Here is a 57,671-nt window from a genome sequence, read left to right on the forward strand (position 1 = left end):
GAGTGGCTGGGGTCCACATCGCTCGCTCCAAGATGGCCTGAACAACCCCTTGGAATCACGAGTGCCCCAGTCGCTCAACCCTTTCGGGACGGGCTCTGAGGGAGTCGGTCAATTCGAAGAAGCCATGGGCGGCCGAGCCGCGCGCATGGACAATGCGCTCGGGAATCCTCTCGTGATCGAAATGCTGGATTTTTTCCCGCAGGACGAAATCTGCGAGAAGCGTCGGCCCCCGGCTTCCGCCCTTCAGCGAATTTTGGTTGTCGCTGACGGGAACGCCGTGATTGGTCGTGATCCGATCATCGGGAGCCGATGCCGTCTGGTGCAACTCCCCGCCATTCCCTGGCTTGGCTTGCCCCCGAGAGCGTTCGTTACGAGAGGTGCGGGCCATGGAACTGTGTCCTTCAGCGATAAATTACGATGGCTCGATCTGCGCGCCGCCAAAATCGCTCTGGTGTAGCGCGGCTCGAGGCGCTGGATCCGATCGATGACCAGGATGTCGGGAGTCCGCTTCGCGGAGTTCTCACAAAACGAAGTGGAACGCGTCGAGTTCCAGCCTTCACGATCTACACCTGCTCTGCAGCTCGCCGTGATCAGTGCTTCGGCGAGTTCGGCAGCTAGGAAGAGCGGGCCGCCGCTAGGTTTTTTACTGAGCGCGTAGGCGGCGAAGATTTGGTGTACCAGGACTTATTCGTTAGCGTGATTCGACCCCAAACGTTTGCTCTATGGATCTTCATCCATTGTCTTGCTGAAGCCGCCTGCTGCACACCGCAGAGCAAAAATTCGCTTGAGATCGGCAATCGGTTCGGTGGTATCCGGCATAGCGCTCGCTGGAATGAGGGCTCCGGCACGCCGGAGCCCTCAACCATCACGCCGCCTTCGCCTGCGCCTTCATGTTGACCTTGGTCTCGCCGAGCTGCGAAAGCGTCTGGTCCGTCTTCGTCTCCTCCGCCAAGGTCTGGTCGAGGAGTTTTGCGGCATCGTTCATGCCGAGCTGCTTGGCCCAGGATTTGAGCGTCCCGTAGCGGGCGATCTCATAATGTTCCACCGCTTGGGCGGCTGCGAGGAGACCCGCGTCGAGCGCGGGCGTGCCCTCGAACTCCTCGATGATGGATTTGCCTTCCTCGATGATGCCGAGGATCGCATCGCAGGTCTTGCCGCGTGGCGCCTTGCCGATGATCTCAAACACCTCGGTGAGGCGTTCGACATGGGTCTCGGTCTCGTCACGGTGCTTCTCGAAGGCCTCCTTGAGCTCGGGCGCGGTCGCGGCCTTCGCCATCTTTGGCAGAGCCTTCAGAATCTGCTTTTCGGCGTAGTAGATGTCCTTGAGCGTATCGAGAAAGAGGTCGTTGAGTGCTTTGGGTTCGGATGCCATGACGCGCTCCCTGACGAATGTCGGTCCACTGAAGGAACGAGAGAGCGGTCACGCGGTTCCAACTTCATCGCGTGTTTGTCGAGGGTATCTCGGCCCGCTATGGCGCCCGCATCAGGAGCACTTGCAATGCGCATTGAAAATCACAGCGAATACGTCGCTGCCGCCGAGCGCGCCAATGCTTTGAGCGATGCGCCGGAAGGGTCAGACGCAGCCGGGGAGCGCGCGGTTCTGATCGAAGCCTTGCGCAAATGGGATCGGGAGCATGCGCGCGAGAACGCGCACGGGCCGGAGGACGATCCTGAGCCGGGCAGCAACGATAACCCCGACGATCTTCCTGTTGCCGGTCTGCCGGGCAATCTCGGTAAGCTCCAGGCTGACTAGCGTCTACAGTTGCCACCAAAGTGGCCTGACCTTGCCCCTTTAGTGCTGTCTGGACCGGGTGGCGAACGCGTCCGTGTATCGCGCGGCCGATGGCAGAGAGCGTATCGGGAGAGGGCGTATGTCGCCCACGCGCGCCCGGCAAAGCCGTGGTTCCGCGCCGCGAGCTGACGATGCGAGGCCAGAAACAAGACGTCTTCATTTTGGAACCCACTCTCGACCTTCCGGTTCTTCTGAAGTGCCAAGATCGAGGGTGACGTGCAAAGCGGCTCAGCTGGAACTCCGCGGATCTACTATCTGCATCCGACCCTCGGTGGCGGGCCTGAAAACTGGGGCGGCCATCTCCAACGCGCTCAGGAACTGGGTTTTTCTCACGCCCTTTTGGCATGGCCCTTTTCTGCCTCTGACGATTTGTTCCTGACACATGACATCGAGTCGATCGGCGGGCAGGCGGCGTCTGGCGTGCTCGACAAGCTGGCCGGGCAATGTCGGGTACACGGCCTGGAGCTTTGGATCGATCTTGCGATCGATCGGGCTGACGGCTCCGGTCCCTTCGTCGCAAAGCGAGAGAATTGGTGGAGCAAGGTCGAAGTAGCCGGCCTCGATCCTCGTACGATCCACCGCCAGCATGAGCGAGCAGCGCGATTTGCCGATGAGGCGGTGTGCCAGGAACTGACCTCGTTCTGGCAGGACCGCCTGCTGCGTTGGCAAGAGGCCGGAATCAGCGGCGTCCGTTGCCACGGCGCGGCCGATCTCTCTCTCAAGCTGTGGCAGGAGATTCTCGTGCCAGTGCAGCAAGCGGAGCCCTCGTTTGCCGCCTTCGGCTGGATGCCGGGGCGCCCGCGCCAGACCCTGGTCGAGGCCGGCCGGGTCTTCCAGTTGCTTCCCTCGTCGGTGGCGTGGTGGACGGGCGGTGAACCCTGGCTGACGCAAGAGTATAACGATCTCTCCGGAAGCGTGGCGCTCATCGGCTTTCCCGCGGACCCGTTCGGCGGACGCGTCACCAAGCCGGCGGCGATCAATCTCGATCGCCGGCACAGCCTGGCGGCGAGTGCGGCAGCGCTGCTGGCCGACGGGTGGCTGATGCCGATGGGTTTTGAGTTTGAGATGGAGGCGCCTTTCATCGAGGCCCGTCGAGAGGATTTCGAGGAAGCCTCCTCACGCAAGACGGACGCGCTTCAGGAGCAGATCCGTGCGCTCAACCGGGCGCTGGCGACTCATTCGACCGTTGGCAACCGGTCAATGCGAGGGTTGGAACTCTGTGGCGATGTGGTCGCGATTGTGCGTGTCGAAAACGAACGTCCGGTTCGGCTCGTGCTGCTCAACCGGGATCCGATCAATGCGTGCGAGCCCGAGATCGACCGGCTGGCGGCAAAGGTCGAAGCCAGGCCGGAGGGGTCGAATGTCGACCGTCATCTCCCGGCGGCTGCAGGCACGCTGATCGCGCTCTCGGCGAGCCGGCCGGTGCAGAACGATGCCGTCGCGTTGCCGCATGAGCGGACACGACTCGATGCCGACAGGCTGGCCATCGAGGCCGTGACCCCGGCGGTCGACAATGGCCGTTTCGCCGTCAAGCGCACGGTCGGCGACCTTGTTGCGGTTGAGGCCGACATCTTCAGCGATGGACACGACGTGCTCGCAGCCGAGCTGCGCTGGCGCGCCGCCGACGAGAGCGAATGGTCGCGCGTGCCGATGAGCTTCCTGGTCAATGATCGCTGGCGCGGTGAATTTCCTCTGCTTCGGACAGGCCGCCATCTCTTCGCGATCGTCGCCTGGTGGAGCGAGTTCGGCACTTTCCGCCGCGATCTCCGTAAGAAGCACGAGGCTGGCGTGCCGATCGCGCTCGAACTCAGGGAAGGGCGGCTGATACTCGAAGAATTTTCCGCGACCGCGTCCGCGGCGGATAGGGCGGTCATCGAGCGGCACCTGCAGCGGCTCGACGAAGCGGATAGCGATCAGGTCGATATCCTGCTCTCGGACGCACTCGGGAGAGCGATGGAGCGCGCCGATCCACGGCCCCATGCCGTCAGCTCCGAGATGTATCCGGTCGATGCCGATCGCGAGGCCGCCTCGTTTTCGAGCTGGTACGAGCTCTTTCCGCGCTCGATTACCGACGATCCCACCCGCCATGGGACATTTCGCGACGTCATCGGCCGTCTCCCGGCGATCAAGGCGATGGGCTTCGACGTGCTCTATTTCCCGCCGATCCACCCGATCGGCAAGACCAATCGCAAAGGCCGCAATAATACGCTGACGCCTGCGCCCGACGACCCCGGCAGTCCCTATGCCATCGGCTCGCCGGAGGGGGGCCACGACGCCATCCATCCGGAACTCGGTACGCCCGAGGATTTCCGCGCCCTGGTCGACGAAGCGGCGAAGCACGGGCTCGAACTGGCGCTCGACTTCGCCATCCAGTGCTCGCCCGACCATCCCTGGCTTCGCGAGCACCCTGATTGGTTCCAATGGCGGCCGGACGGCTCGATGCGCTATGCCGAGAACCCGCCGAAGAAATATCAGGACATCGTCAACGTCGACTTCTATGCGCCCGGCGCTATTCCCGGGCTATGGCTCGCCCTGCGCCACGTTGTCCAGCACTGGGTCGACCAGGGCGTCCGCATCTTCCGGGTCGACAATCCGCACACCAAGCCCTTCCCGTTCTGGGAATGGCTGATAGCCGATATCCGTTCGCGCGATCCGGGCGTCATCTTCCTGTCGGAGGCCTTTACCCGTCCGAAGGTGATGTATCGCCTCGGCAAGGTCGGCTTCACCCAGTCCTACACCTATTTCACCTGGCGCAACACCAAGGCCGAGCTGACGGAATACCTGACGCAGCTCAACGAGGCCCCGGTGCGGGACCTGTTTCGGCCGCACTTCTTCGTCAATACCCCCGACATCAATCCCATTTTCTTGCAGAGTTCGGGGCGGCCAGGCTTTCTGATCCGCGCGGCGCTGGCGGCGACATTGTCCGGCCTATGGGGCGTCTATTCTGGCTTCGAGCTTTGCGAGGCCGCGGCGATCCCCGGTAAAGAGGAATATCTCGACAGCGAGAAGTACGAGATCAAGCCGCGGGACTGGCAGGCGCCCGGCAACATCATTGCGGAAATCACCCGCCTGAATCAGATCAGGCGCAGTCATCCGGCGCTGCAAAGCCATCTGGGCCTGTCCTTCTACGATGCGGCGGATGACAACATTCTCTACTTCGGCAAGCGCGTCGGTACCGCATCCGAGATCATCCTGGTCGCGATCAATCTCGACCCATTCGGCGTGCATGGCGCCTCGATCGAGGTTCCGCTCTGGGAATTCGGACTGCCCGATAACGGCACTGTCGCCGTGGAGGACCTGATGCGCGGTGCCCGCTTCGACTGGCATGGCAAACGGCAGACGATCCGGCTCGATCCGCAGGACACGCCCTTTGCGATCTGGCGCATCACGCCCGGGAGCAGGGTCCAATGATGGATGCGAGCCTTATTCAGACCGTCGCGGCGGACGCGGCCGATCCGCAATGGTACAAGGATGCGGTGGTCTACCAGCTCCATGTGAAGTCGTTCTTCGACGCGAACGGCGACGGTATCGGCGATTTTCCTGGGCTGATGGCCAAGCTGGACTACATCGTCGAGCTTGGTGCCACGGCGATCTGGCTGCTGCCGTTCTATCCCTCGCCCCGCCTCGACGACGGCTACGATATCTCGGAGTACAAGGCCGTCCATCCGGACTATGGCTCGACTGCGGATGTCAGACGCTTCATCCGGGCGGCGCATGAGCGCGGCCTGCGCGTCATTACCGAGCTCGTCATCAACCACACCTCGGACCAGCATCCCTGGTTCCAGCGGGCCCGGCTCGCCAAGCCGGGCTCGGCGCACCGGAATTTCTATGTCTGGTCCGACGACGACAAGCTCTATTCAGGCACGCGCATCATCTTCCTCGACACCGAGCGCTCGAACTGGACCTGGGACCCGGTGGCGAAGGCCTATTTCTGGCATCGCTTCTATTCCCATCAACCAGACCTGAACTTCGACAACCCTGCCGTTCTCAAAGCGGTCCTGGGGGTGATGAAGTTCTGGCTGGAACTCGGCGTCGACGGCCTTCGCCTCGATGCCGTGCCCTACCTGATCGAGCGCGACGGCACCTCGAACGAGAATCTGCCGGAGACGCACGATATCCTGCGCAAGATCAGGGCCGAGCTCGACGCCACCTTTCCCAACCGCATGCTGCTGGCCGAGGCCAATATGTGGCCGGAGGACACGCAGGCCTATTTCGGCGCCGGCGACGAATGCCACATGGCGTTTCATTTCCCGCTGATGCCACGGATGTACATGGCGATCGCGCAGGAGGATCGGTTCCCGATCACCGACATCATGCGGCAGACGCCGGACATTCCGGAGAACTGCCAGTGGGCGATCTTCCTGCGCAACCATGACGAGCTGACGCTCGAAATGGTGACGGACAAGGAGCGCGACTATCTCTGGAACTTCTACGCTTCCGACAGGCGGGCTCGCATCAATCTCGGCATCCGGCGAAGGCTGGCGCCTCTGCTCGAACGCGACAGGCGCCGCGTCGAGCTGATGACCAATCTGCTGTTGTCGATGCCAGGCACACCGGTGATCTACTACGGCGACGAGCTCGGCATGGGCGACAACATCTTCCTTGGCGATCGCGACGGCGTGCGCACGCCGATGCAATGGTCGCCGGATCGCAATGGCGGCTTTTCGGTAGCCGATCCCGCCAGCCTCGTGCTGCCGCCGATCATGGATCCGCTCTATGGCTTCAGCGCCGTCAATGTCGAGGCGCAGACGCGCGATCGCCATTCGCTGCTGAACTGGACCAAGCGCATCCTCGCAGTTCGCAAGGAGCACAAGGCCTTTGGACGCGGAACTCTGCGCTTCCTCTACCCCAAGAACCGCAAGGCTTTCGCCTATCTGCGGGAGCATGATGGCGAGACGATTCTCTGCGTCTCAAACCTGTCTCGCTCGGCGCAGGCTTTCGAGCTCGATCTGGCGGAGTTCGCCGGCCGCCATCCTGTCGAGATGCTCGGCAATTCGGTCTTCCCCGCCATCGGGCAGCTCACCTATCTGATGACGCTGCCGCCCTACAGCTTCTACTGGTTCCTCCTGGTGGAAGGTGCGCAGGCGCCGTCCTGGCACGCACAGGCGCCCGAGCCGATGCCCGATTACACCACCTTCGTGCTGCGCGGCGGGCCCGACGAGATGATCACGCCGCAGCACCGGCGCGAATTCGAGACCAGTATCCTGCCGCCTTATCTCGCCAAGCGCCGCTGGTTCGCGGCCAAGGACCAAAAGCTCCAAAGCGCGCGCGTGGCGCTGACGGCGCGCATGGGCCCCAATCGCGAGATGGCGCTCGTCGCGGTCGAGGCTGTGCATGGCGGCGGCAGCGAGCGCTATCTCCTGCCGCTCGGCATCAGCTGGGACGAGGAGGTCACCGCGGCGCTGCCGCAGCAACTCGCTCTTGCGCGCGTGCGCCGCGGTCGGCGCACCGGATTTCTGACTGACGCCTTCGCATTGCCGGGCTTCATCCATGAACTGCTTGCCCTGCTCAAGGCGGGCGCCGAGGTCAGGAGCGCGGCGGGAGTGGTTGCGTTCAGGCCGACAGCGGCGTTCGACACTGTCGAGATACTGCCGGACGATCCGGTGCGGTGGCTTTCGGCCGAACAATCGAATTCCTCGGTGGTCGTCGACCACAAGGTTATGCTGAAACTGTTCCGGAAGCTCGCCCCCGGCCGCCATCCGGAGGCGGAGATGATGCGGGCGCTGACCGAGCGCGGCTTCGCCAACGCGCCAGCCCAGCTTGGCGAGATCGTCCACGTGCCGGAGGAGGGGGAGGAGGAGATACTGGGCGTCGTCCAGGCCTTCATCCCCGGAGAGGGCGATGCCTGGGACTGGACCGCGTCCTATCTCGGCCGCGTTCTCGACGAGCTCTCGCGAGAGGGCGCCGATCTCGCCGACCTGCTTTCGACCTTCGAGAGCTTCGCCGCGATCCTGGGGCGCCGCGTCGGCGAGATGCATGTCGCGCTCTCGCGGCCGACCGATGACGAAGCCTTCGCCCCGATTCCGGCTGACGGCGCGCAGGTCGAGCGCTGGACGAAGCGGGTCGAGGGCCGCGTTCAGGCGGCCTGCGACAATCTCGAGCGGCAGCGCGAGCAGCTGGGCGAGGACGAGCAGGCGCTGGCCGACGGCGTGCTCGGGCGTCGGAAAGGCCTGCTCACGCTGGTGAGACGGCTGTGCAAGGCGGGCAAGGGTAGCCTGCTTCATCGTATCCATGGTGACTTCCATCTCGGCCAGACCCTGGTTGCGAGCGGCGACGTGATGATCATCGATTTCGAAGGCGAGCCGTCGCAGCCTCTGGCGGAGCGCCGGGCCAAGGACAGTGGCTGGCGCGACGTTGCCGGCATCCTGCGCTCATTCGACTATGCGCTCGCGGCGGCGCGCCGCAGCCCTGGCGCGGCGAGCCATGACGGCGCCTATGCGACGCTCGCGACGGCGTTCAGGGAGAGGATGCCGCAGGCTGTGCTGCAGGCCTATTCGGAGGCCATGGCCGCTCAGAATGGTGAGCGATCGCGAGACGGGGGAGAAGATAAGGCACTCCTCGATCTCTTCATGGTCGAGAAGGCTGCGTACGAGATCAATTACGAGGTCAGCAATCGGCCGGACTGGCTCGGCGTGCCCTTGCGCGGCTTGACCGACCTCATGGACCGTTTGCTAAGCGGGGAAGCCGATGACGAATAGGCTGGCAGAGCGGATTCCGCCGCTGGATGCCGAGGTCGCGACTGCCCTCGCGCAGGGGCAATTCGGCGATCCTTTTGCCGTGCTCGGCCCGCATCGCGGCCCTGATGGACGTTTCGTCCGGGTGTTCCTGCCCGGTGCCAAATCCATCGCCGTGCTGCAAGGCGAACGGCGCGAGCGCACCGAGCTGACGGCGCGCGAGCCGGCCGGATTGTTCGAGGGAGCGATCGGCGATGGCGCGTACCTGCTTTCGATATCCTGGCCGGGCGGCGAGCAGGTCACCGAGGATCCGTATTCATTTGGTCCGCTCCTCGGCGAACTGGACCTGCATCTCATCGGCGAGGGCCGGCACCAGCGGCTGGCGGATGCGCTCGGCTCGAACCTCGTCACGGTCGATGGAGTGAACGGTGTCCGCTTCGCCGTCTGGGCGCCGAACGCCCGGCGGGTCTCGGTGATCGGCGCTTTCAATAGTTGGGACGGCCGCCGCCATGTCATGCGCCGCCGCGGCGGCAGCGGCATCTGGGAACTGTTCATACCGCGGCTCGGCAATGGCGAGCTCTACAAATACGAGATCGTCGACCGACACGGTCATGCTCTGCCGCAGAAGGCCGACCCGGTTGCGCGGACTGCGGAGCCGCAGCCGGGTACGGCCTCGGTGGTGCCGCGTCCGCCGTCGCATGTCTGGCGCGACGGCGAATGGATGAGCTCCCGCGGCACCCGACAGAACGAAGCGGCACCCATCACGATCTACGAAATCCACGCCAGCTCTTGGACGCGCGGTCCGAACGGGACGACGCTCGACTGGCGCGGTCTGGCCGATCGCCTCGTACCCTACGTCAAGGAGATGGGCTTTACCCATGTCGAGCTCATGCCGGTGGCGGAGCATCCGTTCACCGGCTCCTGGGGCTATCAGCCGCTCGGCCTCTTCGCCCCGACCCGACGCTTCGGCGATCCGGAGGACTTTGCGATTTTCGTCGATGCCTGCCACCAACAGGGGATCGGCGTGATCGTAGACTGGGTGCCGGCGCATTTCCCGTCCGACGCGCACGGCTTGGCGCGTTTCGACGGAACCGCGCTTTACGAGCACGAGGACCCGAGCGAAGGCTTCCACAAGGATTGGAACACGCTGATCTACAATTTCGGTAGGCGCGAGGTCTCGGGCTTCCTGATCGGCAGCGCGCTGCACTGGCTCGAGCATTTTCATGTCGATGGCTTGCGGGTCGATGCCGTCGCCTCGATGCTTTACCGCGACTACAGCCGCAATCCCGGCGAATGGCGGCCGAACGTGTATGGCGGACGCGAGAATCTCGAGGCGATCGATTTCCTGCGCCATCTCAATGCGGTCGTGGCTGAGCGGCATCCCGGAGCCATCATGATCGCCGAGGAGTCAACGGCTTGGCCGGGCGTGACGCGCCCAATAGACGAGGGGGGCCTTGGCTTTGACTTCAAATGGAACATGGGATGGATGCACGACACGCTGCACTATCTGGCGCGTGATCCGATCCATCGCCGGCATCATCACGACGAGATGACCTTCGGCCTGGTCTATGCCTTCGCTGAGCATTTCGTCCTGCCGCTCTCGCATGACGAGGTGGTGCATGGCAAAGGCTCGCTACTGGGCAAGATGCCAGGCGACCGCTGGACCAAGCTTGCGGGGCTGCGCGCCTATTTCTCGTTCATGTGGACCCATCCGGGTAAAAAGCTGTTCTTCATGGGCGGTGAGATCGCGCAGGAGCGCGAATGGGACCATGACGGCGAGATCGACTGGGATCTGCTTCGTGAGCCCGGCCATGCCGGCGTGCAGCGCCTGATCAAGGATCTCAATCGCATCTATCGCGAGCAACCGGCGCTATACGCTACCGATTCCGACCCGGGCGGTTTCCGCTGGGTCGTGCAGGACGATCGCGAGAACAGCGTCTACGCCTTTCTTCGTCAGCGGCCCGGTTCGCCGACCGTGCTCGTGGTGGCGAATCTCACCCCGGTGCCGCGGTCAGGCTATCGGCTGGGCGTCCCGGTCGCGGGCTTGTGGCGCGAGGCGCTCAACAGCGATTCCACCTTCTATGGCGGATCCGGCATCGGAAATGGCGGTGGCGTTCATGCCATGGGCATCTCCAGCCATGGCTACCCGGCCAGCATCGATCTGGTGCTGCCCCCGCTCGCCGCGGTGATCTTCTTCGCCGAAACCTGAGCCTGTGGGCCGACGACGGGAGAGGTGAGCCATGCTCGATGTCAGCCATGAGAGCGCTTCCGCCCACCCAAGCGCGATGCCTCGCTTCGGCGCGTGGAAGGAGGGCGAGAAAGCCGTCTTCCGCATCTGGGCGCCGGCTGTCGCGCAACTCGCGATCGAAATCGATGGGAACGCACCTGCGCCGATGGCTCCGCTCGCCGATGGCTGGCACGAATATCGGGCCGAGCGTCCGTTCGGAACACGTTATCGATACCGGCTGCCTGACGGCACTTTCGTACCCGATCCAGCTTCTCGGCGGCAGGAAGGAGGGGTTCATGGCGAGAGCGTGCTGGTCTCGCCGGACGATTATGCTTGGCGCAGCACAGATTGGCGCGGCCGGCCGTGGCGGGAGACGATCCTTTATGAATTGCATGCCGGCCTCCTCGGCGGCTTCGCCGGCGTCGAGCGCGAGCTGCCCCGACTGGCAGATTTGGGCATCACTGCGATCGAGCTGATGCCGATTGCCGATTTTCCTGGCAGCCGGAACTGGGGCTATGACGGCGTGCTGCAGTTCGCACCCGCCGCCGCTTACGGGACCGCGGCCGAGCTCAAGCGCCTGATCGATCGCGCGCATGAGCTGAGACTCAGTGTCCTGCTCGATGTCGTCTTCAATCATTTCGGCCCGGATGGCTGCTATCTGCACACCCACTCGCCGGAATTCTTCAAGGCCGGGAGCCAGACACCCTGGGGCGCCGGCATCGATTTCGATCGGCCCGAAGTCCGTGGCTTCTATCGCGCCTGCGCCCTGCAATGGCTCGACGAATTCCGCTTCGACGGGCTGAGATTCGATGCGGTCCACGCCATCCCATCGACCGAGTTCCTGCTCGAACTCGAACGCGACATCCGCGCGGCGCTGCCGAAAGAGCGACACATTCATCTCATCGTCGAGAACGAGGACAACGACGTCGATCTGCTCGGCGCCTATGACGCGCAGTGGAATGACGATTTCCATCATGCCATCCACGTGCTGCTGACCGGCGAGACACGAACCTATTACGGGAGCTTCGCGCCCGAGCCTCTCGGGCATCTCGCCCGGATTCTCGAGAGCGGCTTCGCCTTCCAGGGGCAGGTGGCGCCAAGCCGTGGGCGGTCGCGCGGCAAGCCGAGCGGGCATCTGGCGCCGAGCCGCTTCGTCAACTGCCTGCAGAACCACGACCAGATCGGCAACCGGCTCTTCGGCGAGCGGCTGCTCGCTCTGACGGGGCCTCGCCGAGTCAAGGTCGCAGCGGCGCTGCTGCTGCTCAATCCGCAGATTCCCATGCTGTTCATGGGCGAGGAGCATGGCAGCCGCACGCCGTTCTATTACTTCACCGACCATAATGAGGAGCTGGCTCAGGCCGTACGCGAGGGGCGCAAGCGCGAATTCAAGCATGAGGACCATGGCGGCGACCCGCTCGCGCTGGATCCTAATGCGCCGGAGACCTTCGAAGCCTCGCGTCCGCAGGCCGGCGACGATGCCGATGAATGGCTCGCACTCTATCGCGAGCTGATCAACGTCAGGCGTAGCCTCATCGTCCCGGACCTCGACGACTGCCGCAGCAATGGAGCCGAACCGCTCGGCGCGCAGGCATTGACCGCCGGCTGGCGGCTGGGCGCCCGCAAGCTCGTTCTGCTCGCAAATTTCGGCGACGAGCCGGTCGAAACGGCCTTGCCCGCAGGCCGGCCGATCTTCTCGCTCGGGCCCGTCGCGGTCGCGGCCGACGCGGTAACGCTCGACGGTCCGTCGTTCCTGGCGATTCTGTCCGACTGAAAACGCCTATCGCTGGGCGATTGCGACGCGGTACGCAGAATCGCTGCCCGGCCCGCTCGGCGCCAGCATATTGCCGGACACCGCGCCGCCGACGATCGGTCTCCATTCGGCACTGAACGTTGGCAATTCGATCCTTGTGTCCTGCCACCACGCAGCTGAAAGCGTGAGCTCGGCCGAAACCATCGCGGCGCACCGCAATGGAGCGACAACGAGAAGGGCGGCATGCTGCGTCTCGCGCAGGTAGGCGACGACATCGTCCTGTCGCACGCCGGTCACCGCTAGCGGACGATAGCTTGCCCCGACGAAGAGGTCCGGCCTTTCACGCCGTGCCCGCAGCAGGCGATACAGCACCTGCTGCTTGATCCTGCCGTCGCGCCAGTGGCGGCGGAGTTCGCTCTCCTCTGCTTCGGACGCCAAGGCGTGCTGGCGTACTGCAAAGTCGACCGGCCGGCGATTATCTGGGTCAACCATGCTGAGATCCCAGAACTCCGTGCCTTGATAGGTGTCGGGCACACCGGGCGCCGTACATTGCAGGATCAATTGCACGATGCCGTTGAGCGCGGCCGCAGGCGCGATCGTCTCGACGTAATGCTCAACCGATTGAAGGAAGGCGGCGCTGCGCGAAGAATCGAGCGTGGCACGCAGAAACTGCTCCGCTGCCAGCTCATAGCTCTCATTGGGCGAGACCCATCCGGTTTTCAGCTTCGCTTCGCGCAAGGCCTTGACCCACCATGCGCTTAGCCGGTGGGCGAATTCCCCCGCCAGTGCCGAGCCATCGAGTGGCCAGCTGCCGACCAGCATTTGGTAGAACTGATATTCGTCGCCTCGGTCGAGCTCGTCTGGGCGGATCGCCTTGTTCTGGGTGAACCAGCCCTCGACAACCTCCCGCCAGCGCTGCACATCCTCGCTGATCACGGCCAGGCGTGCTCGGACATCGGCGCCGCGCTTGTGGTCGTGGGTTGCGAGGGCCAGCATGGAGCGCGGCTGGGCCGTTGCGCGCTCGCGCATCCGCTCATGGAATTCCGCGACCGGCAGAGTCAGCCGCGCCGCGTCGAAGCCGACATCGTTGCGCGATAGCAGCCGACCGTATCGGTAGAAAGCGGTGTCTTCGACGCTGCGCGCGGCCAGCGGCGAGGTCAGCTGGTTGAAGCGCTGTACGGCGGAACTGCGCAGATCGGCTGGAAGCCTAGGCCCGCAGCCGGTCATGGCCGCGCTGATGAAGTCGAGGGCGAGATGTTCCGCCTGCGGCTGTGCCCGTGCCGTTTCGAGCGCGGCCTGGAAAAACGGGCCTGGTTCTTCGATCTCGCCCGCGCCGGTCAGATAGGTGCGATAGCTGTGCATGTTGCAGACCAGCGCCGCCGTTGCCCGCCGCATCGCGCCGCGCGGAATATCGAGGTCGCGGCCGGCCGCGGCCGCCAGCGCCATCAGCCTGTCGACGACATATTCGAGCTGGCCTTCGAAGCCGTGTTCGAGGACCTCGCGCCGGGCGCTCTGCTCCTCGTCGGCGAAGGCGGCAGGCCGGCCGCTGATCTCGGACCAGAACGATGCCAAGATCGGTTCGGAGCGGCCGTCATGGAGCACGGCGTCGACCTGATCCATAAAATCATAGCCGGTCGTGCCGTCGACGTCCCAGTCGGTAGGCAGGGCTTCGCCGGGCGCCAGAATCTTCTCGACGATCAGCCAGGCAGGACCGGGCGTCGCCCAGCTCGGCCGCTTTCGAGATAGGGCTTCGAGCCGCGCACGGAGTTTCGCGCAATAGCCCGCCGGATCGGCGAGGCCGTCGACATGGTCAATTCGCAGGCCGTCGATCAGCCCTTCCTCGTAGAATGCGAAAGCAAGGCGATGGGCAGCCTCGAAGGCCTGCGGGTCTTCGATCCGAATACCCGCAAGCTGGGTGACCTCGAAGAAGCGACGCCAGTTCAGCCTGTCCGACGCATTGCGCCAGTAGTCGAGACGATAGTGCTGGCGCTCGATCAGGGCGCGCAGCGTGTCGGCCTCGCGATAAGCAGCCTGTCCGACCGTGCTGATCTCCGCATCGTCGTCCGCGCGCAATGGAAAAAGATGCTCGCCATAGCGCAGTGCGAAACCTTGCCGGGCCGGATCCTCGACCACCACGAGTTTTCCCTGGTCGAGCGCATCGTTGAAGGGCTCGCCGAGGAACGGCACATGGATGCGCCCGGCGAGAACCGGATCGCGCTCGTCGAAATCGACGTCGAACCATCTCGCATAAATGCTGTCTTGCCCGCGCTTCAGCAGGTCCAGCCACATTGCGTTATCGTCGCCGCCCACGGCGACGTGGTTTGGCACGATATCGATGATGACGCCGATGCCTTCGCGGCGGAATGCCTCGGCCATTGCGCGAAAATCATCGGCGCCGCCGAGTTCGGGATTGATGTCGTCATAGCTGATGACGTCGTAGCCATGCAGCGAGCCGGCACGCGCCGCCAGGATCGGTGACGAATAGACGTGGCTTACACCAAGCCGCCGGAGGTATCCGGCAAGGCCGAGAGCTGCCGAAAAGGGAAAGCCCCGGTGGAACTGCAGCCGATAAGTGGACTGCACCGCATTCGCTTGTCGCAAGCTGACCCCCTCGGCTCTCCAGCAAATCGCTGCACTTGCACAACGTTCGAAGAGACCAGCAGTTCGGCTCCGACAACACGCAGCAAAATAAGGGGCGAGGGACGGGAACCGCCACGCATTCTGTGCGTTGAAGTAACGGAGGTACTCCGATGCACATAGCGCCGATCAGATCGCCGCTCGACATGGCGCGCGCGCAGGCGCGCCTCGCCGCCTTGGGAGCTTCTTCCCGAAAGGCCGACGAAGAGCTCGAATATGCGGCGTTGCGCGATGCCGTCGAGCATTACCGCTGCATCACCGAGCGGGTCGCCGGGGGATCGCCGCCGGCCTGGATCGGCCCGGACGCGATAGAGCTCGGTTCGAGCCGTCAGCCGCGCCGCGCGAGCTGAGCGAGCCTGCGGCCGACAGGCAGATCGTCGAGCAGATCGCCAGCGTCGCCGTCCAGCCTGTGACGCCAGTTGGGCTTTTCGACGGTGGTGCCGGGGACGTTCGGCTGTGTCCGGATACCGAGCGCGTCCTCGACCGGCACGATCTTCAGCGCGCAGGGCGTCGCCGCAACATAGCGCACGGCCGCATCGACGACAGGGTCCGTATCATCGGGCGCCGGTCGTTCGCGGTCGGCGATCCCGGCATCGCGAAAGGCTCCCCATAGAATTCCACGGTCCCATTCGCGAATGCCATGGTGGTCGATTTCGCCGCCCGAGGGATCGAGATCGGAGCCTGCCCACCAGCCGGCTGTGGGGACCAGGTCGTGCGTGCTCGTCATCGCGACGGCCTGTGCATCCCAATCCTGTGGCGGCACATAGCCATGCTGTGTGCGCTCGAAGCGGAGCACGCGCATCCCGGCGATGCCCTGCTCGCGCAATTGCTCGCGGAAGCCATAAGGCAATGTCCCAAGATCCTCCCCGATGACGATGGCTTGATGACGCCAGGATTCGAGCGCGATCAGACAGAACAGCGTCTCGGACGGAAAGGTGACATAGGCGCCGTCGAGCGCTCCGGCGCCTTCCGGAATCAGCCAGAGGCGGCTCATTCCCATAACGTGATCGATGCGGATGCCGCCGACATGGCGTAGGCTTGCCCGCAGGGTCTCGATGAACGGCGCATAGCCGCTCGCCGCCAGGCCGAGCGGTGAGAAGGTGGTCAGTCCCCAGTTCTGGCCATGAATCGCGTAATAGTCGGGCGGCGCACCGATGGTGAGCCCGATCAGCACATCGCTCGGTCGGCTCCAGGCATGGCTGCCGGCACCATCCATACCGATGGCGAGATCGGCGACGAGGCCGACCTTCATCCCGGCCTCGCGACAGATCCGCTGGGCGTTCGAATAGGAGCGCCCAGTCAGCCATTGGAGGAAGATCTGGTGGTCGATCTCCTCGGCATGGCCTGCTGCGAAAGCAGCGACGTCCGCGCTCGCGGCATCGCGATAGTGGGCCGGCCAGTCGCGCCAGTGCAAGGATGCCGGGTCTCGTTCGCATTGCCCTGCATGGAGCAATTCGAAGACCGCGTGGTCGCGCAGCAGGGGCGACGCGCCGGCCGAGAAGCGCTCGAAATCCTGGCGCGCCGCTGCCGCTGAGGACGACACCCGCATGGCTTCGAACAAAGCCTTCAGCAGACGCTGACGCAACGGCGTCGCTCGCAACCAGTCGATTTCGGTCAAGGGCGAGAGGTTCGCCATCTCCTCGCTAAGTCCGTTCTGCGCGGCGACGTCCCGGATGAAGGCCTCCGGCAGCGCCGCCGCCGGATCGGCGTGAAGCGGATTGTAGAACAGCCGCGTCGACGGAGAGTACGGGCTAAATCGGTCTGGCAGCGAACCGTAAAGGGCATGCACCGGGCTGATGGCCAGGGCATCGGCACCATGCGCCGCCGCCGCCCGGCCGAGGGCGGCAACCCCGGCGAAATTGCCAATGCCGCCGTCCAGCCCGCTGCGGAGCGAATAGATTTGCGCAGCAAGGCCCCAGCCGGTTTGCCCGTCGGCGAGATCAGCGAACGTCACGCAACGGCGTGGAGCGATGGCAACGGTGACATCGCCGTCAGCGAGATGAACGGTATGGTAGCCAGGCTCCGCGAATGGGGGCAGGGTCGTTGCGCCGTCATCGGCCGTGTGCGGCGACAATATGAGCCTCCCGCCCTGTTCGAGCGTGATCTCGATATCTCCGGCGCCCTTGGGTGCGAACGGCAGCGCGACAGGCTGCCCGACACGGGAGACGATGAAGCGCGAAGCGGACCCCGCATCTCGCAGCGAGACGATCTGAAGTGAATCCTTGATGGCGGCATCTGTGTCCGCCGGCAGCCCGATCGCCAAGAGGATGGCGCGCAGGCTTGCTGGAGAAACCTGGTGAATCACGCCGGCTTGATCCGTCCAATCAGGCGCAACCCCGGCGCGGATTGCAAGTTCGCGAAGACTCTGGTCCGTCATAGGTCGCCAAGCCGTCTGGGATGGGATGTCATTCAACTGTTTTGAGCAGCGCCACAACCGCGGACACAAGCATGCCCGTGGCGCAACGCGGCAGAGGTGTCCGGCGTTCCCGTTCCGCCGTGTTTGAGCTTCAGCTCGCGCGCTTGGAACATGGAGCGTCTGCGGCGGTTGTTTCCAGCGCCTGATGCAGCCGGGAGATAGCCCTATGAACCGCGAAAAACTCGTGCGGGATACCGCCTATGCGATCTGGGAGGCCGAAGGCCGTCCCGAAGGGCGTGACTCCGAGCATTGGCGGCTCGCAGAGGAGCGGGTTGCGCGAGGCGACACGGGGCAAGAGAAATCCAAGACCGCGACCGCGCCAAAAGGGCGGAGCAAGAAGGAGACGGCCGAAAAGCCTGCTGCGACAAAGGTCAGGACCAAGAAGGCGTCCTGATTGACAATTGGCGGATCCTCGAACCCGCCCTTGTCGGCTCGCTTCAGTCCCACCATCTGGCGGCCGAGAAGCGCTCCTAAACTCCGAGCGCGCTGGCATAGACCGACGCGTAGTGGAAGCTCGGACGTCGCCAGTCGAAGCGCTTCGACATGGCTTGCCCGCGCATCAGCTTGAAGGCCCGCTTGGAGCGATAGGCGTCGAGCGCGCGGCGTACGGCCGCGGACAGTCCCGCCCCGCTCAGCGACGAGAAGAGGAAGCCCGAGACGCCGTCTTCGATCGTATCGACGAGTCCGCCGGTGCGGTAGGCGATCGGGAGCGCTCCGGCCCTTTGCGCATACATCTGGCTCAATCCGCAGGGCTCGAATCGCGACGGCATCAGCAGAAAATCGCTGGCCGCGAACAAACGCCGCGCCTCGGCCTCGTCGAAGCCGATCCGTGCAGCGACGGCGTGCGGGTAGCGCTTCGCCAGATGTGCGACCGCATCCTCCAGGCGGGACTCACCCTGGCCCTTGACCACGAGCTGTCCGCCGGCGGAGACGATCGTCTCGGCCGCCTCGATCGAAAGATCGATGCCCTTCTGATGGACGAGACGGGAGATGATCGAGAAGAGCGGCCCGCGCGACTCCGGCAGCGCGAACGCCTTGCGGATCGCACTCGCATGGCGGCGCTTCCACTGCCGGACGACCTGCTCGGTCGTCGCCCCGCCTTCGATCAGCCTATCCCAACTGGCGTCGATGCCGTTGACGATCCCGGTCAGATGGCCGGCTTTCATCCGGCTCCGAAGCAGACCGTCGAGGCCGCAGCCATGTTCGGGCGTGGTGATCTCCCTCGCATAGGTCTCGCTCACCGTGGTAACGTGAGAGCCATAGAAGATGCCGGCCTTGAGAAAGGACAGCATCCCGTGGAATTCGGCGCCGTCGACGCTGAATGCTTGGTTCGGTATGCCAAGGGCAGCCATTCGACCAGGCTCGAACAGACCCTGATAGGCCAGATTGTGGATAGTCAGGATTGTCGGTGTCGCCACCTCCTTCCAGCGCAGGTAGCCGGCGGTGAGCCCGGACGGCCAGTCGTTGATATGGAGGATGTCGGGTCTCCAGTTCGGGTCGACCTCGCCAGCCGCGATCTCCGCTGCCGCGAGCGAGAGGCGAGCGAAACGGATGTCGTTATCGAGGAAATCGCTGCCGCCGAACGGGCCGTAGGGCGAACCTGGGCGATCATAGAGCTCGTCGCAGAGAACCGCATAGATCGTCAGGCCGTCGGCCGTAGCGAAGCGGCCGAGCGACCAGGGCGGCAGTTCGGCCGTGCCTGGCATTTGGCGCACGACGTCCATCGCCGGCTTGGCGGCGCGGACCTGGCGAAAGCCGGGAATGAGAACGCGGACGTCGCAATGTGAGCGCATCTGGCGCGGCAGGGCCGCCGAAACCTCTCCCAAGCCACCTGCCTTGATGAAGTCGCTCATCTCCGAGGTCACGAAGAGCAGCTTTGTCGTCCCTGCGAGCGGGGATGGGTCGTCGTGGGAGTCGTCTTTGACAGCATGAGCATAGTGAAGAGCGTGCGCCGAGGTAGAGGACGCCGCCCTCGTGTCGGTGAGCTTCAGAACGTCCGCCATTGCCGGTTCCCTCGTGCGAACCCGCAACCGTGAGCTTGGTCGCGAGTTCCATGATGCGGTGCAAAATTCTCATGCAAGCTCGGGGCCGGTCTGGAACTGGCGGCCCCCTGTCACGTTGCACTCGACACGGCGCCGCGAGCGGCTGGCCGTCGAGAGCAGGTCCTCTGCTCGAGCACCCAGGGACAATTACGACATGGCGCAAGATCAGATCGAGGTGAGGCCAGGCTCCTCAGTCGAGCTCGGGGCTAACTTCGATGGCGAAGGCACCAATTTTGCGCTGTTCTCGGCCTATGCCGATCGTGTCGAGCTATGCCTGTTCGATGACAGCGGCAAGACAGAGACGGCGCGCATAACGCTTCCGGAGTATACGGATGAAATCTTTCATGGCTATCTACCTGGAATTCGTCCCGGGCAGCGCTATGGTTACCGAGTGCATGGCCGGTTTGCACCGGAAGAGGGGCACCGCTTCAATCCTCACAAGCTCCTACTCGATCCCTATGCCCGCGAACTCGCCGGGAGTCTTGACTGGAACGCGGCGCATTACGGCTACGATTTGAACGCCGGTGCGGATCGCGATCTCAGTTTCAGCGAGCTCGACAGCGCGCCTTTCATGCCCAAATGCGTCGTCTGCGATTGGAAAACGGATCCGCAGCCGCCGGCCAAGCCGCTCGTTCCGTGGGACCGGACCGTCTTCTACGAAACGCATGTCCGCGGCTTCACCCAGCTCCATCCGGCCGTGCCGGAGGCCGAGCGCGGCACCTTCGACGGGCTGCGTCATGAGCAGGTGATCGACTACATCCGCAGTCTCGGCGTCACCTCGGTCGAGCTGCTGCCGGTTCATGCCTATCTCGACGACCATCATCTCGTCTCGAAGGGCCTCTCGAATTATTGGGGTTACAACAGCATCGGGTTCTTCGCGCCGATGCAGCGCTATGAGGGCAGGGCGGGTCTTGCCTCGTTCCGCGAGATGGTCCGGGCTTTCCATGATGCCGGGCTCGAGGTGATCCTCGACGTAGTCTACAACCACACGGCGGAAGGCAATGAGCTTGGCCCGACGCTCTCCTTCAAGGGCATCGACAATTTCTCGTACTACCGAACGATGCCCGAGGAGCCGCGCTACTACATCAACGACACCGGCACCGGGAACACGGTCAACACTAGCCATCCGCGCGTGCTGCAGCTGGTGATGGATTCTTTGCGCTATTGGGTCGAGGTGATGGAGGTCGACGGTTTCCGCTTCGATCTCGGCACGATCCTCGGCCGTGAGCCGCATGGCTTCGATCCGCGCGGCGGCTTTTTCGACGCGATGGGCCAGGACCCGGTGCTACGCAAGGTCAAGCTCATCGGCGAACCCTGGGACATCGGTCCGGGCGGCTACCAGGTCGGAGGTTTCCCGCCGGGCTGGGCCGAGTGGAACGACAAGTACCGCGATACGGTTCGCGCCTACTGGAAGGGCGAGGAGGGCATCATCCGTGACCTCGCGGCGCGGATCACGGGGTCGGGGGACGTCTACGACCAGCGCGGCCGGCGGCCCTGGGCGAGCGTCAACTTCATTACTGCCCATGACGGCTTCACACTGAACGATCTCGTCTCCTACAACGACAAGCACAACGAAGCGAATGGCGAGGACAACAAGGACGGCCACGGCCATAACCTGTCCTTCAATCACGGCGCCGAGGGGCCGACCGACGATCCAGGCATCCTCACCGTCCGCCAGCGCCAGAAGCGCAACATGCTGGCGACGCTGCTCTTGTCGCATGGCACGCCGATGCTGCTCGCCGGCGACGAGCACGGCCATTCCAATCACGGCAACAACAATGTCTACGCCCAGGACAACGAGACGGCCTGGATGCGCTGGGAAGAGATCGGCGCCAGGGACGGGAAGCTCAGAGACTTCGTGCGGCGGGTCCTGCAATTGCGGGCCGAGCATCCGATCTTCCGCCGCGCCTCGTTCCGCGATGGCTGCCTGCTGCGCTGGATCAACCCGGCCGGCGGCGAGCAGCAGGAGGAGCATTGGGACGACCCCGGCGTGCTGGCGATCGGACTGTTGATGCATATGCCGGATGTCGAGTCAGGCGGCGACGAGGCGCTCATGCTGTTCAATGCGTTCGACGGCGAGGTCGTCTTCAAGATCCCACCGCGCGTAAAGAGCGGGTCCTGGTCGGTGGTGCTGGACACTGAGACCGGCCCCAATTCGGATGAAGGCCGCAAGGGGCTGAAGGCCGATCAGGAGATCACGCTCTCACCGCGCTCGCTGATCGTACTGATGTAGCCGACCGGGTGCCAAGTTCAGCCGGGCCGCCACAGGCTCACGCTGCGTGCGGGAAGATCGTCGCCGCCGTCCGCCGAGCAGAGCAGGCGAGCCCAGCCTTGCTCGGCCTGCGACAGCGAGAGACCCGTCCAGCTCCGATTGATCGCGATGAGCACGTTGTCCGACTGATCGCGCAGCATCAGGCAGAGCGCGTCCAGGCTTTGCCATTCCTCGTCGGCAATCGCCGATCCCTCCGGCTTGAGCCATTGCGCCTCGGGTGGATCCCCGTCAGCGCTGAGAAATCCATTTCGGGTTAGCAGGGGTAGTTCGCGACGCAGCCGCGCGAGACCAGCGACGAATGTGATCAGATCCTCATCGGCATTCGTCCAATCGAGCCATGTCGTCTCGTTGTCCTGGGCATAGGCGTTGTTATTGCCGCCTTGCGAGCGGCCGAACTCGTCGCCGCCGGTCAACATCGGGATGCCACGCGACAGGAAGAGTGTCGCGAGCAGCGCGCGCACATCGCGAGCGCGGGCCGGGGTCACCATAGCGTCGTCGGTCTGTCCTTCGCGGCCGTTATTCCAGCTATGGCTGTCATCGTCGCCGTCGCGATTGTCCTCGCCATTGGCTTGGTTGTGTTTGCCGGCGTAGCTGACCAGATCGGCGAGCGTGAAGCCGTCATGGGCGGCCAGGAAGTTGACGCTTGCATGCGGCCCGCGATGGCGCGCCGCAAAGAGGTCCGACGAGCCGGAAAGCCGCGTCGCGAGCGCTCCGGCCATGCCGGCGTCGCCGCGCCAGAAGCGGCGGACATCGTCGCGGAAGCGCCCATTCCATTCGGCGAAGGGGAAAGGGAACTCGCCGAGCTGGTAACCGCCCGGGCCAACATCCCAGGGCTCGGCGATCAGGATGGCTTGCGAGAGCTCCGGGTCCTGCAGGATTGCCGCGAGGAGCGGTGCGTCGGGTGTGAAGCCTCCCGCTGTTCTGCCCATCACCGTCGCAAGGTCGAAGCGGAAGCCGGCGACGCCGAGGCTGCGCCAATACCGGAGCGCATCCATCGCCAGCCGCACCACCGGCGCACGATCGAGCGCCAGCGTATGGCCGCAGCCGGTGTCGTTGACGAGCCGCCCGGGATCGTCCTGCGCATGGCGATAATAGACGGCATGGTCGAGGCCGCGCAGCGAGATCGTCGCGCCGAATACGTCGCTCTCGGCGGTGTGGTTCAGCACGATGTCGAGGATCATGCCGATGCCGGCCTTGGCATAGGTGGTGCAGAGCTTGCGCAGGTCCTCAGCCCCGTCCGGGGCGATCCGCGGATCGAGTGCGAAGAAGTTGACGGGGTTGTAGCCCCAGCCATTGCGCAGCCCGAGCGGCGGCAGATGGCGTTCGTCCATCCACGCCGCGATCGGCATGAGCTCGACATGGCTGACGCCGAGACGGCGGAGATGATCCAGAATGCTAGGTTCGCTCAGAGCGGCGAGCGTCCCGCGCAGCGTCTCCGGCACTGCTTGATGGCGCATGCTGAACGCTTTTGGCGCGATCTCGTAGATGAAGCTCGGTGGCTTGGTCTGGGCCAGCAGCGGCGCACTCTCCGCGACGACGACGCAACGCGGCACGAGATCGACCGTCTCCTCGCCGTGCTGCGCCAGCCGTGGGTCCCAGCGAAACGGCCGATCGATTGCCCGGGCGTAGGGATCGACCAACAGCTTGGCCGGGTCGAAGCGATGGCCGCGATCGGGCTGCCACGGCCCCTCGGCCCGTAAGGAATAGCGCAGACCGGGACCGGCGCGGGGAAGCAGGCCATAGTGGACATCTCCGCTCCGGCAGGGCAGCGGCAATCGCGCGGTCTCCGTCTCGCCGCTCTCGTCGAAGAGCGAGACCAGCAGGCGCTCGCCGTTCTGCGAGAAAACGGCGAAGGCGACGCCCTCTGTCGTGACCGTCGCGCCGAGCTGCGGCGGCAGCCCGCAAGGGATCAGCTCGGTCCTCACCGCCGAAATCGCCGCATCGCCGGATCGCACGGTCGCAAGGGTCAGGCTCGTGCGGCCTGGCCTGCCGGCACATGCCAGATGCGCTCGGCATATTCGCCAATTGCCCGGTCGGCACTGAACCAGGCGCAATGGGCCGTGTTGGCGACCGACATCTGCCACCAGCGCGCGCGATCGGCCCAGAGCGCGTCGACCCGTCGCTGCGCCTGGTGATAGCTTTCGAAGTCGCGCAGCACCAGGAACCAGTCGTTCAGGCGCAGGCCCTCGACGAGTTGGGCATAGCGATCACGCTCGCCGGGCGAATAAGCGCCGCCGGCGACGGCGTCGAGCACGCCTTCGAGATGCGGCGTGGCGCGGATCACTTCGGCGCTCGGCCGCGGATTGCGCTTGGCGATCTCGACCTCGTCTGCGGTCAGGCCGAAGATTACGATATTGTCCGCGCCGACGCGTTCGCCGATCTCGATATTGGCGCCGTCGAGCGTGCCGATGGTGATCGCGCCATTTAGCGCGAACTTCATATTGCCGGTTCCTGAGGCCTCCATGCCGGCGGTTGATATCTGCTCGGAGAGATCGGCGGCGGGGATGATCAGCTCGGCGAGGCTAACATTATAGTTCGGCAGGAACACGACCTTGAGGCGGTCACGGGTGGTGATGTCGTTGTTCACCACGGCCGCGACGTCGTTGATCAGATTGATGATCGATTTGGCCGTGGTGTAGTTCGAGGCGGCCTTGCCGGCGAAGACCTTCACCCGCGGCGCCCAGTCGCGATAAGGCTCGCTCCGGATAGCATTGTAGAGCGCGATCGTCTCAAGGATGTTGAGGAGCTGGCGCTTATATTCGTGGACGCGCTTGATCTGTACGTCGAAGAGCACCTCAGGATCGACAACGACGCCGCAGTCCTGCTGGATGACCTTGGCGAGCCTGAGCTTGTTGTCGCGGCGGATGGCGGCGAGCCGCTCCTGCACCGCGCGATCGTCGGCATGGGCGCCGAATTGCCGGACTAGACCGATATCGTCCGCAACCGCCTCGCCGCAGACCTCCTGCAGCAACCGGGTCAGGCCGGGATTGGCGTTGAGTAGCCAGCGCCGCGGCGTGATGCCGTTGGTGACGTTCGTGATCCGCTCCGGGAAGGCCCGGTGCAATTGGGCGAACACCGTCTCCTTCATCAGGTTGGAGTGGAGGGCCGAGACGCCGTTGACGGTATGCGAGCCGACGAAGGCGAGGTTTGCCATGCGCACGCGCCGTCCGTGATGCTCGTCGATCAGCGACAGGCTCGCCAGATCGGCGTCGGGCGAGCGGCGGCGCACTGCATCGAGGAAGCGGGCATTGATGCCGAAAATGATCTGCATATGCCGCGGCAGCAGGCGCTCGACCAGCGCGACGGGCCAGGTCTCGAGCGCTTCGGGCAGCAGAGTGTGGTTGGTGTAGGAGATCGTCGCGTTGGTGATCTCCCAGGCCTTCTCCCAATTGAACTTATGCTCGTCGAGCAGGAGCCGCATCAGCTCCGCCACAGCCAGGGACGGGTGCGTATCGTTCAGCTGGATGGCCGCCTTCTCGGCGAGATTGTCGAGGCTGCCGAACTGCCGGTGGTGACGATGGACCAAGTCCTGCAGCGAGGCCGAGGTGAAGAAGAACTCCTGCCGCAGGCGCAATTCCTGCCCGGCCGGCGTCGAGTCATTGGGATAGAGGACCTTCGAGATCGCCTCGGCGCGATTGCGCTCTGCGACGGCGCCGACAAGATCGCCCTTGTTGAAGGCGTCGAGGGAAAGCGGATGCATGGCGCGGGCGCGCCAAAGCCGCAGAGTCGTGGAATCGCGGCCGCGCCAGCCGACGACCGGGGTGTCATAGGCGACGGCGAACACCGTCTCCTCAGGTGTCCAGACAACCTGATCCGGCCCGCTGGCAGCCACCGAACCGCCGAAGCCGATGCGATAGGACGCCTCGCGCCGCTCGAACTCCCAGGGATTGCGGAATGACAGCCAGTCCTCCGGCCGCTCGATCTGCCGGCCGTTCTCGATGCCCTGCTTGAACAGGCCATGATCGTAGCGGATGCCGTAGCCGAGCGCCGGGACGCCGGTCGAGGCCATTGCCTCCATATAGCAGGCCGCCAGACGGCCGAGGCCGCCATTGCCGAGCGCTGCATCGGGTTCGATGGTCTCGATCTCCGGCAGATCGACGCCGAGCTCGCGCATGGCGCGCGTCATCGGCTCGGTCAGCCCGAGATTGTTAAGCGTGTCGGCGAGCGAGCGGCCAATCAGGAATTCGAGCGAGAGATAATAGACGCGCTTGCGGCCTGTCGCGTAGCTCTCCTTCGTGCTTGCCTGCCAGACGTCGATCGCATGATCGCGCGTCGCAAGGATGCCCGCGGTCAGCCAGTCATGCGCTTGGGCGGCGGCGGGGGCTTTGCCTAGCGAATAGGTGAGCTTGCGCAGGATTTCGGACTTCAGGCGATCGACTTGATCGTCGGGCTCGAAATGGACGGCTGCGGTCCGCTTGTCGGATAGATCGTTCAACCGCGATGTTCCTCTGCCTTGGAGAAGGTGTCGGCCGATGGCGCTGGTTGCCGGGCACGAGTCTAGGAGATGAGGATGCAATCGCCAAGGGTGAGTGTGATGCAGGACGACTGAATCAGGATTTTACGCCTGCAGAAACGCCGACTTCTTCAACACAATCGGCGCGCGGCTGCCACTGAGCTTCGTCCCTCGGATAGCTCCAAATCGGTCCGGGCGTTCAGGCGTCCGGCACGTCGACTTCGATCAGGATGGCGTCGTGGCGCCAATACTCGAAATCGCAATCGCGGATGCCGTTGTTCAGCCCATGATTCACGCGAGTCACAAGCAAGGCTGGACTGCCGCCCGCCACATGTAGCGCCGCGGCCGCGTCCCCGCTGACCGCGGTCGGCGTGATCTGGTACTTCATCCGGCCGTAATCGAAGCCGTAGATGTCGCGATAGAGCTCGGTCAGCGAGACTGACAGGTCGTGCTCGAAGAGGCCGGGGAAGACCTCGGCCTGAAAATAGTGCTCGACATAAAGCACGGCGCGCCCGTCGATCGAGCGCACCCGGCGGATGCAGGCCATTTTGGTGCTCGCCGGAATGTCGAGAAGGTCCAACACGCGCGCCGGAGGGCGGACGAGCTGCCTGTCGATGACGCGGGTGCTCGGAAGGCGGCCCTGCTGCAACGCCGACAAGGCAAAATGCCCGCGCGCCTGCGGATTGTAGACGAATCGGGCCGGTGAGACGAACCAGCCGCGGCGCTCCTCGCGGTAGATCAAGCCCTCCGCCTCCAGCTGAATCAGGATCTCGTGCAGCGTGACGCGCGACGTCTCGAATTCGAGGCAGAGCTGCCGCTCTGAGGGCAGTCGCTCCCCCGGCCGGTACGTCCCGCCACCGATGCGCTCCTGGATTGCCTGCTTGATCGCCTTGACGCGTCCCCGGCCCTCGCCGCGCACCCGCCCATTGATGCGCGCGCCATCCTTGCTCGTGGCCCTGATCAAATTCCTCACCGTCACCACCGTGTCACTCAGCTGTCAAGGACACGTCCTAGCTTTGGGAAACTGGACTAGTCCACACAAATAAAAACTGTGATTTCAACATCCTAACAAGATCGACCGCCATCCCTCTGGAGCCTGTTGACCATGTCAGACGCTACCCTGTCCGCCGCCGGCACGACGCCGCTCAACGCGATGCTTGTCAAAAAAGGCGGCGAGCCGCAATCGATCAACCTCGTCGAGAAATTCGGCGCGGGCTATACCTTCAGCGTCGAGGGCACGAACGACGCGGCGGTCAACGCGACCGTCGACGCCAATGGCGTACTGACGCTGAATTATGGCGAGCTCGGCCATTCCGATATCCGCATCGTCGCGACCGCGCCCGATGGCTCGACCATGACCGACGGCTTCCGCGTCCGCGTCGCCGGCGAGAGCGCCTATACGATCGCTGTCATTCCCGACACGCAGGACTATACCGACCACCCGAACCTGACTCATATGTTCGGCGACATGATGCAGTGGCTGGTCGACAACAAGGACAGCCTCGGCATCCAGTTCGTCACCCATGTCGGCGACGTCACGCAGCACAATCGCCCTGCCGAGTGGGCTATCGCCGAGGCGGCGATGCGGAAGCTCGACGGCAAGATCGCCTATTCGCTACTGCCGGGTAATCACGACCTCGGCCCGAACGGTTCGGCCTCCGACCGCTCACAGGACAATCTCAGCGCCTATTTCACGGTCGAGGAGCAATCCAAGCTGCCGGGCTTTGGCGGCGTCTACGACAAGGAGCCGAACAGCTTCGCTAACAACTACTACACCTTCACCGCGCCGGACGGCACCAAATGGCTGTCGCTCTCGCTCGAGTTCGGCCCGCGTGACGACGTGCTGCGCTGGGCGGGCGAGGTGATCGAAGGCCATCTCGACCATCGCGTGATGCTGACCACGCACGGCTACATGGCAGGCGACGGCCGCGTCGGCTCGATCACCCCCGCCCTCACCGGCGAGAATGCCGGCCCATCCTATGGCGTCGGCAATTCGGTCGAAGGCTCCTCGGATGGTGACGGCATCTGGAACAAGCTGGTCGCCAAGTACCCGAACATCGCCTTCACCTTCTCGGGCCATAATTTCATCGACGGCGCCGAGACGCAGATCGACTACAACTCGGCCGGCGATCCCGTCCTGCAGATGCTGGTCAACTACCAGAACGGCATTGCCCGCGAGATCACCGGCAATGGCAATCCGGCGCAGGGCAACAATGGCGGCAACGGCGCCATCCGTCTGATCACGATCGACCCAGAGAACGACGCGGTCTACACCGAGACTTATTTCACTGATCTCGACGATTATCTCGACGGCTACCGGACCAAGGAAGAGAACGATCGCGACGGCCTGACCGGCTATTACCGTGGCCACCAGGAGGAGTTCCAGGACATCGACCTGTCGAACCCAGCCGTCAACGCGCTGGCCAAAGCCGGCAAAGACATGGTCGTCGACGCGGCTGAGGGCGATGTCGCCACGGTGAGCCTCGATGCCTCGAAGAGCATCATCCCGGCCGAGGCAGAGGTCACCTATGCCTGGAAGAACGCCGACGGCCATGTCGTCGCCACAGGCGTCAAGCCGAGCCTCGAGCTTGCGGCCGGCCAGCATGTGCTGACACTCGAGGTCACCGGCGCCAACGGCTCTGTCAGCCGCGACGAGATCCGCGTCACCGTCACCGGCGAGAGCACGCTGCTCGCGGACAATTTCAATGACGGCAACCTCAACGGCTGGTCCGTGCCGCAAGCCGGCCCCAACCTCGTCGAATACGGCACGGCTCAGCAGTTCGGCCTGCCGGCCATGACCGGCGGCCAGGCCGACGTGCTCAAGTTCCCGCACTTCACCAAGGCCCAGGGCCTGGTGCTCGACACCAACGCCACCTCGGTGACCGGCGACGGGCTGATCTGGTCCTACAGCATCGTCATGGACGTGCTGATCCCGAACGAGGAGGGCTGGACCTCTCTGTTCCAGACCCAGCTCAACAACAGCAACGACGCCGAGCTCTATATCCGCAACGACGGCGACGGCACCGGCAGCCTCGGCATCAACAGCAGCTACCATGGCGACTTCAAATACGGCGAGTGGCAGCGCATCGGCTTCACCTTCGAGCGTCAGGGCACCAGCAACACCGTCGTCGTCAAGAAGTACATTGAAGGTGAGTTCGTCGGGCAGCAGAGCATCAACGACGCCTTCCGCTTCACCGTCGACGCGGCCAAGGGCATCCTGCTCTTCAGCGACGACGGCGCGGATACCTCGCGCGGTTATCTCAACAGCGTGCTGTTCAGCGACCGCGTGCTGACGGGCGCCGAGATCGCCGGCTTCGGCAAGGCCGATGCCGACGGCATCTCGATGGCTCCGATCGCCGGCGCCTCGCAGTTCGACTTTGCTGGCGGCAGCCTCGCACCGAGCTTCGGCCCCGGCTCGATGGCGGTGCAGACCGGCACCAGCACGCCGACGAGCCCGATCAAGGTCGTCGGCACCGTCCAGTCCGGCGAGGCCGATGGCGAGGGCACGCTGAAGGACCTCACCAATGCCGGCACCAATCTGCTGATCTGGAACGAGGCCGCCGCGAAGCAATGGAGCGACTATGTCTATGACATCACGCTCAGCACCAATGACAGCTCGGGCAAGATCGGCGTCGTCTTCGGCTATCAGGACCAGCAGAACCACTACCGCCTGACCTTCGACGTCAGCGGCAATGCCCGCACGCTCGTCAAGGTGCAGAACGGCATCGAGACCGTGCTCGCCACGGTGCCGCGCGGCATCGTCATGGCTACCGAGGTCGATCTGCGCGTCGCGATGGTGAATGGCGAGATACGCGTGCTACTCGACGGCCACGACGTCTTCGGCGGGCCGGCCGTCGATGCCAACCCGCTCGCGGGCGGCACGGTCGGCGTCTATTCCCAGACGCAGGACACCGCCACCTTCGACAATGTCACCGTCAACCGGGCAGCGCTGACCGCGCATGGCGAGAGCGCCGCGCGCGCGCTCGACACGGACGGCAATGGCCTCGCCGAGGTCACGGTCACGGCCGGCGCCTCCTTCGGCCCGGACGCGATCGCGAGCTATCGCTGGCTGCTCGACGGCGAGGAGGTCGGCACCGGCAAGGATGCCGTCCTGTCGCTGCCGGTCGGCACCAAGGAGCTCGTCCTCGAAGTCACCGATACGGCCGGCAAGACCTCGACCGACATCGTCAAGGTCGAGACGGTCGTTCAGGACGGCGTCAAGCTGCTCGACGGCTTCGACGGCGCTCTCTCCAACTGGCGCCTGGTCAGCGAAGGCGAGAACGGTGTCACCGCGAACTGGCGTATCCAGGATGGCCGCCTGGTCCAGGATGCCGACGTGATGTCGCGCCAGCTCACCAACAACGGCAACGCCTCCAACTCGAACTTCTGGGACAGCGGCTGGAGCCCGCTCGGCGATGGCGACTACGTCCTGCGCAAGGGCGCCTATGCGCTCTATGAGGGCGCTGGCGCCTTCGACTGGAAGGACTATTCGGTCGAGGTCACGCTGCGTGGCGGCGGCAACGATGCGATGGGCCTGATGTTCTATTATCAGGACGCGAAGAACTACTATAAGGTCGAGCTCGACGCCCAGTACAACGTCTTCCAGATGGTCCGTGTCGTCGACGGCATCGAGAGCGTCGTCTCCCGCACCGCCGGCCGCTATGCGCTGAACGACGACATCCGCCTGCGCGTCGACATCAAGGATCATCTCATCGACGTCTATCTCGATGGCGAGCCGGTCTTCGAGAACAAGATCGAGGACCGGACCCATCAGGGCGGCACCTTCGCGCTTTATAACTGGGGCGCTGCTGGCGGTGTCTCTTATGACGATGTGCGGGTGATCTCGCTGGCCGACGAGATCTTGGGCACGGCGGGCGACGATGTGCTGGTCGGCACGGCGAAGTCCGAGGTGATCAGCGGTCTCGCCGGCGACGACGCGCTGAGCGGGCTTGGTGGCGACGACGTACTCGCCGGCGGCGAAGGTGACGATGCGCTCGACGGTGGCGAAGGCGACGACGCGCTGAAGGGCGGCGCGGGCGATGATAAGCTGAGCGGCGGCGCAGGCGACGACCTCCTCGTCGGCGGCGAGGGCGACGACGTCCTCGACGGCGGCGAGGGCAGCGACACCGCCGACTACTCCGCCGGCAGCGCCGGTATCACAGTTGACCTCGCCGCTGGCGAGGCCGACGGCGACGCGATCGGTGTGGATGCGCTCGACTCGATCGAGATCGTCATCGGTGGCTCCGGAAACGATGTCATCAGCGGCAACGACGTCGCCAATACGCTCGACGGCGGCGCCGGTGACGACAGGCTGAACGGGGGCGGCGGCGACGACCTCATCCGCGGTGGCTTCGGCAACGACGTCATCGACGGCGGCGCGGGCTTCGACACGCTCGATCTTTCGGCGGCGACGGCGCCGATCTCGGTCGACATCAGTCGCGGCCTGGCCTCGGGCGCCGGGATCGGCAGCGACAGCTTCCGCAATATCGAGAAGCTGCTCCTGGGCGCCGGCAATGACGTGGTGACCGGCGGCAACGGCGACGACGCCTTCGACGGCGGCGCCGGCAACGACACGCTCAAGGGCGGAGCCGGCGACGACGCGCTCGCCGGCGCCGACGGCGACGACCTGCTGGACGGCGGCTCGGGCGACGATGCCGTCACCGGCGGCCTCGGCGTCGACACGATCAAGGCCGGCTCCGGCAACGATGCGATCGACGCCGGCGAGGGCAATGACGTGATCGACGCCGGCTCCGGCGACGACAGCATCCTCGCCGGCGCCGGCAACGATGTGGTCGATGCCGGCTCGGGCGACGACCGGATCGCTGGCGGCGCGGGCAACGACACCCTGACCGGCGGCTCGGGCCATGACAGGTTCGTCTTCACCCCGGGCTTCGGCAAGGATGTGATCAGTGACTTCAAGACGACCGGCACCAGCTCGGACGTCCTCGCGTTCTCGGCGGATGTCTTCGACGATTTCGAGGACGCGCTCGAGGCGGCCGATCAGGTCGGCGCGGATGTCATGTTCACCATCGACGCGAATACGACGCTAACGTTGAAGAACGTCCAGCTCAGCAGCCTCAACGACTTCCACTTCGTCTAAAGCTACTGCCTGGTCTCATAACCCATAAGCGACGGGGCGCCGAGAGGCGCCCCGTCTGCGTTTAGGACCTATAGGGCGTGCACTCGTCCTCGGGGCAAATAGAGCGCGTACATCATCGCTTTCAAAAGCAAGCCTCACGCCCGAACTGCGAGTACCACTAAGGCGGCCGGTGTCCGCTTCGATCTGCGAGACGGCGCCTTCTCGTTCTCGCTAGCGCCGAGCGCGGACATGGGCCGATTTGCCGAAACGGACATTCCCAGCCGCGACTTTGAGGGCAACTCGCGCCCGCAACCCCATTCGGACACGCGCTTCGGCCGACCGCAAGGCCAAATAGCCGTCGCGAGGTCAATGGTATGTCGTTAGCTCGATCGCGCGCGACGGGCTAACCGGACTGTACTGACATGATCTGACAGGGGCGGCGATGAAGTGTGCCCGGCTGGAATTCTTGGCAGCTGGCGGGCGAACGATGTGCTGGATGCAATCATGGGTCGCCGAAAGCGTGGTCGAGGTTCCGCAGGTTGATGCTATCATATCCAGGGGATAAGCAGAAATTCGAACGTATTTGTTTCAAATTTATCGAGTTTGACGGCTCCTAGGAGGTCGCTGGTGAATAGCCTTATCCGTCGCCAAACTTTGCATGAAGAGTTGTCCGCAGAAATACGACAGATGATCCTGTCGGCCGAGCTCATTCCCGGCGACAAGGTCTTCGAGCCTGAGCTGTGCGAGCGTTTCCAGGTGTCCCGCACACCGCTGCGCGAGGCTCTCAAAGTGCTGGCGGCGGAAGGCCTCGTCCAGCTGCTGCCGAACCGCGGCGCGCGCATCGCCTTGATCACGCGCGAGGATGCGCTGCAGATCTTTCCGATCATCGGTGGTCTGGAAGCTCTCGCGGGCGAATTGGCCTGCAAGGAACTGGACGACTGCGAGATCGCCCGGATCCAGGAGCTGCACGATGTGATGGTCGACCACTATCGCCGCCAGGAGGAAGAGGCTTATATCGTTCTCAATCGCACGATCCACGAGGCCTTCATCGACGGCGCCCGCAATCCGCGGCTCGCTGACGTCTATCGGCGCGAGCATGGCCGTCTGTCGACCTTGCGCTATTTCGCGCCAAAGTCGCCGAGCCAGTGGGACGAAGCGGTGGAGGAGCACGAGCAGATGATGTCCGCCCTGCATCGGCGCGACGGGCGGCGCTTCGCGGAGATAGCGCGGGATCATATGCGTCACAAGGCCGATGTCGTCCTTCAGACGATCGATGCGCTGCAGTCGCGCAGTCGCGCGGCCTGATGCCGCGCAAGCATTCTCAGGAACCGCCCGGCGGACCGCCGCGGAAGACGCGAACTTTCGCCGCCGCGTCCGCGGGCGTCGTCACCGGGCGGTTCGCCGCAGCGGCGTCCTTGCCGCTCTTGAGCTGGCTCAGCGCCTCGCGCACGTGATGGCGATAAGCTGGAGGCCCGGAGACCGCAATCACGCCCCTTGCTTCGTCGAATCGCAACGGGAAGCGGGAATCTGCGATGCCGAGGCGGCGCAGCACCCGGTCGAGTTGCGCTGCGCTCGTACCGCTGAGCGAGACCAGCTCGGTTTGGAGCGCCGAGTGTGCGTCGACATGCAGCGTCGTGCCATCGAAATACCAGATCAGACCGTGCGCCTGCGCCAGGCGTTCGAGAAACCCTTTGGCATCGCCGCTCGCCGGCATGGCGCGCAGCCGTCCCTTCACATCGTCTGCTAGTTTGACCGGAATACGCAGATTGCGGCCGAACTCCATCAGGGCACTGCGCAAGTCCTGATCGATCGCGACATAATGGTAGGGCTTGTGCTGCCAGTCGCCGTCGACCGCCCCGGCTGGCAGCCCGCCGAGCCCAAGGCACAGCAGTCCCGAGCCAATCAGGCACGAGGTCCAGGAGACGGTCCCTCGGCCGACGATAGGTGCCTGTCCGGCCACGAGCTGCTCCCGCCCCGATCAATAATGATCAGCCATATTGCCCCGCAAGTGATCATGTCAAAGCTTATCGCATCCACCCGCCAGAATCGATGCAAATCGCAATAATGAATTATGCATTCATCATAATAAATCTGAGTACTTTGATATCCGAAATGAGTTAAATATACGCTGATGCCGCACAAAAATGCCGCTCCAGTCTTGTATATATTGGCGGAATGGCCTTGTATTGCCGCAATATCGTCGACTCGCAATCGGACCCTCGTGATCACCCCTCACGGATCTGTTTCGGGAGCAAACCATTGACTACGGCATCGCTGGCGCCGCGGCAGGGGCGCGAATTGGTTTCGGTCGCCGAGCCCCTTATTGGATTGGCCGTCGAGGCCGGGTTCCACGAGGGCGCCCGCCTGCAGCTCGAACCCGGTAGCTATCGTGTCGGATCGGCTCCGGACTGCGATATCATTCTGCATGATGAGGGTGTCGCCAGCCAACACGCTCTCCTGCGTGTCGTCGACGGCGAACTTCGGCTGGAGGCGGTGGGCGGCGCCATCGCCCTCGACCCTGAGCGCCGACGCGTGTTGCCTGCCGGAAGCGGCGTCAAGCCGACCTTGCCTGCGACCGTCTGGATCGGACGGGCGCGGCTGACATTGACCGGCCACGTCGCAGCGAAACGCATCGGCATGAAAGCCGTGATGGCGGCCTCGGGCGTTGTGGTGCTGGCGGGTGTCGTCGCAGCCTATACGCTGACGTCACAGCCATCGGCTGTCCGGCCGGTCATCGCCCCGGACAGCACCGGCGCGGCTGCAGCCGTCCGGACTTCCGGAAGTCAGGTTTCGGATGCCGCTGCGCAATTGCGCAGAGTCCTCGCCGCCACCGGCCTTTCCGGCGTTGCCGTCACGGCCTCCGGCGAGCGTGTGCTCGCATCCGGCACGATCGAGCCCGGTCAGGCGCAGGCCTGGGCTGCCGCCCAGCAGTCCTTCGACGCAGCGCATGGTAGCAGGCTTCAGCTCGGCTCCGAGGTTCGCGTCGCGCAGCAGGAGGAAGAGCCGAAGATCGCCCTGCAGGCGGTCTGGCTCGGCGAACACCCATACGTCCTGACGATCGACGGCGGACGACATCATCAGGGCGCCTTCCTCGACAATGGCTGGACGGTCCGCTCGATCACCAGGGACGGCGTCACCTTCGTCCGGGGCGAGCGCAATTTCACGCTGACCTTTTAGGAGCACGAGGCGGCGATGGATGTCAGGAAGGCGGGGTGGCAGCGGCTCGACGACGTCCTCGCGAGCCTGCGCGGTGCAAGCCCGGAGGCCGCGACCCGCGCCCAGCTCAAGGAATTCGAGGCGCTGCTGAAGGCTCGCCAACGGCGCCAGCCGCGCGCCAGCAGCTCGACGCTGACCGAGGACCTGGCCGAACTGGTGATGCCCCAGATAGCGGACCCGGAGATATTCCAGAGCGCCAGGTACACGGCGATCCTCGACGAGCTCGTCACCGACGTGCTGCCGGTGATCGAGGAGGACGTCGAGGTTCGCGAGCTCGTCACGCTCCTGCTGACCGAGGAGCTCGACCGGCACATGACCCTGCAGCGGCGATTGCGGGAGCGCGAGCGGCAATGAGCAAGCCGGAGGCCAAGGTCCAGCTGCTGCACGCGCTTGGCTATCTCTATTGCCGGCATGGCCAGGTGAAGCGGGCCCTGGTGCTGCTGCTGCTCGCCGGCCGTCTCGCACCGCGCGACGAAGGCCTGCTCAAGACATTGGCCTACGCCTTCATCTGCGACGGCGCCGGCCAGAGCGCCTTGCGTGTCCTCGACCATCTCGACACGCTGGGCAGCGGCGACCGCAAGGTGGCCTTGCTGCGCAGCCGGGCCCTGTGGCTTGCGGGCAAGGAGGCGGAGGCGCGCGAATGCTTCCGCGCCTTCGCCGACGAACGGGCAGCGCATGTCGATGCCGGCTGAGCTGCAGCGCGTGCTGCTGGCGCTGTCGCGCCGGAGCGATCTCGTCCTGGCGCTGATCGTCATCGTGGCTGTGCTGATGATGATCATCCCGCTGCCGCCGCTGGCCATCGACATGCTGATCGCCATGAACATCGCGGCGAGCGTGCTGATCACCCTGGTCGCCTTCTATGTCACGCGCCCGGTCGAGCTCTCGGCGCTGCCGGCGATCGTCCTGCTCGCGACGCTGTTCCGCCTGACGCTGACGATCAGCACGACGCGGCTCATTCTGCTCGACGGCGACGCCGGCGAGGTGGTCGCGACCTTCGGCAGCTTCGTGATCGGCGGCAATGTCGCGGTCGGCCTGGTGATCTTTCTGGTGATCACGATCTCGCAGTTCGTCGTCATCACCAAAGGCGCCGAGCGTGTCGCCGAGGTTGCGGCTCGGTTCAGCCTCGACGCGCTGCCCGGCAAGCAGATGGCGATCGACAACGACCTGCGCAACGGCGACATCGATCAGGATGAGGCGCGCCGGCGCCGGCGCGATCTGGAGCGGGAGAGCCAGCTCTACGGCGCGATGGACGGCGCCATGAAATTCGTGAAGGGCGATGCGATCGCCGGGCTCGTCATCGTCCTCGTCGCCCTGATCGGCGGCCTGACCATCGGCACGGTCCAGCGCGGCATGTCGTTCGGCGACGCTGCCGCGCTCTACTCCGTGCTCACCGTCGGTGACGGCCTCGTCGCCCAGATCCCGGCGCTGCTGATCTCGGTGGCGGCCGGCATGGTGGTGACGAGGGTCGCCTCGGAGACGCAGCGCGACATCGGCTCGGAAATCGGTTCGCAGCTCTGGCGCGAGCCGCGGGCACTCGCGCTCGCGGCCGTGGTCGTCGCCTGCCTCGGATTCGTTCCTGGCTTCCCGACGCCGGTCTTCCTCGTGCTGGCCCTCGGCCTGGCGGCCGGAGCCGTGCTGCGCGCGCGCCAGTCCTCGCCGACGCCAGGGGGGGCGGCATCGGCCATGCCGGACTTTGGTACCGCCGACAATCTGCAGGACTCGCCGGCGACAGTCGCGCCGGCGCGGGCGCGCTATCGGGTCGCCGTGCTGCTCGGAGCCGAACTCGAAAAGGCGATCCCGGCTGATCTGTTCCGCGGCGAGGCAGAGCGCATTCGTAGCGAGATGCAGGCGGAACTCGGCGTCATCGCGCCGCTGCTCGAGCGCCGCGGTGACAGGAAGCTGTCTGACAACCAGTTCCGCCTCGACTTCGAGGGGGTTCCGATCGCGCAGGGCGAGATTCCGGCGAACAGCCTGCTGTTGCAGGATGAGCGTTCACATCTCTCGATGCTCGCCATCTCTTTCCGTGAAGGCCCACCGCTGCTTGGGCGTGGACCATCGGCCTGGGTGGATGCCGCCCATGCCCGGGCTCTGAACCAGGCCGGTATCGGCTATCTCGATCCGGCAGGGGCGCTGTCGGCCCGCATCGCTGCGGCGCTGCGCCGTCACGCCCACTTCTTCGTCGGTATCCAGGAAACCCGTGACCTGCTTCAACAGGCCGAAGCGGACTATCCTGATCTCGTCGCCGAAGCCGGAGCCGGCGTCAGCCTGCAGCGTACCGCCGATATTCTGCGGCGCCTGGTCGAGGAAGGCGTGGTGATCGCCAATCTGCGCCTGATTCTCGAGGCGCTGGTCGAATGGGGCGGGCGCGAAGCCGATCCCGCCCAGCTCGCCGACTATGCCCGCATAGCGCTGCGCCGCCAGCTCTGCCATCGCCATGCCGACGCCAATCGCGTGATCCCGGCCTATGTGCTCGATCCGGAAACCGAGGCCGTGCTGCGCGCCGGACTTCGCGAGATCGCTGGCAACCGCATCCTGCACCTGTCCGAGGATACGGCCGGCGCGCTCGTCAGCCAGCTACGCCAGGCCATGGCAGGGCTCGAGGACGTCAATCCGGTCGTCTTCACCGCGATCGAACTGCGCCGCCATCTGCGCGAGCTGCTTATGCGCCATGACATCGAGCTGCCGGTGATGTCCTTTCCCGAGCTGGCGCCCGAATTCTTCATCCAGCCGCTGGCTTCGCTCGCGCTCAGCCCCGGGCAAGCGGCCGCTCCGCCCTCGCCGGATGCGACCCGGCTCGCCGCCCCGGCGGCATCCCCCCTTTCCTGACCAGCCATCGCAGACAAGGACAGGCAGAGTGCAACGACGCATGATCCGCAACGGCAAACGCGCGACGCATGTCGGCGCATTGCTCTGCCTGACCGCCTTCGCGCCCCTGCCTTGGTCGAGCGCGATCACAACGGGCCGGGCGGTCGCGAACGAGGTCTCGCCGCTCTCCAATAGGCGCCCTATCGAACTGCCGACGGGGCAGGGGCGCATCATCCGCTTCGATCAGCCGGTCGAATCGGTCATGCTCGCCGATCCGGCGGTCGCCAATGTGCAGGTGGTCGCGCCGGACGTGGTTTATGTCTACGGGCTCAAGAGCGGCTCGACCAATCTGATCGCGCTCGACGAGCAGAAGCGGATGAAGGGCGCGATCCGGCTCGACGTGCTGATGCCGTCGCGTTCGGCCAACCAGGCGAAGAACATCCTGCAGCCGACCTCGACCGTCGACCTGCAGTTCTTCGGCGAGCGACTGGTGATCAAGGGGGCGACCCGCTCGGTCGACGAGGCGATCGACGTCGCCAATGTCGCCCGGACCTACTCGCCGCCGGACCAGCCGCCGCTCAACAATGCGACGATCCCGTCATCGCACCAGGTCAACATCCGGGTGCGCTTCGCCGAAATGTCACGCAAGGACCTGACCGCATTCGGCATCAACTGGAAGGTGATGGTCGACACCGGCAACTTCTCCTTCGGCGTCGGCAGCTCCGGCGGCAACCTCGCCAGCGGCGGGCGAGGTCTTGGCCTGAATTTCAGCAACAACCGCGTCAATGTGGACGCCCTGGTCGAGGCGATGCAGCAGAACGGGCTGCTGACCATCCTCGCCGAGCCGAACCTGACCGCCACCACCGGCCAGACGGCGAGCTTCCTCGCCGGCGGCGAAGTGCCGGTGCCGGTGCCGCAGGACCGCGACCGCATCACTGCCGAGTACAAGCCTTTCGGCGTCTCGCTCTCCTTCACGCCGACGCTGCTGCAGAACAATCGCATCGGCCTCAGGGTTCGGCCGGAGGTCAGCGCCATCTCGATGGCGGGCGCGGTCCGGCTTGGCGGTTTCGAGTTGCCGGCCTTCACGGTTCGGCGTGCCGATACCAATGTCGAGGTGGGCAGCGGCCAGACCTTCGCGATCGCCGGCCTGTTCCAGCGCAACCTGTCGCAGGAGGTCGACAAGTTCCCGTTCCTCGGCGACGTGCCGATCCTCGGCGCCCTGTTCACCTCGACACGCTATCGCCGCGACGAGACCGAGCTGGTCATCCTGATCACCGCCTATCTGGTGAAGCCGTCGAGCGACCGGCTGTCGGCGACGCCGCTGGACCGACCGATCCCGGTGGTGCGCCGGCGACCGGTGGCGACAGCGGCGCCGGTCGCGAAAGGTCCGAGAGCCGACGCCGGCGCTGGCCTCGTCTTCAAATGAGATGCAGGAGGCCATCATGACGACAGGACGATTACTCGCCCTCGCGATCGCGGCCTTTGCTGCCGGCTGCGCCAATCCGCCGCCCGACATATCGGCGAACTACCAGGTTCTTTATCTGCCCGCCGAGACGCCGGGAGCCCGGCCGACGGCCATCGTTGCGCCAGATGCCTGCCTGCAGCAGGACCCGACCCGCTATCCCTTCGATCTGGACCCACACCTGCCGCCGGGCTGCGCCAACGCCTACAATCTGGAGCGCATGGTCGAGCGCAAGGCCGACCTGTTCCATGGACGCAAGCTTGGTCCGGCAGCGGCTGCGCCCGTCGCGCGCGCGGCGCGGCGCTATCTCGACGGCGACGAGACGCCGCTGGGTGGCGCGTTCGACCGCGACGGACGCCGCAATACGAGCCGCGCTCCGGCGCAGGTGACGACGGAGCAGAAGTGAAAGTGCGCCGCTGGCGCGGCTCAGCCAGCGAGGATCGTGCCGACGATCTTCGCCCGGGCCCGCGCGTCGCCAGCAGTCTCGAGCGTGCGCAACCGACGCAGGAAAGCCGGTCGGTCCGCCGCCGGCAGATTGGCCTCGACCACGCTTTCCGCTTCGCCTCCGGCGCCAGTGAGCGCGAGGACCAGCGCCAGGTTGCGTCGATGCGTCGGCTTGGCGCTCTCCGAGCGGGCCACTCCCCTGATCCGATCGACGGCCTGGTCCTTGCGGCCGGCAAGCGCCTCGGCCAGCGCGAGGTTGGCGGCGATATCGAGGTCATTAGCGGCGCGGCTATGCGATTCCTCGAAGGCAGCGACCGCCTCCGGGGCCTTGCCGGCGAGGGTCAAGGCGATGCCGAGCCGGTTATAACCCGCCGCACTGTCGACAAGGGGGGCGGCCTTGCTCAGCGATGCGACGGCAACGTCGATCTCTCCGCGTCGCAATGCGGCGGAGCCGAGCCCGAGCTGCGCCGCGACGTTGTTCGGTTCACGCTCGAGCGCAAGGCGGAAGGCGCGCTCGGCACCGACGCCGTCCCCGGCCCGCAGATAGGCCTCGCCGAGCCGCGCAGCGGCTGCGGAATCGCCGGTCGCCGCCGCGCTTTCGTAGACGGCGAGCGCGGTCGCCATCTCGCCGCTCTCCTCCAGCGTCGAAGCGAGGACATGCGCGCCCCGCGGCTGGTCCGCCGGCTTGGTCATGTCGTTCGCCACCTGCTGCGTCAGCGTGCAGGCCGGCAGCCAGGCGATCAGCAGCAGCGGCGCGTAACGGCTCGGTCTGGTCGTCATGATCGGACACTCCGTGACTTCAGGGGGCGGATCGCTGGCGGAAGGTTCGCTGGATGAACGAGCCTTCTGAAGAAAAATCGCTTCCCGCCAGCGAGAAGAAGCTGCGCGAGGCACGGCGCAAGGGGCAGGTGCCGCAGAGCCGCGACCTGATCATCGGCTTCACCTTCATTGCCGCCTTCCTTTATCTGATCCTGATCAAGGACCGGCTGCTCCTGCAGCTCGACGAACTGATCGACTTGGTGGTCAACCGGGACAATGAAGCATTCCCGGTCGTGCTCGAACGCGCATTGCGTCACGCCGGAGGCATGCTGCTCTACCTGACCGCGCCGCTGGTCGCGGCACTGGTCGCGACCGCTGCCCTGACCGCCATGGCCGGCAGCTTCGGGCCGGTGTTCTCCTTCGAGATCATCAAGCCGAAATTCGAGCATGTGAATCCGGCCAAGGGCCTGAAGCGGCTGGTTTCGCTGAAGAGCGTCAGCGAGTTCCTCAAGAGCCTGATCAAGCTCGTCGTGCTGGGAGCAGCCTTCGTCCTGATCCTCGGCCTTCAGCTGCAGCCGCTTCTGGAGACACCGGTTTGCGGCGAGCGCTGCGCCGGCAGCGCCATCGCCGTGCTGCTGCTGCCGCTCTTCCTGGTCGTCGTGCTGGCCTATCTCGTCGTCGGCCTCGCCGATCTTCTGCTGCAGCGCTTCATCTTCCTGCGCGAGATGCGGATGACGCGTTCCGAGATGAAACGGGAGACCAAGGACACCGAGGGCGACCCGCTGATCCGCAGCGCCAGGCGCCAGCACTACCGCCTGATCGGCCGCTCGGGCGGCCTTGGCCTCGCCCGCGCGACCATGCTGATCGCCTACCACGGCAATGTCGTGGGGCTGCGCTATCAGCGGGGCGAAACCCCCGTTCCGCTTATCGTCTGCAAGGCGGCGGGAGAGCCAGGCGCAGCGCTGCTGCTCGAAGCGCGTGAGCGGGGGATACCGGTCGTGCTCGACGAACTGGCCCAGTCGCTGCACAAGCGGCACGCGCAGGGCGACCCGGTCAAGCAGGACCTGTTCCAGTCGGTTGCGGATGCCCTGGTCAAGGCCGGGGTGCTCTAGATCGACCCGCATCACGGCCGTCGCGGAGCGAGTTGATGCAGGAAAGGTTCGGCATCGAACAGCCGGCTGATGTCCTGGCGCATATACTCGATCATGAAAGCCGAGTAGATCAGCAGCAGCACCGAGAAGACGAGGCTTTTGGCCGAAAGCGAAAGCTCGAAGATGTTGAGCTGCGGCGCGGTGCGGGCAAGCAGCGCCATGGCAAGGTCGGTGAACAGCAGCGCAATCACGATCGGCGCGGCAAGGCGCAGCGCGAAGCGCATGATCTCGTCGAGCAGTTTGAGCAGCAGCTCGCCCGCACCGGGATCGAAGATCGGCCCGAGGCTCGCCACCGGCCAGATCCGATAGCTGGCATAAAGCCCCTTGACCATCAGGTCGAATCCGCCCGCGGCGAAGAACAGCATCAGAAGGCTGATCGCGAAAAAGGTTGCGGTGATGCTCGATTCGGCGATTGCCGATGGGTCGAGCAGAGCGGCGGCAGTCGAGCCGCGCTGGAGGTCGAGCAGATCGCCGGCGAGCTCGGCAGCCCAGATCGGGACGCCGAAAAGCAGGCCTATCGTGATGCCGAGCACCAGTTCCTTGAGCAGGATCGCGGTGACGAGCGCCGGGGACAGCGGCTGGCCGTTCTGCAGCACTTCGGCGAGCACGGGCGTAAGCGGCAAAGTCAGGGCCAGGGCGACGCCGCCACGGATGATGCCGGTGAGGCCGAGCCGGGTGAACGCCGGCGTGACCAGGATCGCACCGGTGATCCGCGTCATCGCCAGCGCCGTCGCGACCATGACGGGCAGGACCAGCTGGATCAGGAGATCACCGGTCATCGTCCTGCCTCAGCGTGTCAGCGCCGGGAAATCCTCGAATAGGGCGATCGCCTGTTCGTAGATCTGCAGCGAGAGCAGGGGGCCGATCAGCAGGAGCAACAGCAGGAGCACCACGATCAGCTTGATCCCCTGGGGCAAAGACTGATCCTGGATCTGGGTGAGTGCCTGGAGCAGGCCGACGCCGAAGCCGATCAGCACGGCCGCGAGCAGAGCCGGACCGGAGACGATCAGCACGGTCATCAGCGCCGCGTTGATCTTGGTTAGGATCACCTCGTTGGTCACGGGCGTTCGTCCCGATCTCGGGGGGATTCCATCGCGGCTCAGCCATAGCTCAGGATCAGGCCGTGCATCAGCTTGGTCCAGCCGTCGATGCTGACGAAGAGCAGCAGTTTCAGCGGGATCGAGATCAGCGTCGGCGAAACCATCATCATGCCCATCGCCATCAGCACGTTGGCGACGATGAAATCGATCACCAGAAACGGCAGATAGAGCAGGAAGCCAATCTGGAAGGCGCGGGTCAGCTCAGAGCTGACGAAGGCCGGCACCAGGACGATGAGATCATCGGCTCTCAGGGCCGCCGCGGCATTCTCAGGCCAGACCTTCGCGGCCGCCGTTCGGAAGAATTCGCGCTCGCGCTCATGGGTGAAGCGCGAGAGATGGTCGCGCAACGGCTGGCGAACCGTGTCGGCCGCTTCGGTGAGGCCCTGCACGGAATTCAGGTCGAGCTGGCGGGCCGAGACCCGCCCGTAAAGGTCGGCCATCAACGGTGCGGTGACATAGACCGTCAGCACCAGCGCGATCGCATGCAGGACCAGGTTCGGCGGCGACTGCTGGATGCCGAGCGCGTTGCGAATCAGGAAGAGGACGACAGAAATCTTCAGGAAGGCCGTCATCGTCACGACGCCAAGCGGGATCAGCCCAATCAGCGCGACGAAGGCGATAATTCCGACCAGGTTGGGACTGAGATCAGGCATCGAAGAGCCTGGTGATGCGAACGCCAAGCGCCTCGCCGATCTGGACCGGCTCGCCCTGCCCAATTCGGCGCCCGTTGGCGATCAGCGACACCGGCTCGTCCAGGGAGGCGGGGAGCGCGACGATGCTTCCGGCGCCGAGATTGGCGAGCTCTTTCAGTGTCATCTCGCTGCGTCCGAACTCGAAGACGACGCGGACGGGTAGATCGTCGAGAACCGCGACGCTTTCCGCTGCCCCCCCATCCTCGTGAAGGTCGTCCATGAGCCACTCCCATTGTGATGCGTGCGCCACCGCCGGCGCTGTTTGCAGACGCACCCGGCCGCCGTCGATCCGGACCGGAGCCGCCAGGTACCGGCCGATCAGAAGGCAAGACTCCCCTGCCGGCAGATGGCGGTCGAACAGCAAGGCATCACCGGGTTTGGCGCGCTGGAGCTCGCCCAGCGTGATCCGGACGTCGGCGTAGCGGAAGCTGAGCGGCAGCGGCATTGGGTCGAGCCAGCCCGGCAGAGTCGACCTCTTCGGCAATAAGGAAAACAGCCGCGCCAGCATGCTGGCCGGGCCGGCGATGCCCGCGATCTCGACCGGATCGGTCCCGACCTGGACAGCTATCGCGAACTGCAATGTGTCGCTGCCGGCCTTGCCCATCGGAGCCTGCAGCTCGACCGGCTCGTCAAGTGTGGCTTCCAGCTCGGCGAGGATACCGGCACATGCCGCCTCGATGAGAAGCGCTTGTCGCTCCGCGTCCAGTTGCGTCGCTCCGTCACCCGCTCCGAAGCGACCGAGCGCGGCCGCGACGAGCCGAGGCGGCAAGCGCAGTTCGACCTGCTCAACGCCAATAATGAGCGTGAATTGAGCGGATTCGCCATCGTCGTCTACCAAGCCGGGCGCAGCCGGCAACAGGATGATCGTCTGCTCATCCAGCCGCAGCGCAATGCGCCAATCCGAGCCATAGAAGCGGTTGATCGGCGACAGATTCCGTTCCGGCACGGATCGGTAGAGGAGCGGGCGCACAACGTCATGCGCGGGGCGGGGCAGCCTCGCCCGGGGCACATAGGCCTTCATTGGCCAGGCCTCGCACTCGCGGTTTCGTCCAGTGCTGCATCGAGACGCGCTTGCAGCCTTCTCCGCTCTCGCTTTGCCTGCTCGTCACATGCCTGTTCGAGCCGTAGCCGGTCATGTCGACGCTCCTGATGAACAGACTGGGACGCGGCAAGGTCGCGCTGGCGCGCCGACAGCGTTGCGGCGGCGGCGGCGGCGGCGGCAGCAAGGTCATCCCGTGCTGCGCCAGCGATCATCGCTTCCTCACGAAGGCGCGCCAATGTCGACATCGAAAATGGCTGAGCGAGCAAATCCCGATGCTGCGCCCGTTGCCATGACAATGACTGCTCGTCATGGGCAGCGATGGCTTCGGCAGCGTCGCTCGCGGCGGCCTGTGCGCCCGCTGCCGCGGCGCGCTGTCGTGCCGCGCGCTCGCCGGCCCGCTGTTCGCGCCGGCGACGGAGAGTAAGCAAGGTCTGCAGGTCCACGAGCCTGGTCATGCCAGGACCTCGCGCATGCGTTCACGCGTCCGCTTGAGCGCCTCGGGCTCGCCCGAGGCCTGACGCAAAAAGGCCCGGATACCATCGATCCTGGCCAGTGCCTCATCCGCCAAGGCATCCGAGCCGGGCTCGTACTCGCCGACACGCACGAGCAACTCGATTTCGGAATGGCGCGCCAGCAACTCCCGTATCCGCTGCGCATCGGCCAGATGTTCCGGCGGCGCAACCGCGCCCATCAGACGCGAGCGGCTCTTGAGGATGTCGATCGCCGGGAAATGATTCTGCTGGGCGAGCTCGCTCGACAGCACGATGTGGCCGTCGAGCAGCGCCATCACCTCCTCGGCGACGGGATCGATCTCTGCCTCGCCTTCGGTCAGCACGGTGTAGATGCCGGTGATCGAACCGCCTTGACCTGGCCCCGCACGTTCGAGCAGCCGTGGCAAGGCGGCGAACAGCGAGGGCGGAAAGCCGCGCCGCGTTGGAGGCTCTCCGGCGGCCAAGCCGATCTCGCGCTGGGCCCGAGCAAAGCGTGTGACGCTGTCCATCAGCAATAGGACGTGGCGGCCCGTATCGCGGAAGTACTCGGCGATGGTGGTCGCGACATGGGCTGCCTTGACGCGCTCCAGTGCCGGCCGATCTGAGGTCGCGACAACGGCAACGGTTCGTTCCCGCGCGGTGGGTGACAGGCGTCGCTCCAGGGTCTCGCGAACCTCGCGGCCGCGCTCGCCAACGAGCGCGAGCACGATGACATCGGCTTCGGTCCCGGCAACGATATCGGTGAGCAGCGAGGACTTGCCGGCGCCAGGCGGGCCGAAAATGCCGACGCGCTGGCCGCGCGCGCAGCTGAGCAGGCCATCGATGGCACGCAGGCCGAGCTGGAGCGGAGCATCGATGAGATCGCGCGCCAAGGGTGGCGGCGGTGGTGCATGAACCGGGCGCAGACCGATGACCGCTCCAGCCGCCCAGCCTTGGCCATCCAGTGCGGCTCCGGTCGCGCCGATGGTGCGACCGAGCAGGCCGGGCCCGACCGGCGCGAGCAGGACCTCGCCGGTCGGCACGACCTCGGTCTCTGCCGACAGGCCAACGAGATCGCCGATCGGCGTCAGGATTGCGCAGCCGTCCTGCAGCCCGACGACCTCGGCCAATGCGATCACGCCGTTCGCAGGATCGTGCAGCTCGCAGATCTCGCCGAGGCGAACGTCACGCAGCGTCGCGTGGATGGTGACGCCAAGCGCCCGCTGGACCTTGCCGCGCGGCGGTCTCGGCCGCGCCTGCCGCAGGCCGTCGCGCAGTTCTGCCAGGACCTGGTCGAGGCGCGCACGCCCCGTCGTCTGCGCGATCGTCATGCCGGCATCATCCGGCGCAAGAGACCGCGGCGAAGCGCCTCGATCTGGCTGTCGATGCCGGCATCGACCGTGGCGATGTCGCTCGTCAGCACGCAGCCGCCGCGCGCCATTGTGGGATCGCCACTAACCTCGAGCGCGATCTCAACCCCACCGGTTCGCACGGCCTCCTGCAGAGTCTCGTTCACGGCCTCGACATGATCGGGATGAACGCGGACGGTCAGCGTGCGGCTGCGGCGAAAGGCAGTAAGGGCTTTCAGAGCCGCCATGGCGACGATGTCGCGGCGGTCGAACTGATCGACGACGTCGCGCACTACCGTGAAGACAATGTCAGCCAGCTCGCTGGACAGCCCGGCGAAATAGGCATCGACATCCGCTATCGCCCGGCCGATTCGCTCGGCTGCTTCGGCCTCGCCGCGCGCGCTCCCGGCCGCTTGCGCTTCCGCCAGAACCCGTTCGGCTTCTTGCTTCGCGGCAGCCTCGATTGCGCCTGCTGTCTCTCGCGCAGCAGCGAGGAAAGCGAAGCCGTCGCTCCAGGCCGAGGCGCTCTCGGCGGGAACGAGCCCACGCGGCGGCCGGCGTGGCAGGGCTGACATCGCGGTCACGCCGAACCGGCGCTGCGCGCCGCCTCGATGATCGGCCGGCCGATCTCCGGCGTGATCGTCGCGAGCGGCAGCACCCCGTCCGGCATCTGCAAACGCAGGCGCACCTCGATCTCGTGAGGGAAGCTTGCGGCCCAGGCGAGCAGGCAGCTCCAGCCTGCCCGGTCAATCTGTTCGATCCGTTCCTCATTGGCAGGCAGCGCCTCGGCCGCCCCGGCAAGGTCGCGGCTCGTCAGGGCGCGCGCGAGCACACCAGGCCCCAGCGCCTTCTCGAGCGCGCGCACTTCGCTGGCAAGCACAACGCGCGACAGCGCACCGGCGAAGTAGATCGCTCCGGCAAGGCGCAGGAGGCTCCGCAACGGCGCAGGAGCAAGAAGCAGGACCGCACGGTCGGCGTCCGAAACTGCGTCCGGCCCAAGGCTCTGCGACAGGTGATACTTGGCGCAGAGCAGGTCCGACAGGCGCCGCTCGATGCGAGGAATGGCGAGCAGCCGCCGGCCGGTATCACGCGTGATCGCCTCGTCGAAAGCGGCGGCAAGCCGCTCCGGCGTGATGTAAACCGCCGGGCTCGCGGCAAAGCGATGCCAGGCGATGGCCGTCTCATCTGGATGCGCCAGAGAGCCGCTCATCGTTCGCCCGCATGTTCGGCCAGAGGATAGAATCGGCGCCGGCGCATGAAGAGCAGGCCGCCGCCGATCAGGGCGCAGCCGCAGATCGCTCCGATGATCGCCGGCCAGGGCAGGTTCGCCTGCGACAGGGCCGGCGCTGGCGGCGGTGCCTGGAGAGTCATCGCATCGCGCTCGGCCGGAACGACGACGACCGAAACACGGTCATAGTGCAGCCCTGCGACCCCGTTGGCGATCAGCATCTTGATTGAGGCGAGCTTGTCGTTGATCGCGATCTTCGGATCATGTCGAATAAAGACCGATGCCGAAGACGGCACCAGGTTTTGTCGCAGCGGATCGTTCTCAGGCAGGACGAGGTGGACGCGGGACGTCAGCACGCCGTCGATCGCTGCGACAGTACGGGACAGTTCCTGACTCAATGCGAAGATCATCCGCGCCCGGTCCTGCACGGGCGAGGAGACGAGGCCGTCCTTCTTGAAGACGTCCCCCAGAGTCTGGAACTCCTGCCGCGGCAGGCCGCTGCGGCCGAGGATCGTCACCGCGTCGGCGAATCGGCCCTCCTCGACCGTCACGGTGAGCTTGCCGCCCTTCTGCAGGCTGCGCCCGGCCGGGATGCCGTTCTGCAGCAGGATCGCCACCATCTCGTTGGCCTGCGGCTCGTCGAGATTGGTGTAGAGATCGACCTTGCAGCCAGCCAGCAGCAGGGCCAGACAGAGCGAAGCGAGAACGCGAGCTGACCGGGTCTTCGCCATGGCGGGCACCGATCGGCTTACTGCCCCTTGAGGACGGTATTGGCGGAGCCGGTCGTCTGCGTCGCGCCACGAACGACCAGCTGCGTCTGCACGGCGAACTCGAAGGAGCGGTTCATCGATTCAATGACCCGGTCGAGCTGGCGGTCGTCCAGAGCGCTGCGCTCGGTCGTTCCTTGTGTTCCGGATGATGGAGCCTGCTCACGCGCAGTCTCCCCGGCCCGGCGCAGGAAGCCATCCATCCGGCTTGTCAGTTCCGATGCGAGCTGACCTGGATCGGCCAAGGCGCCAGCTCGCGCAGGCCAGCTTTGCTGGCGCGCCGCCGCTTCTGCCGCATGGTCGAAAGCCGGCCGCTGTTCCGCGCCCGTCTGGATGACCAGGGTCGAGCCGGCCAACGAGGCGGGCGGGAGTCCGTTTGCGATCGTCATGGGCGCCTCCAAAACTCGATCAGCGAGCGCAGGTCTCGGTCAGCCTTCCTCATCGGCCATGACTTCGCCGAGCATGTCGGTCATGCGCGGCATCAGGAGCATCGACATGACCTGCGAACCATATTGGCCGACCATTCGGGCGAGTTCGTCCTGGCTGATCTCGTCCTGCTGATCGGCCTTGCCCGCGCCTGCATTGCGCTGCTGCGCCGCGGCGATCGCATCGTCGAAACCTGCGCCGTTATTGTCGACCGAGCCGCCCGGCAGGGCAGTATTCACCGGTTGCACGCTCATCGCTGCTCTCCTCGGTATCAGCCGAGCGCGATCGGTGGCGCGTCCGGCGGGCGAATATGCTGTACGGTAGGAGCGTTGTTTTTACGATGTCAACGTCTATTGCGCTATAAATTCCTTCAAACTCACGTATAATGAGTTTTGAATAATGCATTCATTGCGCATTAGTAAGTTGATTTGAAATTTGTATCTTCCCTGCGCGAAGCCTAATTGCAAAAGAAGCGCGCCAACTCGAAATTGATGCATTCATAATCTCGAATAACATCAGGCTGAATGAATTGAATGCTTGACGAATCCTTTATCGACATTAACCTTCGCTTGCCTTGAGCGACCTCTGAGGTCGCTCGGGCGCCGGAACCGGGGCGTCCGAAGATCCCGCGCCGGTCCGATCCCAGAGCACGTCAAAAACGGAGTCTGCGATGTCCGGAACCTCTTCCGTCCAGAACACCACCACCCCGGAGAATGCGATCCAGCAGATGGAAGCCGCCTTCAACCGCGCCATCGTGAAGTCGGCGGAAATCACCACCAAGACGACCGAGAAGAAGGTCAGCCTCGACGCAGCCAAGCAGCGTCCGAACGCCTGATCGCGCTTTTGCGGCGCCCCGGCGTGGCCAACCGGCCACCGCCCTCCAAGCCATCACCGCTCGCCGCCGCACGGTGGCGCGCGTCTTCTCCGGGTGCGCTCCGGTTTCCTCCGCCATCGACCTGGTGTGTGGGGCGGCCGGAGCGCAGCCGGCGTCAGCTTTAGGAGGCCGTCATGAACATGCGCGTGAACAAGCCGGACGGTGGCCTCGTCGGCCAGACCACGAGCTCGCAGCCGACCAGCCCGCTCGGGTCGCTGCTCAAGGCTCTCGCGGACGCCGTTCGCAAGGTTCTCCAGAGGCTGGCGCCCGTCCTGTCGCGCGTGAACTACTCCGCCTCCATGACCAATGCAGCGGGCCGCAATCCCAAGGTTATCTGGGCCGGAGACCTGAAGCCCGGCCAGGCCAACACGCCCCAGGGGCAGGCGCTGATCGCCAAGCAGGAGCGTGTCCTGATCCTGCTCGCGCAGTTGCTGGCGAACTCGCTCGCCAATAGCGACCCGGCGAAGGCGAAGGAAAACCAGGTCCTCATCGCCAAGATCAACGCCATCATCCTCAATGACGAAGCGACGGTCGCCGGTCAGGAAGCGCATGACCGCGGCGTCGAGACGGCTGCCGCCGAAAAGGACTACGGGCCCGGCACCGCTGAGAAGCCGCAGCTGGTGCCGTCGGGTGGCGGCGACTGGATTCAGTCGAACGGCCAATGGGTCCATCCGGAGGTCGCTCGCGCTCGTGCCGCCCAGAGTTCGGCAGATTCCCGGGCCATCGAAGCCCGCGCCAAATCCGATGAGGCGACGGCCCAGGTTGAGGTCTACGCTGCCGATCCCGAATACCGCTCGGCCGTCGCCGGAGCCAATCGTACCCTGAAGAGCACACTGGCGCCGGAACAGATCACCTTCGAGATCAAGGCGACGAAACCGCTCGCCCAGGCGCAGTCCGACCTCAAGAATGCGCAGGAGGTCGCCGGCAAGGCGACGCAAAGCCGCGAGAAGCGCGAGCAGGCGGAATCCGTCCTGCTCGGTGCGCTGGAGGACAAGGCCAAGGTGCGGGCGATCGGCGGTCCGCCACGCCAGCAGTTCCGCTCAGCCGACAGCCCGGAGAGCAGCACGGTCACCGATCGCAGGTCCGACTATGAGGACAAGCAGGTCCGAGCCGCCTTCGCCGAATACGGCCAGCTCTCGGCCGAGGCCGATCTGCTCGATGCCGAGATCGGCGAACTGGTGGCGCAGCAGCTCGTCAACGCGACCCAGCCGGGTACACCGGAGCGTACTGCCGCCGAGGAGACGCTGAAGACCGCCGGCAGCCAGCGCGAGACGGCGCAAGCTAACCGGGACGTCGCGGTCAAAGGCAGTGACCTCGCCGATGCGGAGAGGGACCTCGCCGGCGTGCAGCTCCGCTCCGCGCCGATCGAGGACGCCGCGCTCAACAACCTGCGTACCAGGAGCCCGCACCTCTTCGAGCAGGACGGGTTCACCGATGGCAAGCGCAAGTATTCGGGGACGCTACAGAGCATCACGGTCGATGACGATCCCAAGGATGGGCAGCTCTACGCCACCTTCAAATACGAAAACAAGGAGCTGGTCATCCAGCTGACCTTCCAGCCAGGCGCGAAGAATATCCGCCGCGATGGTCAGGAACGCGAAACCGATGCGGCCTGGAATAATATCGCGGGGTGTGGTCCCAACGGCCTGCTCGGTGCGCAGCAGCGCAGGAATGCGGCCGAAAAGGCCTACACCTCCAGCACGATCACGCAGATCGACGTCAACATCGAGCTCGCTGGCAAAGCGATCACGGCGCTGGAAACAGCGCTCGACACGGCGCTCGGCAGCCATGGCCCGGCAATTCCGGTCAGAGGGCCCGGCCAGGGCGCCCCCTTCGCCGGAGCGGTCAGGGCGACGATGGGTGGGCAGGAGGTCTGGGTCCATCCCGAAGTAGCGCTGATCCTGTCAGCCATCGACGCCACGCGCGATCTCCGGGATGACCTGCAGGACCGGCACCAGCATGCAGTCGCCTGGCATGATTTCGCGGTCTTCACCGCGACCCAGCCGACCAAGCTGCTCAACGAGGATTCAGCGCAGCATCAGAGCGCGCTGCAGGCGGCCTATTATCGCGAACGGCGGACCCAGGCCACGGATCAGATCGAGCTCACCTTCGGCGCGATGAGCCAGCAGTCCTTGCCGGATGGCAAGGCTTTGTTCGGGGCCGAGCATGTGCTGGGGGGCAAGACCCTCAAGTCGACATTGCAACTGGCCGGTGCGGGTCAGGACGAAGCCGGCAGGATGGCCGGCAAGATTCAGGAGGTCGGCGGCGACCAGGCCAAGGTCACCTTCGTACCCTTCCAGTACATCGATGCCAGCGTCGGCTCGCAGCAGATGCTGTTCGCAATCGTGCGCGGGATCGATGGGAAGGACCACGTCGTCGACGGCCGCGGCTCGGACTATGTCCTGGAAGGCCGCAAGCCGGAGAACATCAAATCCTTCATCGAGACCTATCAGAACGATAACGAGCTCGCCGATAGCGGCGCCATCGTGGTTCCGAAGAACCTCACCTTCTCTGCGGCGAACGACAAGGTCGAAACCGAGGCACACCAGGCCCACGTCAAGACCTTCGTCGAGAAGTACGTCGATCCTGCCATGACCTACGCCGCAGCCGGCGCGCCTCTCCTGATGCTGATCCCCGGCGTCAACGTCGTCGCGGCTCCGGTGGCCATTGGCGCCGGTACGTATGTCGGCGGCCGGCAGATGCAGGCGCTCGGCGAGGACATCTATTACGGCCGCGAGATCACGCCCGGCCGCATGGTCATGGAAACGCTCTCGGCCGGAGCGACGATCTTCCCGGCCACGGCCTCGGCCTCGCGCGCGATCGGGCTGAAAAACGCCGGCATGACCACCGTTGCGTCGCTGCGCACCTCGATCGGAGCGACCTATAGCAAAACCCCTTATTACCGTGACGCCGGCGCGATCCTGCAGAGCGCCAGCGGCGGGGCGATCGGCTTCGCCAGAACCATGGACCTCGCCTCGATCGCGGCCGGTTCCCCGCTTCTCGCCGTCTCCGCCTTCAACATGATGGCTCATGGCGACGATCCCGGCATGAACCCGCTGATGGAGCTGATGAGCTTCGCCTCCGGCGTCTACGGCACCGCGTCCGGCCTGCACGCCCATCTCGAGCAGGGGCGAGCAGCGCCGCAAACCACAACGCAGAGACCAAGCCATGTAGCGACCCCGCCGACATTCACGTATCACGCGCCAGGGACGGCCGCTTTGCCGAGCGGCCTTGGGGGGATGGGTACAGCGCGTGGCGGCGCTCCGCAGAATGTCACGACAGCCGCGCAGCCGGCCGCGGGCGCCGGCGGATCGCGAAAGAAAGGTGGCACGACCGATCACTCGGCCGAGCCCAATCCGAAGACGGTCGATCCGGCAGTCGGCGGCGACGGTTCGCCGGCGCCAAAGGCAGCATCGGCAGTCCTGCCTGCCGCCGGCGATGCGGTGACCGCCAGCCAGATCGTCAACAGTGGCAACACGGCGCATGGCGACACGGGCAACGGAGCTGCCGAACAGCAGGCCCGGCCGGGGCGCACGGTGGAAGACGGGACGGCGCGCGACCCGCATGCCGCGGCGAAGCCTCTCGACCCAGACGCGGCATCGGCCACGGCGGCCGCTCTTCCGACGGTCGCCGACGCAGTAGCCGCCAGTCAGATGGCCAACAGCGGCGGCACCGCGCACGGTGGCGACAAGGATGGCGGCTCGCAAGAGCAGCAGCAGCGGCCGGGACGGGCCACTGAGGACGGCACCGTCGCCGGTCCCCGAGCAGGCGACGCCGGCGACAACGCGTTCATGCCCTTGTGGCAACAGGCGCGGCAATCGCCGGATCGCCTCGCACTCCCCGCCGACCGGCGCGCCGAGATGGAGGCTGCGGCCGGCGATGTCCCGCCGACCGGCTGGCAGACGGTCAAGCCGTGGAAATGGCAGGAGAATGCGCCCGACATTCGGATTTCGGCGCTGGGCCGGGTTCGTATCAACCCCCGCTCCGCCGTCGAGGGAGCAAGGGCGGCACTGGGGACGCAGGGCGATACGGCGCTGATCGGCTCGCCGACCTGGCGATCCTACTCGGCCGGACTCGGCCTGCGCAGCAACTTGAGAGCGATCGGCGCCGCTGCTGCCGAAAGTCCCGCGGCCCTGCGCGATGCGGCGCAGGCGGAGGCTGGCGTCTCGATCCGGCCCTATGAGATCCGCAACATGACGAGCGGCGGGGGGCTTGGCACGCCGCTTTCGCACCAGGTCGCTTTCCAGTTCAAGGGGTCGGACATCGTCAAGGCGGGAGAGGCGCTGATCTTCGGGGATGCTTCGTCCTCGGTGTTCGCCCTGTTGCCAAAGGCGGGTCGCGCCATTCCGGCATCGGGGAAGGGTTCGACCGATCAGACCGGCCATGTCGTCGAGATCGTCTACGGTCTCGAACTACGCTCGCAGTCCGTGACCCTCAAGCCCGGCGAGACCGACGTGTTCGGAGCGCCGGCGAGCAATGCCGCCGGCTTCGTCCGCTTCGAGGGCGGCGTGCCCTACAAGAAAATTATGCTGGAGGACAAGCTCTACCTGCATCCCGCCTGGATCGACGAACTCCCGAACGCGATCTCCGAATTCGTCCCGCGCATCTCTCTGGAGCGGCGGCATGAGGTTCCGATGGACGCGACGTTCCATTCGGACTTCACGGTCTCGCGCGAATTCCTCGACCTCAATCAGGCTGTGTTGGGCAAGCTGCGGCTGCGCACCCAGGTCGTCGTCAACAATGCCGACGATGCCGCGGCCCTAGCGGCCGCGCCTTCGCCCGAGCTGCTCCAGAGCCTGCTCGCCAAGGGCGCGATCGATCCCGACAAGCGGCTGACCTATGTACGCGGCTCCGCCAGCGGTCTGCGCCAGTCCGCGGTTCCCGGATTGCCGCTGAAGGAGACCATCGTCGATCTGGCCGGCAATGAGCGGCGCGTCTGGTCGCCCGGAGCGAGCCGACTGGAAGTGATCATCAATGAGCGGTTCGCGCATCGCGGCATCATCAATCCGGATCGGGTGCTGCTCGCCAAGGCCCCGAAGACCTTCAGCCATTACGTGCCGGCGGACGGGCCGATCTTCTGGGGCATGTTCGGCGACAAGCCGAACGTCTCGATGGCGACGCTCAGGACGCTGGCCTGGTCCTTCCCACCGCTGCGCTTCGGCGTCCCGGGCGTGAGCTGGCTGCAGCTGCCCATCTCCCTGACCGGCGAAATCCGATTGTTCTACAAGCGTGAGCAGTCAGCCGATGTGTCAGGCAACGAGGTCACGGCGAGCTGGGAGTTCAGGCAGGCCGACGGACTGTCTCTCGCCACCGAGGGACCACGCTGGCTAAAGCGGCTCGATGCGCGGTCGCAGAGCGGGCGGCTCGCCTATTTTCCGCCTGGCGGTAACGAGGCTCTCGGCAAATGGCTCGATCGGCTCGAAGCCGGCGCGACGGCTCGCCAGAAGGAGGCCATTGCCGAATTCAGGCGGACGATCCTGCCAGGGCTGAAGGACATGTCCTTCCTGGCGCCCGAGCAAGCCTCCGCGATACGGGATTTGGTCGCCGGACAAGCGAGGCCGAAAGTCGGCACGCTACGCGACGGCGTCGTCGAACTTCGTCCGGGCGCCTTCGAGGAGCCGGCCAAGGCCTGGTACGAGACCCATGGCTTCACGGTCGAGGTGTCGCGGGGCAATCCGATGCCGCTATGGGACGCGGCGCGGCGTGACCTTGGCAGCCTGCGCGCCGGCGCCGGCCCCGACGAAGCCGGCGCTCCGCCCGTCTGGGCGACACCGACGCGATACGACATTCCAGATGCGCTGAAGTCGCACTTCGGGCCCCTGCGCTCATCGAGCGTGCTCGATGCGGCGAGCGGGCCGGACTATCTGCGCCATCTCACCGACGGGACAGGCGCCGCGCCCGAGGATATCCTCGCCCGCATCCGCGCCAGGCTCGCGGAGGAGGCGGACAAATCCGGGCCACACGATCTGAGCGCCGCGGCGCAGCCGTCGGGCGGACCCAATCAGCAGATGATCGCGAAGGGTCGCGCGCTGGTCGGCCAGTCGCCGGACAAGAAGGTCGATGGCTCGCTGAACCTCGTGCTCGACTATCTGGCCGGCGCGCGCGAGGGCGCACCGGGCTTTCGCCAGGCCATCAGCGATCTCGGACATCTCGTCCATCATGTCGAGAACCCAGGCCAGGGCGCCTTCGATGCGCGCCTGCAAGCCGTCGTGCGCCGCGCGGAATCCTTTACTCTCAGCCGCGCCCTCAACCCCGCGGCCGAGTGGCCGCTGACCGTGTCGCTGCGACCGGCCACCCCGAAGCCAGCCGCGCAGCCAAACACCAGTGCGGCGTTGACCGCTCCCGCGATGCCAGCGCGGACGGCGGGTTCGGATGCGTTGCTCTCTCCGGATGCCGTTTCGGTGCTCGGTCAGCATCTCGTCTCCCTCATGCCACACCTGCCTGCCGAGTTGAGGGCGAGCAAGGCTTTCAAATCGACACCGGACGATGATCGCGCAGTTGCGCTGTTTCCGCAGGCGTCCACCGACCCCGGCGTGCAGACCAGGTTCGCAGTGACGCTGCAGTTGCCGGCCGATGTCTATGGACAGCCGAGTGGCGCGGCTGCTGCGGGCCTGCGCACGGCCGACAGCCAGTTCTTCGACAATTACGCTGATGCGGCCGCAGCCATGGCCAATCTGCCGCCACCGAAAGGGCGCCTGCGCGGCGGCTTTATCTACAAGATCGAGGCCGGGACCAAGGATATCGCCGGGATTGGGAAGCTGACCGAGATTCCAGCTGCCTGGCTTCCTGCGGCCCAGTTCATCTACCGCACCGGCGACGTCTTTCCAGCAATTGCGCTGCGGCCCGTGGCAGGAACGCCTGCGAGCCAGTCCGCTGTCGTCGCGGTGACACCAGCCGCTACCCCGGCTCAGCCGCATGTCGGCCAGGGCGCCATCGCCAACAAGGGCTCGACCGACCCGATCGCCGAAGCCCGGCAGTCGCCCGACATCACCGTTCGGCCGGACTATGCCGGGGCCGACCGAGGCCTGAAGAAGTCTTTCGTCGAGCGGGCGGACGCCTATTGGCGCAAAAAGAACGCGAACCAGAAGCTGCCCGAGCCCGACGACAAGATGAAGGCGCAAACAGCCTATCTGGCGATCGCTCGATCACCGGACGACCACGCGCTGAAGGCCCGCCCCTTCCATAAGAAGGTGACCGACTACGCGACCGGGCAGGTGCCCTATCTGCTCGGCTCGCACGACAACACGGCGATCCGCTATATCGAGGGTTCGGTGCCGCCCCAGGACATCATGGGCGTCGGAAGCAAGCATGCACCGCTCGCATTGTCGGATTTCACCCTGCATTCGACCTTCGAAGGCGCGCGAGCGGCGGTCAAGCAACGCCCTGCAGCGGCCACGAATCCAGGCCGAAAGGCCACGGCGCCGGGAGGATACGTCTACCGGCTCGTGGGCCCCAAGCATGAACTGACAGAAGCGATCGCCTCGGGGGTCATCGATCCTAAGCTCGTCGAGGGCGGGCTGCGCGTCTTCGAAGACGGTGCGGTG

Annotated in this window: 40 protein-coding genes and 1 pseudogene (1 of these 41 running past the window's edge); 19 read left to right on the top strand and 22 right to left on the bottom strand. The window is 65.3% G+C overall.

Going from position 1 to position 57,671, the window contains the following annotated elements; genetic code table 11:
• Positions 1 to 97: 97 nt before the first annotated feature.
• Both ACFPOB_RS12745 and ACFPOB_RS12750 read right to left on the bottom strand, forming a co-directional pair.
• A pseudogene (locus ACFPOB_RS12745) lies at positions 98 to 388 on the bottom strand (catalase); the annotation flags it as partial.
• Positions 389 to 865: 477 nt separating this feature from the next.
• A complete protein-coding gene (locus tag ACFPOB_RS12750; protein ID WP_377798827.1) occupies positions 866 to 1,372 on the bottom strand; it encodes a YciE/YciF ferroxidase family protein in 507 nt (168 codons plus the stop codon).
• 126 nt (positions 1,373 to 1,498) lie between these two features.
• On the opposite strand from ACFPOB_RS12750, the gene ACFPOB_RS12755 reads away from it, so the two are divergent.
• Positions 1,499 to 1,753 carry a hypothetical protein gene (locus ACFPOB_RS12755; protein ID WP_377798828.1) on the top strand — a complete coding sequence of 85 codons (255 nt, stop codon included), beginning with the start codon at positions 1,499 to 1,501 and terminating at the stop codon, positions 1,751 to 1,753.
• A gap of 267 nt (positions 1,754 to 2,020) precedes the next feature.
• Here ACFPOB_RS12755 and ACFPOB_RS12760 read toward each other — a convergent pair whose 3' ends face one another.
• Positions 2,021 to 2,548 carry a hypothetical protein gene (locus ACFPOB_RS12760; protein ID WP_377798829.1) on the bottom strand — a complete coding sequence of 176 codons (528 nt, stop codon included), beginning with the start codon at positions 2,546 to 2,548 and terminating at the stop codon, positions 2,021 to 2,023.
• Between ACFPOB_RS12760 and ACFPOB_RS12765 the strand changes: the two genes are divergently transcribed.
• Genes ACFPOB_RS12765 through treZ form a run of 4 tightly spaced genes read left to right on the top strand, consistent with a single transcriptional unit; the run spans position 2,534 to position 12,464 of the window.
• Positions 2,534 to 5,203: an alpha-1,4-glucan--maltose-1-phosphate maltosyltransferase gene (locus tag ACFPOB_RS12765; protein WP_377798831.1), complete on the top strand. Its 2,670-nt coding sequence runs from the start codon at positions 2,534 to 2,536 to the stop codon at positions 5,201 to 5,203. The two genes, ACFPOB_RS12760 and ACFPOB_RS12765, sit on opposite strands and share 15 nt — an antisense overlap.
• A 14-nt stretch (positions 5,204 to 5,217) precedes the next feature.
• Complete coding sequence (treS, locus tag ACFPOB_RS12770) at positions 5,218 to 8,490, top strand: maltose alpha-D-glucosyltransferase (protein WP_377798883.1); 3,273 nt, start codon at positions 5,218 to 5,220, stop codon at positions 8,488 to 8,490.
• Positions 8,480 to 10,675 carry a 1,4-alpha-glucan branching protein GlgB gene (gene glgB / locus ACFPOB_RS12775; protein WP_377798833.1) on the top strand — a complete coding sequence of 732 codons (2,196 nt, stop codon included), beginning with the start codon at positions 8,480 to 8,482 and terminating at the stop codon, positions 10,673 to 10,675. The genes treS and glgB overlap by 11 nt, the downstream gene beginning before the upstream one ends.
• Positions 10,676 to 10,706: 31 nt before the next feature.
• The gene (gene treZ / locus ACFPOB_RS12780; protein WP_377798834.1) at positions 10,707 to 12,464 is read left to right on the top strand and encodes a malto-oligosyltrehalose trehalohydrolase; all 1,758 of its coding nucleotides are present in this window, start codon (positions 10,707 to 10,709) and stop codon (positions 12,462 to 12,464) included.
• A gap of 6 nt (positions 12,465 to 12,470) precedes the next feature.
• Here the strand turns inward: treZ and treY are convergent, their stop codons facing one another.
• Positions 12,471 to 15,026 (bottom strand): malto-oligosyltrehalose synthase, encoded by a 2,556-nt coding sequence (treY, locus tag ACFPOB_RS12785; RefSeq protein WP_377798884.1) that lies wholly within the window; start codon positions 15,024 to 15,026, stop codon positions 12,471 to 12,473.
• 167 nt (positions 15,027 to 15,193) lie between these two features.
• Here treY and ACFPOB_RS12790 point away from each other — a divergent pair, with 167 nt between their 5' ends.
• Positions 15,194 to 15,430 (top strand): hypothetical protein, encoded by a 237-nt coding sequence (locus ACFPOB_RS12790; protein ID WP_377798836.1) that lies wholly within the window; start codon positions 15,194 to 15,196, stop codon positions 15,428 to 15,430.
• Here the strand turns inward: ACFPOB_RS12790 and malQ are convergent.
• Positions 15,409 to 17,385, bottom strand: coding sequence for a 4-alpha-glucanotransferase (gene malQ, locus ACFPOB_RS12795; protein ID WP_377798838.1), 1,977 nt, complete (start codon positions 17,383 to 17,385; stop codon positions 15,409 to 15,411). The genes ACFPOB_RS12790 and malQ overlap by 22 nt on opposite strands.
• Positions 17,386 to 17,662: 277 nt before the next feature.
• Between malQ and ACFPOB_RS12800 the strand changes: the two genes are divergently transcribed.
• Positions 17,663 to 17,890 carry a DUF2934 domain-containing protein gene (locus ACFPOB_RS12800; RefSeq protein ID WP_377798839.1) on the top strand — a complete coding sequence of 76 codons (228 nt, stop codon included), beginning with the start codon at positions 17,663 to 17,665 and terminating at the stop codon, positions 17,888 to 17,890.
• A 76-nt stretch (positions 17,891 to 17,966) separates the two neighbouring features.
• Here ACFPOB_RS12800 and glgA read toward each other — a convergent pair whose 3' ends face one another.
• Entirely contained in the window at positions 17,967 to 19,499 is a 1,533-nt protein-coding gene (glgA, locus tag ACFPOB_RS12805; RefSeq protein WP_377798841.1) for a glycogen synthase GlgA, read from the bottom strand.
• 193 nt (positions 19,500 to 19,692) lie between these two features.
• Between glgA and glgX (ACFPOB_RS12810) the strand changes: the two genes are divergently transcribed.
• A complete protein-coding gene (glgX, locus tag ACFPOB_RS12810; RefSeq protein ID WP_377798843.1) occupies positions 19,693 to 21,771 on the top strand; it encodes a glycogen debranching protein GlgX in 2,079 nt (692 codons plus the stop codon).
• A gap of 17 nt (positions 21,772 to 21,788) precedes the next feature.
• Here glgX (ACFPOB_RS12810) and glgX (ACFPOB_RS12815) read toward each other — a convergent pair whose 3' ends face one another.
• From glgX (ACFPOB_RS12815) to ACFPOB_RS12825, 3 genes are all read right to left on the bottom strand, one after another.
• Positions 21,789 to 23,723, bottom strand: coding sequence for a glycogen debranching protein GlgX (gene glgX, locus ACFPOB_RS12815; protein ID WP_417281757.1), 1,935 nt, complete (start codon positions 23,721 to 23,723; stop codon positions 21,789 to 21,791).
• 53 nt (positions 23,724 to 23,776) lie between these two features.
• Positions 23,777 to 26,245, bottom strand: a complete 2,469-nt coding sequence (locus tag ACFPOB_RS12820) for a glycogen/starch/alpha-glucan phosphorylase (RefSeq protein ID WP_377798847.1) — start codon at positions 26,243 to 26,245, stop codon at positions 23,777 to 23,779.
• A 217-nt stretch (positions 26,246 to 26,462) separates the two neighbouring features.
• On the bottom strand, positions 26,463 to 27,182 hold the full coding sequence (locus ACFPOB_RS12825) for a UTRA domain-containing protein (protein WP_377798848.1): 720 nt from the start codon (positions 27,180 to 27,182) through the stop codon (positions 26,463 to 26,465).
• A gap of 186 nt (positions 27,183 to 27,368) precedes the next feature.
• Here ACFPOB_RS12825 and ACFPOB_RS12830 point away from each other — a divergent pair, with 186 nt between their 5' ends.
• Together ACFPOB_RS12830 and ACFPOB_RS12835 are read left to right on the top strand one after the other, a co-directional pair.
• Complete coding sequence (locus ACFPOB_RS12830) at positions 27,369 to 32,363, top strand: metallophosphoesterase (RefSeq protein ID WP_377798849.1); 4,995 nt, start codon at positions 27,369 to 27,371, stop codon at positions 32,361 to 32,363.
• A gap of 606 nt (positions 32,364 to 32,969) precedes the next feature.
• Complete coding sequence (locus ACFPOB_RS12835) at positions 32,970 to 33,647, top strand: GntR family transcriptional regulator (RefSeq protein WP_377798851.1); 678 nt, start codon at positions 32,970 to 32,972, stop codon at positions 33,645 to 33,647.
• A gap of 16 nt (positions 33,648 to 33,663) precedes the next feature.
• Here ACFPOB_RS12835 and ACFPOB_RS12840 read toward each other — a convergent pair whose 3' ends face one another.
• Entirely contained in the window at positions 33,664 to 34,125 is a 462-nt protein-coding gene (locus ACFPOB_RS12840; RefSeq protein ID WP_377798852.1) for a secretin N-terminal domain-containing protein, read from the bottom strand.
• Positions 34,126 to 34,601: 476 nt separating this feature from the next.
• On the opposite strand from ACFPOB_RS12840, the gene ACFPOB_RS12845 reads away from it, so the two are divergent.
• Genes ACFPOB_RS12845 through ACFPOB_RS12870 form a run of 6 tightly spaced genes read left to right on the top strand, consistent with a single transcriptional unit; the run spans position 34,602 to position 40,231 of the window.
• The gene (locus tag ACFPOB_RS12845) at positions 34,602 to 35,519 is read left to right on the top strand and encodes a SctD/MshK family protein (RefSeq protein WP_377798854.1); all 918 of its coding nucleotides are present in this window, start codon (positions 34,602 to 34,604) and stop codon (positions 35,517 to 35,519) included.
• Positions 35,520 to 35,534: 15 nt separating this feature from the next.
• A complete protein-coding gene (locus tag ACFPOB_RS12850; RefSeq protein ID WP_377798856.1) occupies positions 35,535 to 35,912 on the top strand; it encodes a hypothetical protein in 378 nt (125 codons plus the stop codon).
• Positions 35,909 to 36,250: a type III secretion apparatus assembly chaperone SctY gene (gene sctY, locus ACFPOB_RS12855; protein WP_377798858.1), complete on the top strand. Its 342-nt coding sequence runs from the start codon at positions 35,909 to 35,911 to the stop codon at positions 36,248 to 36,250. The genes ACFPOB_RS12850 and sctY overlap by 4 nt, the downstream gene beginning before the upstream one ends.
• Entirely contained in the window at positions 36,234 to 38,384 is a 2,151-nt protein-coding gene (gene sctV, locus ACFPOB_RS12860; protein WP_377798860.1) for a type III secretion system export apparatus subunit SctV, read from the top strand. Before sctY ends, sctV begins: the two co-directional genes overlap by 17 nt.
• A 28-nt stretch (positions 38,385 to 38,412) precedes the next feature.
• The gene (locus ACFPOB_RS12865; protein WP_377798863.1) at positions 38,413 to 39,789 is read left to right on the top strand and encodes a type II and III secretion system protein family protein; all 1,377 of its coding nucleotides are present in this window, start codon (positions 38,413 to 38,415) and stop codon (positions 39,787 to 39,789) included.
• 16 nt (positions 39,790 to 39,805) lie between these two features.
• The gene (locus ACFPOB_RS12870) at positions 39,806 to 40,231 is read left to right on the top strand and encodes a hypothetical protein (RefSeq protein ID WP_377798864.1); all 426 of its coding nucleotides are present in this window, start codon (positions 39,806 to 39,808) and stop codon (positions 40,229 to 40,231) included.
• A gap of 20 nt (positions 40,232 to 40,251) precedes the next feature.
• Here the strand turns inward: ACFPOB_RS12870 and ACFPOB_RS12875 are convergent, their stop codons facing one another.
• The gene (locus ACFPOB_RS12875; RefSeq protein ID WP_377798866.1) at positions 40,252 to 41,049 is read right to left on the bottom strand and encodes a tetratricopeptide repeat protein; all 798 of its coding nucleotides are present in this window, start codon (positions 41,047 to 41,049) and stop codon (positions 40,252 to 40,254) included.
• 53 nt (positions 41,050 to 41,102) lie between these two features.
• Between ACFPOB_RS12875 and ACFPOB_RS12880 the strand changes: the two genes are divergently transcribed.
• A complete protein-coding gene (locus tag ACFPOB_RS12880) occupies positions 41,103 to 42,140 on the top strand; it encodes an EscU/YscU/HrcU family type III secretion system export apparatus switch protein (RefSeq protein ID WP_377798868.1) in 1,038 nt (345 codons plus the stop codon).
• An 11-nt stretch (positions 42,141 to 42,151) separates the two neighbouring features.
• Here the strand turns inward: ACFPOB_RS12880 and sctT are convergent, their stop codons facing one another.
• The 11 genes from sctT to ACFPOB_RS12935 are packed head-to-tail and all read right to left on the bottom strand — an operon-like array spanning position 42,152 to position 49,507.
• On the bottom strand, positions 42,152 to 42,958 hold the full coding sequence (sctT, locus tag ACFPOB_RS12885; RefSeq protein ID WP_377798870.1) for a type III secretion system export apparatus subunit SctT: 807 nt from the start codon (positions 42,956 to 42,958) through the stop codon (positions 42,152 to 42,154).
• A 9-nt stretch (positions 42,959 to 42,967) separates the two neighbouring features.
• A complete protein-coding gene (locus ACFPOB_RS12890) occupies positions 42,968 to 43,240 on the bottom strand; it encodes an EscS/YscS/HrcS family type III secretion system export apparatus protein (RefSeq protein ID WP_377798871.1) in 273 nt (90 codons plus the stop codon).
• A 38-nt stretch (positions 43,241 to 43,278) separates the two neighbouring features.
• A complete protein-coding gene (gene sctR / locus ACFPOB_RS12895; RefSeq protein WP_377798872.1) occupies positions 43,279 to 43,932 on the bottom strand; it encodes a type III secretion system export apparatus subunit SctR in 654 nt (217 codons plus the stop codon).
• The gene (sctQ, locus tag ACFPOB_RS12900; RefSeq protein ID WP_377798873.1) at positions 43,925 to 44,992 is read right to left on the bottom strand and encodes a type III secretion system cytoplasmic ring protein SctQ; all 1,068 of its coding nucleotides are present in this window, start codon (positions 44,990 to 44,992) and stop codon (positions 43,925 to 43,927) included. Before sctQ ends, sctR begins: the two co-directional genes overlap by 8 nt.
• Positions 44,989 to 45,468, bottom strand: coding sequence for a hypothetical protein (locus tag ACFPOB_RS12905; RefSeq protein ID WP_377798874.1), 480 nt, complete (start codon positions 45,466 to 45,468; stop codon positions 44,989 to 44,991). Before ACFPOB_RS12905 ends, sctQ begins: the two co-directional genes overlap by 4 nt.
• Positions 45,465 to 46,814: a FliI/YscN family ATPase gene (locus ACFPOB_RS12910; RefSeq protein WP_377798875.1), complete on the bottom strand. Its 1,350-nt coding sequence runs from the start codon at positions 46,812 to 46,814 to the stop codon at positions 45,465 to 45,467. The genes ACFPOB_RS12905 and ACFPOB_RS12910 overlap by 4 nt, the downstream gene beginning before the upstream one ends.
• Positions 46,811 to 47,407 carry a type III secretion system stator protein SctL gene (gene sctL / locus ACFPOB_RS12915; protein WP_377798876.1) on the bottom strand — a complete coding sequence of 199 codons (597 nt, stop codon included), beginning with the start codon at positions 47,405 to 47,407 and terminating at the stop codon, positions 46,811 to 46,813. Before sctL ends, ACFPOB_RS12910 begins: the two co-directional genes overlap by 4 nt.
• Positions 47,408 to 47,412: 5 nt before the next feature.
• Positions 47,413 to 48,042, bottom strand: a complete 630-nt coding sequence (locus ACFPOB_RS12920; RefSeq protein ID WP_377798877.1) for a SctK family type III secretion system sorting platform protein — start codon at positions 48,040 to 48,042, stop codon at positions 47,413 to 47,415.
• Positions 48,039 to 48,791 carry a type III secretion system inner membrane ring lipoprotein SctJ gene (sctJ, locus tag ACFPOB_RS12925; protein ID WP_377798878.1) on the bottom strand — a complete coding sequence of 251 codons (753 nt, stop codon included), beginning with the start codon at positions 48,789 to 48,791 and terminating at the stop codon, positions 48,039 to 48,041. Before sctJ ends, ACFPOB_RS12920 begins: the two co-directional genes overlap by 4 nt.
• A 17-nt stretch (positions 48,792 to 48,808) precedes the next feature.
• Entirely contained in the window at positions 48,809 to 49,216 is a 408-nt protein-coding gene (locus ACFPOB_RS12930; protein WP_377798879.1) for a hypothetical protein, read from the bottom strand.
• Between the two features lie 39 nt (positions 49,217 to 49,255).
• Positions 49,256 to 49,507, bottom strand: coding sequence for a hypothetical protein (locus tag ACFPOB_RS12935; RefSeq protein WP_377798880.1), 252 nt, complete (start codon positions 49,505 to 49,507; stop codon positions 49,256 to 49,258).
• Between the two features lie 416 nt (positions 49,508 to 49,923).
• Between ACFPOB_RS12935 and ACFPOB_RS12940 the strand changes: the two genes are divergently transcribed.
• Positions 49,924 to 50,088, top strand: a complete 165-nt coding sequence (locus ACFPOB_RS12940) for a hypothetical protein (RefSeq protein WP_167561788.1) — start codon at positions 49,924 to 49,926, stop codon at positions 50,086 to 50,088.
• Positions 50,089 to 50,261: 173 nt separating this feature from the next.
• Positions 50,262 to 57,671: the 5' portion of a hypothetical protein gene (locus ACFPOB_RS12945; protein ID WP_377798881.1), read on the top strand. Its footprint extends 2,019 nt past the window's final position; the window shows 7,410 of its 9,429 coding nt (coding positions 1-7,410); it begins with the start codon at positions 50,262 to 50,264; its stop codon lies off the right edge, out of view.

Origin of the sequence: Allobosea eneae, from assembly GCF_042657265.1 — a bacterium.
Taxonomy (GTDB): Bacteria; Pseudomonadota; Alphaproteobacteria; order Rhizobiales; family Beijerinckiaceae; genus Allobosea; species Allobosea eneae.

Coding starts and splice junctions, on each gene's coding strand:
- ACFPOB_RS12850 (WP_377798856.1), top strand. CDS start 35,535: ATGGATGTCAGGAAGGCGGGGTGGCAGCGGCTCGACGACGTCCTCGCG.
- ACFPOB_RS12750 (WP_377798827.1), bottom strand. CDS start 1,372: ATGGCATCCGAACCCAAAGCACTCAACGACCTCTTTCTCGATACGCTC.
- ACFPOB_RS12800 (WP_377798839.1), top strand. CDS start 17,663: ATGAACCGCGAAAAACTCGTGCGGGATACCGCCTATGCGATCTGGGAG.
- sctR (WP_377798872.1), bottom strand. CDS start 43,932: ATGCCTGATCTCAGTCCCAACCTGGTCGGAATTATCGCCTTCGTCGCG.
- ACFPOB_RS12840 (WP_377798852.1), bottom strand. CDS start 34,125: ATGGAGTTCGGCCGCAATCTGCGTATTCCGGTCAAACTAGCAGACGAT.
- sctY (WP_377798858.1), top strand. CDS start 35,909: ATGAGCAAGCCGGAGGCCAAGGTCCAGCTGCTGCACGCGCTTGGCTAT.
- ACFPOB_RS12870 (WP_377798864.1), top strand. CDS start 39,806: ATGACGACAGGACGATTACTCGCCCTCGCGATCGCGGCCTTTGCTGCC.
- ACFPOB_RS12830 (WP_377798849.1), top strand. CDS start 27,369: ATGTCAGACGCTACCCTGTCCGCCGCCGGCACGACGCCGCTCAACGCG.
- treZ (WP_377798834.1), top strand. CDS start 10,707: ATGCTCGATGTCAGCCATGAGAGCGCTTCCGCCCACCCAAGCGCGATG.
- ACFPOB_RS12935 (WP_377798880.1), bottom strand. CDS start 49,507: ATGAGCGTGCAACCGGTGAATACTGCCCTGCCGGGCGGCTCGGTCGAC.
- ACFPOB_RS12905 (WP_377798874.1), bottom strand. CDS start 45,468: ATGACCAGGCTCGTGGACCTGCAGACCTTGCTTACTCTCCGTCGCCGG.
- sctT (WP_377798870.1), bottom strand. CDS start 42,958: ATGACCGGTGATCTCCTGATCCAGCTGGTCCTGCCCGTCATGGTCGCG.
- ACFPOB_RS12930 (WP_377798879.1), bottom strand. CDS start 49,216: ATGACGATCGCAAACGGACTCCCGCCCGCCTCGTTGGCCGGCTCGACC.
- ACFPOB_RS12920 (WP_377798877.1), bottom strand. CDS start 48,042: ATGAGCGGCTCTCTGGCGCATCCAGATGAGACGGCCATCGCCTGGCAT.
- ACFPOB_RS12880 (WP_377798868.1), top strand. CDS start 41,103: ATGAACGAGCCTTCTGAAGAAAAATCGCTTCCCGCCAGCGAGAAGAAG.
- glgX (WP_377798843.1), top strand. CDS start 19,693: ATGGCGCAAGATCAGATCGAGGTGAGGCCAGGCTCCTCAGTCGAGCTC.
- ACFPOB_RS12875 (WP_377798866.1), bottom strand. CDS start 41,049: ATGACGACCAGACCGAGCCGTTACGCGCCGCTGCTGCTGATCGCCTGG.
- sctL (WP_377798876.1), bottom strand. CDS start 47,407: ATGTCAGCCCTGCCACGCCGGCCGCCGCGTGGGCTCGTTCCCGCCGAG.
- ACFPOB_RS12790 (WP_377798836.1), top strand. CDS start 15,194: ATGCACATAGCGCCGATCAGATCGCCGCTCGACATGGCGCGCGCGCAG.
- glgA (WP_377798841.1), bottom strand. CDS start 19,499: ATGGCGGACGTTCTGAAGCTCACCGACACGAGGGCGGCGTCCTCTACC.
- ACFPOB_RS12755 (WP_377798828.1), top strand. CDS start 1,499: ATGCGCATTGAAAATCACAGCGAATACGTCGCTGCCGCCGAGCGCGCC.
- sctV (WP_377798860.1), top strand. CDS start 36,234: ATGTCGATGCCGGCTGAGCTGCAGCGCGTGCTGCTGGCGCTGTCGCGC.
- sctJ (WP_377798878.1), bottom strand. CDS start 48,791: ATGGCGAAGACCCGGTCAGCTCGCGTTCTCGCTTCGCTCTGTCTGGCC.
- glgB (WP_377798833.1), top strand. CDS start 8,480: ATGACGAATAGGCTGGCAGAGCGGATTCCGCCGCTGGATGCCGAGGTC.
- ACFPOB_RS12910 (WP_377798875.1), bottom strand. CDS start 46,814: ATGACGATCGCGCAGACGACGGGGCGTGCGCGCCTCGACCAGGTCCTG.
- ACFPOB_RS12940 (WP_167561788.1), top strand. CDS start 49,924: ATGTCCGGAACCTCTTCCGTCCAGAACACCACCACCCCGGAGAATGCG.
- sctQ (WP_377798873.1), bottom strand. CDS start 44,992: ATGAAGGCCTATGTGCCCCGGGCGAGGCTGCCCCGCCCCGCGCATGAC.